The following is a 55,276-nucleotide window of genomic DNA, read 5'->3' as shown; positions in this document are numbered from 1 at the left end:
CACGATCGCAACCGCTTCGAGGTGACGCTGTTCTGCTACACCCCTGAAAGGCTGCTGGAACGGAACACGGCGGACCGCAGCACATGGGGCAACGTCGTCTCCATTCTCGACATGTCTGACGAACAGGCTGCGGCGACCATCCGGGCGCACGGGATCGACATCCTCGTCGAGATGAAGGGTCATACGAAGGATGCGCGGCCCGGCATCCTCAGCTATCCGACAGCGCCGGTTCAGGTCGCCTGGCTCGGCTTCCCCGGCTCGACGCTCAACGTCGATCTCGACTACGTCATCGGCGACCACTACGTGCTGCGGGATACGTCCAAGCCCTACTACCACGAGAAGTTCTGCCGCCTGCCGGACACCTACCAGCCGAACGATCCGGTCAACCGGTCGCCGCTGACGCCGCACAGCCGCGCGGAACTCGGCCTGCCGGAAGATACCTTCCTCTTCGCCTCGTTCAACAACAACCGCAAGATTTCCCTCGAGGTCATCAACCTGTGGGTCAAGATCCTCAAGCGGGCGAAGAACAGCAACCTGCTCCTTTTGACGACCTCCGAACGTTCGCGGATCAACATCGAGAACAAGTTCGAATCCGAGGGCATCTCGCCGAAGAGGATCATCTTCACGCCGAAGGTCAACTACGAGCAGCACCTCAACAGGTTGCAGGCGGCCGACATCGGCCTCGACACCTTCCCCTACAACGGCCACACCACGACGTCTGAGCAGCTTTGGGGCGGACTGCCCGTCATCGCCATGAAGGGCACGAACTTCGCCTCGCGCGTCAGCGAGAGCCTACTGAACGCCATCGGGCTGCCGGAGCTGGTGACGGCGGACCCCTCGGCCTATGTCAAGGAGGCGATCGCCTGCTACGAGAACCCCGACCGGGTTGCCGGCTACAAGTCGAAGCTGGCGGAAAACCGGCTCATCGCGCCGCTCTTCGATTCGGAGCGGTTCTGCCGCCATCTGGAGATGGCCTACGAAACGATGGCCGATCGCGCCCGAAACGGGCTTGAGCCGGATCACTTCGACGTTACCGCGCTGCCGCCCCGGACGACGCCCTTCCAATAGGCAGCACAGCCAACAACCGGAGAGAAGCCCCGTATCGATCGATGCGGGGCTTTTCCTGTGTCGCGTGAGGGTGTGTCGCGTGGAAACGGATGGGAGACTTCAGCGACACCCGAGCGTCGCGACCTTTCAGGTCAGCGCCTGACGCTTTTAACCAGAGGCGTCTGCTGCGGCGTGTCTTGGCGCAACCGCTGCGCCCTTCCTGGGCGGCACGCGTGAGCCATCTCCACAGGCAACGCCGCCGGCTAACTGAACGAACGGACGAGACTGCCGACCAGCAGATTCCAGCCGTCGATGAGGACGAAGAAGAGAATCTTGAAGGGCAGCGAGATCGAGGTCGGCGGCAACATCATCATGCCCATGGCCATGGTGATCGTTGCAACGATCAGGTCGATGACCAGGAACGGCAGAACGACGAGGAAGCCAATTTCGAACCCGCGCCGGATTTCGGATATCATGAAGGCCGGGATGACGGCGCGGAGATCGACCTTGCCGTCGACGACCACGGTCTGGCCCCGCTCTTCGGCAAGCGAGACGAAAAGCTGCAGATCCTTGTCGCGGGTATTCGCCGTCATGAACTCGCGGAACGGTTCCGCCACGCGCTTTGCCGCTTCCGTCTCGTCGATCTGGTTTGCGATCAGCGGTTCAATGCCGCTCTGCCAGGCACGGTCGAAGGTCGGCGCCATGACGTAAAAGGTCATGAACAGTGCGAGGCTGACCAGGATCATGTTCGACGGGGTCGTCGCAAGCCCCATGCCGGAGCGAAGGATCGCAAAGGCGATGACGAAGCGCGGAAAGCTCGTCACCATGATCAGGATGCCGGGCGCTACCGAAAGTACGGTCAACAGACCGAACGTGCGGATGATCCACGACGCCACCGAACCGTCGATGGGCGTATTGAGCAGCTGGGCCGGCGTCTGCTGGGCATACGCAAGGCTGGTCATCGCCACAAGGGCGACGAAGATCGTCGTAAGAAATCGAATCATTCGATCACAAAGGTTCGGAACATGATGTTCGTTACGCGCCCTTCCGATCGAAGGTCAACCCGCTCCTTCAGGTCGTCCCGTAGATATTGAAAGCCGCGCGGCCCCTGGATCTGCTGCAGCGACACGGTGCGCATGTAGGCCAAGATGTCCTGGTGGATCGCTTCGGCCAGGACCGGGTCGGGCTGCCCCTTGAAGGCAAGGGCAACCTCCATGCGAACAAGGTTGTCGGCGGGATAGGCGAGGTTGCTGGTGAAAGGCTCCAGCGCGACTATGCCGTTTGCTTCCGTCGCGAGGCGGGCGATCCCCTCGTCGGTCTTCTTTTCTTCGCCTTCGCCGGCCGCCTTCTCGACCGGCGCCGTCTCGGACAACGGCGGCGCCAGGATGTTGCCGACCAGCCAGCCGCCGCCACCGGCAACGACGCTCAGACCGGCGATGATCGCGATCGTTATGACCAGCGATGGCTTCTTCTTGCTTTCGCCGCCCTGCTCCAGGTCCGCCATATGCGCATTCCGTCTTCGTGTTCGGGGTATGCCGATCAGATCGGCGAGAAGAGATCGACGAGCTGCTGGCCCCACGGCGGCTGCTGGACTTCCGTCAGGCGTCCACGGCCACCGTAGGAGATGCGCGCCTCGGCAATCTTTTCGTAGGAGATGCGGTTGTTGGAATCGACGTCCTGCGGACGCACGATACCGCCGACATTGAGGATACGCAGCTCATGGTTCACGCGGACCTCCTGGGACCCGCTGATCAGCAGATTGCCGTTCTCCAGAACGCCCGTGACGACGGCTGCGACGAGAAGGTTGAGCCGTTCGGAACGCTCGGTCTTGCCGTCGCCCTTGGTGCTCGTCGAAGAGCCATAGGTCAGATCGCCGTCCGTATTGAGGCTGAAATTGTCGCCCTCGCCGGCCACCGAGAAGTTCATGCCGCTCTTGTTCGTGCGGCTGCGGTCGGTCTTGTTGTCGAAGGTCGCCTCGTCGTTGAGGCGGATCGTCACCGTCAGGAGGTCGCCGACGTTGATCGCGCGCGAATCCTTGAACAGGTTCGACTGATTGTCGCTCCAGGTGGAATAGCCGGCCATCCGCGTCTGCGGCTGCTTGGGATAGAGCGCCATCTGCGGCGTCTGGGCATATTGCAGACCGCTGCCGATCGGGCTCATCGACGGAGCGCGGCCGATTTCCTTCAGCGCCTGGTTGGCGCATCCGGACAAGAGCGACGTAGCCAGCATCGCGACAACGAGCTTCTTCATGACGGGTCCTTCGAGGTATTCGGATCAGAGGCGCTGGCGATGATGCTCGCGAGCAATGCGGCCGTCTCCGGTTTCATTTCGCTCAGGATCAGGCTCGACATGCGCGGATTGAGTTTCATCACGATCGCGGAAGCGACTTCGGGCCGGACCTTCTCCAGCTGGACCGCCGCCGCATCCGGCTTCATCTTCTTGTAGATCTCGACCAGACCGGCCTCGGCGGTCTTCAGGAAATCGTTACGCCGCTGCAGCCAATCCTCGTATTCCGCACGGCGCTTCTCCAGCGTCTCGATGCGGCTGTCGACGTCCTGCTGCAGCTTTTCCAGCTCCTGCCGCTGAAGCAGATAGCGCTGGTCGCGCGCCTTGTCGGAGATATTGGTGCAGAATTCGCGGATCTCGTCCCCGCTCGCCTGGCTGGTGACGATGACCGGACGCTCCTCGGCCTGTGCACCCGGCATGGCGAGCATCAGCACGCCGGCTGCGGGAAGGAGAAGAGCCCGCAGATCGCGAATGATCGGAAGCTTGTCGATGGCAATCGTCATTGCAGCACCAGTTCTGCCTGAAGTGCGCCGGCGGACTTGATGCCCTGCAGGATCGAGATGATCCCGTCAGGCTTCACGCCGATGCTGTTGAGCCCGGAAACGAGCGTACGAAGATTGGAGCCGTTGAGAATGGCGACAGTGCCGCCGTCCTGCTGGGCGATGATGTCGGTGTTCGGTTCTACCGCCGTCACGCCGTCAGAGAACGGCAGCGGCTGCACGACCTTCGGCATCTCGGTGACCTGCACGGTGAGCGTGCCGTAGCTGACGGCCACCTCGGAGATGCGAACATCCTGCCCGATCACGATGGTTCCGGTGCGCTCGTTGATGACGACGCGCGCGGGCACGTCGGTCTCGATGACGAGATTTTCCAACTCTGCCATCAGTCGCGCGAGGTCCGCGTTCTTCGGCTTCTGCACGTAGACGGCCTGGGAATCGCGCGCGTCCGCGATCCGGCCACCGAAGCGCTTGGCGGCATAGCGGTTGATGGCGTCGGCCATGCCGACCGCGGTCGAGAAGTCGGGATTGCGCAGCTGCAGCGTGAGGTCCGAGCTGTCCTTGAAGCGGGCCGGAAGCTCGCGTTCGATGATCGCGCCGTTCGGAACGCGACCGGCCGTGGTGACGCCCTGCTGGATCGTCGCCGCCTCACCCTGCGCGTTGAAGCCAGTGACCACGACGGACCCCTGCGCCACGGCATAGATCTGGCCGTCGGCGCCGGTCAGCGACGTCATGACCAGCGAGCCGCCGCGCAGCGACGTGGCATCGCCGAGCGAGCCGACGGTGACGTCGATGCGGCTGCCGGGGCTGGCAAAGGGTGGCAGCGTTGCGGTGACCAGCACTGCTGCGATGTTCTTCGCACGCGAGCGCTCGCCCTGCGTATTGATGCCGAGGTTCTGCAGCATGGACTGCAGCGACTGGTCGGTGAATGGAGAGGAACGCAGGCTGTCACCGGTGCCCTGCAGGCCGACGACGAGGCCGTAGCCGATCAGCTGGTTGTCTCGTCCCGCCTGCAGCGACGCGACATCCTTGATGCGCGCTGCCGAATGCGCCGGTGCCACCGTCAGCGACAGTGCCGCGAAGGCAGCCAGCAATCGGGACAGGAACGGTCTAATCATTTTGCCACCACATGCACTGAATGGTCACCCATCACGGTACCGGATACGATCACGCCGGAATCCATGTTGCGGATCTTGATGAGATCGCCGACCGAGGCGTCCTCGAGCGGCATGCCGGATGCCCGGATCGTCAACGGTCCGCTCTGGAAGACGAGCTGAACGGACTTGCCACGCGACACCGCATAGGGCTCGCGCAGCGCCGAGGCGAGGATGATCCGTCCGACAAGAAGGGTCTTCTTGGTGACCAGGCCGTCCACCGCCGCGATTTCCTCGACATAGCCGGGTGCGATATTCGGATTGGTGACCTCGACCTCTTCGAGCTGGCTCGAATCGATCTGCTCGCCGGGATAGATGGTTCGCTTGGGCACGACCGCGAAGCGCGGCTCTGCCAGAGCCGGCGTCGCTTCCAGGACGGCCGCGCATCCGGCGATCGCAAGGATGACGGCTGCAACCAGGCCTGCCGCGCGACGCGCCGCATTCCTGACTGGACGGAGGTGCTTCAGGCGAAACATCATGTTTCCCTCGCTTGTTTCGATTAACGGAGGTTCTTGCTGACCACGGCCGCCATTTCGTCGGCCGCCTGGATGATCTTGGAGTTCATCTCGTAGGCACGCTGCGCCGAGATCAGGTCGGTGATTTCCTTGACCGGATCGACGTTCGAGGCTTCGAGGTAGTTCTGCTGCAGGTAGGCAAGACCGTTTTCGTCCGGCGTGCCGACCGTGGCCGCGCCCGAGGCTTCGGTCTCGCGGAACAGGTTTTCGCCCATCGGCTCGAGGCCGGCCTCGTTGACGAAATTCGCGAGCGTCAGCTGGCCAAGCTCCTGATCCTCGCCGTTCACGGTGGCGAAGATCTGGCCCGAACGGTTGATGGTGATCTCTGTCGCATCCTGGGGAACGGTGATGCCCGGAGAAACGGTGTAGCCGTCCAGTGTCACGAGCTGGCCGTCGGCGTTGGTGTTGAAGGCGCCGGAACGCGTATAGAGCATCGTGCCGTCGGGCGCTTCGATCTGGAACCAGCCGCGGCCGACGAGGGCGACGTCGAAGGAGTTGCCCGTCTGGGTCAGCGAGCCCTGGATGTGCAGGTTGCGCACCGCCGCCGTCTTGACGCCGAGGCCGATGATCGCGCCTTCGGGAACGATCGCCTGATTGGCGCGGTTGGGAACGCCCTGCGCACGCTCGGTCTGGTAGAGCAGGTCGGAGAATTCCGCCCGGGCGCGCTTGAAGCCGGTGGTGTTGATGTTGGCGATGTTGTTCGCGATGACCTCGAGATTGGTCTGCTGCGCGTTCATGCCGGTTGCGGCGATAGCGAGAGCTTTCATGGCACGTTCCTTCAGATCTGCATGCGTGCGACTTCGAGATAGGCGGTGACGACCTTGTCGCGGATCGCGATAGCCGTCTGGAGCGTCTGCTCCGCCGTCATCACGGCATCGACCACCTCACGGGTGTTCGCCTTGCCCTGGATGCTCTCGAAAGACTTGGTCTCGCCTGCCTTCAGGCTGCCCACCGCGTCGCTCGCCATATCACCGAGGACCTCGGCAAAGCTCATCGGCTGGGGCGCGTTCTGGACGTTCTGCGCGAGCCCCTGAAAGGCGGTGCTGGAAACGGAATTCTCCGTCATCGCGCCGCCCAGCGGCGACGACAGAGTGAGCGAGCTGACGCTCTTCAGCGATTCAATCATTGCGATGCCCTCAGGAGATCGATGGTCGCACTGATCAGGTCGCGCGACTGCTTGATGCTTTGCAGGTTGGCCTCGTAGGAGCGGTTGGCCTCACGCATGTCGGCCATCTCCACCAGCACGTTGACGTTCGGCAGCTTCACCATGCCCTTCTCGTCGGCCGCCGGGTTGCCCGGGTCGAACTCCGTGGAGAAATCGCCCTCGTCTTCGGCGAGGCGATCGACCTCCACCAGCGATGCGCCGACGGCGCGATCGAGCTCCGAGACGAAGGTCACCGTCTTGCGACGGTAGGGGTCGGCTCCGGGCACATCGCCGGTCGAGCGGGCGTTCGCCAGGTTTTCCGAGACGATGCGAATGCGGGTGGATTGTGCCTCGAGACCCGAGGCAGCGACTTTCATTGAGGCAAGTAGGGGATCCATATTACGTCCTGACAGTCATCAGCATCATGCGATGAAACGCCTTCACCAGGCCGGCATTGAGTTCGTACTCGCGCTTGACCTGGCCCTGCTTCATCAGTTCTTCGGCAAGCCCCACGGAGTTGCCCGAGATCTGGACGCCGACGTCTTCGTTGGCGGCGACATCGGTCACCTCGTTGCTGAGCGAACCTTCCGTGAAATGCATCGGATTGGTGGCCGCCATCTGGATGCCGGTCTTCTCAAGGACCGACTGGAAAGGCGTCACGTCCTTCGCGCGGTAGCCGGGGGTATTGGCATTGGCGATATTGCCGGCAACCACGGACTGGCGGACGGCGAGCCAATCGGCCTGCTTGGAAGCCAGCTCGAAGAATTGAATTGGTTGCATGGCGGCAAACTCCATTTTGTTGACCCGAACCTAGGGGGCTAAACTTGCGTGGGACTTGCCGGGGTTTCACCTTTTCGCTGGCCGCCGGATTTCCCGGCATTTCGGGCGCCAAGAACGCAAAAAGCCGCCGGATGGGCGGCGGCTTGCGACGATGGATGGCTGCGCGAATCAGCGACGCTTGTAGACGTCGCCCTTCGACGTGACGATCACCCACTCGCCCTCGCGTTGCTCGAGTGTGGCGAGCTTGCTGTTGTCGGGCAGGATCGACCCCACCCGGACGATGTACATGCCCGAGGCGTCCTCGATCATTGCCCGCCCATTGGCGACGTGCATCAGGCGAAAGCCGGTCGGGGGCGGCAGCGGCTGTTCGATCGGCGCGCTGGGGGCTGCACCGCGCGCGCCTTCCCGGCCGAGATTGGGAACGGTCGCGGTGCGAACGGGGTCGAGTTCGGGCGCAGGGGCGACATCGTCTTTGTCGACCATGGCTGCCGGCGAAACGCTCACCACGACCTTTGCCGGCATGTCCGGCAGATCGCGCCGCGCATCCTGCCAGAGCGGCGGGAGGGAAAATTCCTGCGGATTGAGGAAGACGTACCACGGGAAGAAGGCCGCGAGACCGGCCAGCGTCACCCCTGCCGTGATGAGCAGGCGATCGGCGAAACTTCTGCCGCGGACTTCGCTCCGCCGCAGCGGCGGCACGGCCTTGTCGGCATCAAAATCAGTCATCTCTAACCTCTTGCCCTAGCGTTGCCTGCGCCGTTCGGCTGGTTGGCGGGAGCGTTGCGCAGGGCGATCGCAAGGTCGGCGAACGAATCCGCCGCCGGCTTGTCGTTCGGCGTCTGCCGCAACACGTCGTAGATGATCGGAACCTGCTTGATCGCCATGTCGAGATCGGGATCGCTGCCGGGGCGGTAGCCGCCGATAAGGCGAAGGTCGCGGGTTTCCTCGTAGCGATGGATCAGCGCCTTCAGCCGGGCCACCAGCTTCTCCTGATCGGGCGTCCAGGCCTTGCGGGCCAGACGCGAGATCGACGACAGTGGATTGATCGGCGGGTAGCGCCCCTCGTCGGCAAGGCTGCGTTCGAGCACGATGTGGCCATCGAGGATGCCACGGGTCGAGTCGGCAATCGGATCGTTGTGATTGTCGCCGTCGACGAGGATGGAAATTATCGCGGTGATCGTGCCGGCACCTTCGGCCCCGGGGCCGGCCCGCTCCAAGAGGCGCGGCAACTCGGTGAAGACCGACGCCGGGTAGCCGCGCGCGATCGGCGGCTCGCCGGATGCGGTTGCCACCTCGCGGATCGCATGGGCGAAACGCGTGACGCTGTCGATGATCAGAAGCACATTGTCGCCCTGATCGCGGAAGTGCTCCGCGATCGTCACCGCCGTCAGCGGCGCCATCTTGCGCAGCATCGGGCTTTCGTCGCTCGTGGCGACCACGGCGACGGATTTCGCCAGGTTGTCGCCGAGCGTATCCTCGATGAACTCCCGCACTTCACGGCCGCGCTCGCCGACAAGGGCGATCACTACCTTGTCGAAGGCATCGGCCCGCGCCAGCATCGAAAGCAGGGTTGACTTGCCGACGCCCGAGCCGGCGAAGATGCCGAGGCGCTGGCCGAGGCACAAGGGTGCGAAAAGATCGACCGCGCGAACGCCGGTGGTGAACCCCGTCTCGACGCGCTTTCGGGTCATGGACGGAGGCGCGGTGTTGGAAATCGAACGCCGCACATCGCCTTGCGTCAAGGGTCCGCGGTTGTCGATGGGCTCGCCCAGCGCATTGATGGTTCGGCCGCACCAGGATGCGGCCGGCGCCACGCGGAACGCGCCCTTGCGAATGACGGTGTCGTGGATGCCGATCGGCTCGCCCGGTTCGATGGGGCAGACCACCACCGTCTCCGGCTCCACCCGCACGACTTCGCCGAGATGGATGCCGGTGGGGCTTCGGTGGGCGACGAATTCGCCAAGCCTGACATGCCGCGACAGTCCGCTGACGGTGTAGTTGCCGGCAGCGATCGTCTGGACATGTCCGCCGTGGGCGACCGAACTGTCCGGATGGGAGTATCGTTTCACCAGCCCGGCCAGAGCGTTGAGCTTGCGCGCTCCATCGCCTGCCGCCGGTCGAGACTGTGCCGTGTCCGTCGCCATCGTCATACCGGGTTACTGGCTGCCGCCGAAAGTTCTGATCGCGTTGTCGATCGAGGATTCGCTCTTCTGCAGCAGCGCATTGATGCTCTCGAAGGCGCGGGTGACGGTGATCAGCTGGGTCATCTCGGCGACCGCGTTGACGTTAGATTCCTCGACGTAGCCCTGCGCGACGCCGGCATCGATGCGATCGACCACCGGTTCGGGCGCCGCATTCGGGATGATGCCGCTATTGCCCGCGCGGACGAAGCCGGCCGAGAGATCGGCCTCGAACAGGCCAAGCGCCGCTATGGGCTGTCCGTTCTGGTTCAGCTGACCATCTGCGCTGATTTTGACCGGTCCGGCGTTGCCGTCGATCTGGATCGGAGCGCCGCCGGCGTCCAGCACCGGATAGCCGTTCAGCGTGACGAGATCGCCATTGTCGGTGAGCGTGAAGCGGCCGTCGCGGGTGAGCGTCTGGCCGGAGGGCGTCTCCACGGCGAACCAGGCGTCGCCGCGGATGGCGAAGTCCAGCATGCCGTTGGTCTCGGTCAGGCCGCCGCTCCTGGTCGACAGGAATTCCTCGCCCTGGTCCACGAAGGCGACCTTGGCCTTGCCGTTGTCGGCGACGACATCGTTGAACTTGATCTCCGTTGCACGGAAACCCACCGTATTGGCGTTTGCGACGTTGTCAGCCAGCGTGGTCAGGCGGCGATCGAGAGCGATCTGGGATGACAGCGAGACGTAAAGCCCGGTTTCCATATCAGCGGCCTCCGAGTTTGAGATTGTTGATGGAAAGGAGAAGATCGGTCGAAATGCCCGTCAGGCTCGACGATTGGAAGGCCGTCAGCGGGTCGTAGGATCCGGACGGGTTTTCGAGTTCCCACATGGCGGTGAAACGCTCGAGAAGCTTGCCCACCTTCACCGGATCCTGGAAGTCCTCGATGTTCAACACGTCCTCGTAATAGGCGGCCTGCCGGTCGACGTCGGTCCCCACGAACTCGTCGGGCAGCTGGAGCGCGGTGCGGACCACCTGGGAAATCGCATCGTCGGCGATGATGGAGTAGCCGCTGGTGACGGACGACGCCATGCGCTCGAAATAGAGCGCGAGCCGCACGCCAGTGTTCTCGTTGCCGGCGTTCACTTCGAGCGTCTGCCGCGTGTACTTGTCGACGACACCCTTCTGGGCGCGGTCGAAGCTCGTCGCCGCTTCGCCGTTCCGGGCGAAGTTCAAGGATTCCGCAAGCTCCTTGTAGCGGCTGTCGGAGAGCTTGTTGGCAAAGGCATCGTCACTGTCGACGCCCTCGGTCAGCACCTTGCGCATGAAGGCCTTGGCATAGGCCATGTCTTCCAGGCCGTGTGCCTTCATCACATAGTTGTAGAGACGGCTGTCGGCGAAGAACGCGTCGATGGTTTTGATCGAGCCGATCTTCGACAGGTAATATTCTGTCTCGCGCTTGACGTCGGGCTGCTTGGCAACCCGGTCGAGCGAGGTTGCGAGATCGGCCGTGATTAGTTTGTAGCTGGTGTAGGTCGTCGTCACGATGGATACCGCGCCTTCCGCTTTCGCAAGGGCATAGCGCCCCTCATATTTGGCGCCAAACTGCCTGCGCTGGCTTGCGCGAACCTGTAAGCGGGAACGTTTGCGAAATCGCTGGAGGTACAGCCTCACACAAGGCTCGAACCCTATTCAGGCAGGGTCAGAAATTTGTCGAGGCTTGTGGGCTTACAATGAATATCATCATCGGGTTGATTGTCACCTTCGGCTGCGTGATTGGCGGCTACATGGCCATGGGCGGGCACCTTGAGGTCCTCAACCAGCCATTCGAACTCGTCATCATCGGCGGGGCCGGCATCGGCGGCTTCATCATGGCCAACACGATGAAGGTGATCAAGGAGACCGGCAAGGCGCTCGGCGAGGCCTTCAAGCAAAAGGTGCCGAAGGAACGCCACTATCTCGACACGCTCGGCGTTCTCTACAGCCTGATGCGCGACCTGCGCACCAAGTCGCGCAACGAGATCGAAGCCCATATCGACAACCCCGAAGAATCCTCGATCTTCCAGGCGGCGCCCACGGTCCTGCAGAACAAGGAACTGACGTCCTTCATCTGCGACTATGTCCGGCTCATTATCATCGGCAACGCCCGCTCGCACGAGATCGAGGCGCTGATGGACGAAGAAATCCAGACCATCACCTATGACAAGATGAAGCCCTACAATGCGCTGAACACGATGGGCGACGCCTTCCCGGCGATCGGTATCGTCGCGGCGGTTCTCGGCGTCATCAAGGCCATGGGCGCGATCAACGAATCGCCGGAAATCCTCGGCGGCAAGATCGCAGCCGCACTGGTCGGCACGCTTCTCGGCGTCTTCCTCTCCTACTCCATCGTCGCGCCGATCACCGCCAACATCAAGTCGGTCCGCACCAAGCAGAACCGCCTGTACATCATCGTCAAGCAGACCCTGCTTGCCTACATGAACGGCTCCGTCCCGCAGGTCGCACTCGAATACGGCCGCAAGACGATCTCCTCCTACGAACGTCCATCGATCGACGCGGTAGAGCAGGAAATGATGAACCCTGGCGGCGGCGATGCGAAGGCCGCCTAAAGGAGCAGGAACGACATGACAGCCCCCGCCAAACAGAAGCACGATCCGATCGTCCTCGCCCGCCTGCTCGGACAGCTCGGGGACCGGGAGACCATCTCCAAGCAATGCGCGAGCCTCGGCGAGGTCCTTGCCGAGTTTCTCCCCGACATATTCGCGAGCGAGTTGGGTTTCGACGTCGCCGTCACCTATGCCGGCTATGAGGTCGGCCGCTATGGCCAGCTCATCTCCAGCCTCGGCGGCGCGATGGCCGTTTCCGACTGCGCGCTGCGCAACTGGAGCGATCAGTACGCGGTCGTCTGCGACAGCCCGTTCGTCATCACGCTCGTCGAGAACATGCTGGGCGCTGTCAGCGATTCGATCGAGGAGCCCGAACCGCGTCCGCTGTCGAAGATCGAGCTCGACGTCGCCGCCATGGTCTTCGATCGCGTCTCCGGCGTGCTGGCAACGGCAGTCGGCGACGGCAACGGGTACGAGCCGGTGATCGGGCCTGCCTACAACGTCGAAGGGCGGAAGACTTCCGCCGACGGCACGGAGGATGCTTTCGCCGCCACCGTCAAGATGTCCGTCGGAATCGGCCCCGTCCTTTCCAGCTTCTATCTCGTGGCTCCGCAGCAGGCCCTGCTGAAGGCAAAGATTACACCGCCCCGGCCCGCCAAGATCGCCAAGTCGCGAAAGGAATGGAGCGACCAGCTGAGCGAGCAGGTGCGCCGTTCGAAGGTGACGCTCCAGGCGCGCATCCGGCTGGAAAGCCAGTCGCTCGACACGGTCAGCCGCCTGCAGGCAGGCGACATCATTCCCTTCCATGACGCAAACGACGTGCGCGTCGATGTCAGCGCAAACGGCAGCAAGCTCTACGTCTGCGAGTTCGGCCGCTCCGGCGCACGCTACACCGTCCGGGTGAAGGACACCTACGGCTCGGAGGACGAGCTGCTGCAACACATCATCGGGTAGGACCAGACCGGGCAGAAGGCCTCGGGCAAGTTTCAAATGGAATAGTGATCACATGGCACCGAAAAAAGCTCCCCTCGCGGACGACCTTGCGTCCTCCATCAATGCAAATGACGCCGAACTCGAACAGGCGATTGACGACCTGCGCGGCGTACTCAAGCAAGACGCCACCGGCAGCGCGACGGATTTCGGCATGGACTTCGCCGCGCCGGCCGCCGGCGATGCGGCTTCTGCCTTCGGCAACGACTTCGGCGCGACCGAGGCCGAGACCGGATTTGGCATGGACTTCGGCGCGACCGAGACCAGCGGCTTCGGCGACAGCGACTTTTCTGCCGGCAACGACTTCGGCGGCTCCAGCTTCGAGGAAATCACCCCGCGTCCCGGCAGCGCCCTGGAAGCCAATCTCGGCCTGATCATGGACATTCCGATCGACCTGCAGATCGTGCTCGGTTCCTCGCAGATGCCGGTTTCGGGCCTCATGAACCTCACCGAAGGGGCGACGATCGCGCTCGACCGCCGCATCGGCGAACCGGTTGAGGTGATGGTCAACGGTCGCGTGATCGGCCGGGGCGAGATCACCGTGCTCGAGAATGACGACACGCGCTTCGGCGTCAAGCTTCTCGAGATCAAGAACACAACCAAGAGCTGACAATATCTGAAACCGATGAAAGGTCTCAGGAGGCATCCATGATGGATTTCGAAAACTTCGGCAGCACGGCTGTCGGCGCACCGCTCAACCCGGTCGACAAGGCAGCAGCGGTTCTTCTGGCCATGGGCAAGCCCGTGGCCGGCAAACTCCTGAAATTTTTCACGCAGAGCGAACTGCAGGGCATCATCGCGGCGGCGCAGAACCTGCGCCCGATTCCGCCCCACGAACTGCTCGAACTGGTCAACGAGTTCGAAGACCTCTTCACCGAGGGCGCTGGCCTGATGGACAACGCCAAGATGATGGAGAGCATCCTCGAAGAGGGGCTGACGCCGGACGAGGTCGACGGTCTTCTGGGCCGACGCACCGCCTTCCAGGCCTACGAGACCACGATTTGGGACCGCCTTCAGGATGCCGATGCTGCATTCATCAGCCGCTTCCTGCTGAAGGAACACGCCCAGACGATCGCCTACATCCTGTCGATGATGCCTTCGAGCTTCGGCGCCAAGGTCCTTCTGGAAGTGCCGGAGGAAAACCGCGCGGATATCATCAACCGCACCGTCAACCTGAAGGACGTCAGCCCCAAGGCTGCGGCGATCATCGAAAACCGCGTCATCGAAATGATGAATGCCTTCGAGGCGGAGCGGAACTCGCCCGGCTCGAACAAGGTCGCGGAGATGATGAACGAGATGGAGAAGAACCAGGTGGACGACTTGCTCGCCTCGCTGGAGTCCATCAGCGCGGCCTCGGTCAAGAAGGTCCGTCCGAAGATCTTCCTGTTCGAGGACATCCTGGCCATGCCGCAGAAGAGCCGCGTTGCACTGTTCAACGACGTTGCCGGCGACATCATCACGGCCGCGCTCCGCGGCACCCCTATGGAACTGCGCGAGGCGGTCCTCTCCTCGATCGGCGCGCGCCAGCGCCGCATGATCGAATCGGACCTCTCCGTCGGCGACCAGGGCAATCCGCGCGAAGTAGCCATCGCCCGCCGCTCGATCACGCAGGAGGCAATCCGCCTGGCCGCTGCCGGCCAGATTCAGTTGAAAGAGAAGGACGAAAGGGCCGCCGCCGCCTGATGCGGCTTGACTTGCTGTCCTTCAGCAACAAGCGTCCCAGGGATCCGAATCTGAAAAGATTCGGATCCCTTTTTTGATGGGCGGACGGGTGCGGGAGCGGATGCAAGCAGCTCCCACGACCGGCGTGCGGGTGCATTGCGGGAGTAGGATCCATGTCCGACGAGGACAAGGACAGTAAAACAGAGGCCCCGTCAGAGAAGAAGCTGCGCGATGCGGCTGAAAAGGGCAATACGCCGTTCGCGCGCGAAGTGCCCGTGTTCGCGTCGACCGTCGCAATCTATATCTTCCTGGTCTTTTTCCTGCCCGGCGGCATCATGCGCGTGGCCGAGAGCCTGCGCGATCTCTTCGAACAGCCGGACGCCTGGGACCTTGAAACCAGCACCGACGTCGTCGCGCTCTTCCGCCATCTCGGCTGGGAGGCCGGCGCGATGCTCTTGCCCGTGCTTATCATGATGATGCTGTTCGGTATCGCCGCCTCGGTGTTCCAGAACATGCCGAGCCCGGTGCTGGAGCGTGTGCGGCCGCAGATGTCGCGGCTTTCGCCCATCAGCGGCTTCACCCGAATCTACGGCAAGCAGGGCTTGGTGGAATTCGGCAAGTCGCTGATCAAGGTCGGCGTCGTCTCCGCCGTCGTCGTCGTCGTTCTCTGGGACGACTATTTCGCGACGCTGAACGCGATGTTCACCGATCCGGCGGCGATCTTCACGCTTCTTGCCAAGGAAGCCAACAAGATCCTGGTCATCGTTCTGTTCGCAACCGCGGTCATCGCGGTGATCGATTTCGCCTGGACCCGGCACCACTGGTATTCGGAACTGCGCATGACCAAGCAGGAGGTCAAGGAGGAACACAAGCAGGCGCAGGGCGACCCGATCGTGAAGAGCCGGCTGCGCTCGATCCAGCGCGATCGCGCGCGAAAGCGCATGATCGCCGCCGTCCCGCGCGCGACGCTCGTCATCGCCAACCCGACGCACTTCGCCGTCGCGCTACGCTACGTGCGCGAAGAGCAGGATGCGCCGATCGTCGTTGCCAAGGGCCAGGACCTCGTGGCGCTGAAGATTCGCGAACTTGCAGAGGAAAACGGCATTCCCGTTTTCGAGGATCCGCCCCTTGCACGCTCCATGTTTGCGCAAGTCTCGGTAGATAGTGTCATTCCACCGGTGTTCTACAAGGCAGTGGCGGAACTGATTCACCGGGTCTACGCAGCTTCGCCCCAAACGAGACGGGTAAACGAGATCCGATGAGAAAATGCACCTATTCTGCCCAGCGCGAGAGGATTGTAGCCGAGGCGATCGGCCCCGTTGCATCGGAACTGCGCCTGCTGGATGCGGCCGATCTTGTATCGCTGCTACGGTTCGAGTGCTACGGGAACCTTGCCGACCTGGTCTCTTCGGCCGCTGAACTCTACTTCCTGCCCGGCACCGTCGTGTTCGGCGCCGGCGGCGACTACAAGCTCGACTGGGGCGGCGAGCCCGAAGTGATTCTCGACCTGGAACTGCGCCCGCGCGGATGCACGGTCTATGCGCGCCTACAACTCGGCAGCGAGCAGGCAGGCGTCGAGATCACGCACGTCGCTTTTGAGAATCCGTCCCACGATCCGGAAGACAACACGACCCTTCTGGCCGAGAGCCTCAAGGATGCACAGTTCCGGCGTTCGAGCTCGCCTTCGGCGCTCAGTCACTAAAGAGCAGATCAGCCGGCTCGCGGCACGTCAGCGGATATAGCCCATGCGGATCGCCTTGGCGATCGCCTGGATCCTGTTGACGGCGTCCAGCTTCGTCGTTGCCGTACCGAGATAGGCATTCACGGTGTGAACCGAAAGGCCGAGCTTGTCGGCGATCGCCTCGCTGATGCAGCCGTCGCCGGCCATCTGCAGGCAGGCGATCTCGCGCTCGTTCAGCGCTTCCGCCGGCTGTATCCGCTTCTCGTCCGCCGCCAGCAGATCAAGCATGAGCTGGCCGGCGCGCATATGCATGTCGAGGACCGTGTCGCTCGCGACCTCCAGATGATCGGCCATGAAGACGACGTAGCCGTTGCCGTTCGAACCAAGGCGAACGGGGAAGGCCAGTCCGGAGGTGGCCAGGCATCGATCAGGCAGGCACTTCATGAAGGAGAGCAGGTCGGGCGACTGCACGGCGCAGGTGGCATCTCGCCCCTCCCAGAAGACCGGCAACGTCGAGACATCGAGATGGGCGATCAGGGCCTCGCCATAGGCCTCCACGATCAGCCGCGCTTCCGTGCCGGCATTGGCGGCCCAGCTACTGTAGGTGCAGCTCAGCCGGCGGGCGGAGGGCACCCCCTGCCCGACCAGGCGAAGCACGGCGAAATGCCTGGCCCCGATCACCTTCTGCATATGCTGCAGGGTGCCCACGATATCGGTACAGCGCTTCGTCCGTGAGATCTTCGATAGCCGGATCTCCGGCGACTGCGGCGTTTGCTGGGAGAACTCCAATTCCGTCGCCTCCCCTAGACCAGGTTGTTTCGGACCGCCCAGGCGATGGCTTCGGAACGCGTTTTCGTCGCGGTCTTGCGCATCACGCTGGTGATGTAGTTGTTGATGGTGTTGCGGGAGATGCCGAGAATGACGGCGATCTCGTCGCTGGTCTTCCCCTCGGCGATCCAGTAGAGGCACTCGATCTCCCGATCGGTCAGATCGGAATCGCGATCCTGGCGGGCGACCGGCTTGCAGCACAGGCTCGCCAGATAGCCGGTCAGAAGCCCCACGTCGCGCAGGCTCGTCTGCGAAAGGATGAAGTGTTCGGGAAACAGCAGCAGCAGCGTCATGCGAACGCGGCCCACGTTCACGGTGATCGCGCAATATTCGCGGCTGATGCCGGCGGGGACCGCGATGTCGTCCGCAAGCTGCACGAAGGCAGGCTGCATCAGGCTGCTGCAGCGATCGATCTCGCTCATCCTTGAACTGACCATACCGATCGCCGCCGCCATATTGCGGACCATGTCGAAGGGCCAGTCAGAGGCGACAACGAAATCGATATCGGTATCGAAAGTCCTGTCGTGCCTGACGAGAAGATAGTGGCTGGCACTGACGTATCGGGTCAGTGCCCGCAAGCCCGCCGGGAGGCTCGTTCGGTCCGCGCAGCGGCCGAGCTGCTGAAGCAGCAGGTCGCGCGCACTCTTTCGTTCACCGGCCACCGCAGAGAATCCATAGGATTCCCGGAGCGTAACATCCGCCCTGATCGTTTCCATAATAGCCCCCGTTGCCGAATTCGACTGGCTCCTCCCGCCCCCCCTCGCACCAGGAACCGGATAATCGGTACCGTGTGCGATCAAGCCGCATGGGCGAGATTCACCAAACGAATCAGTCACTAAAGTGTACAGGGCACCGAATCAAAAGCCACAGGCCTCACCTGGGGATTTCCTTCCACTCGATTTCATGAATCGATTCGCGCGACTTGCCGAACAGCAACCTATGCGACTACAGACGTGATGTTAAACTTTTGTTAATAATAACATTTTCAGTGTTCGTCCGCACGCGCGCCAACTTCTTGCAGACACAAGTGTGCACAGAACGGCGAAATTCCATCGATGTCGTGCGGATCACTGGCCATCACATTTTTTTGTCGGTTGCAATTTTAGGGCAAGATTTATGCCTGACGTTACGAGAGCACGACGGGCGATTGAAGAAAAGCGTCGCTTTTGAGTCACACCCATTCTTCAAAACGCGACGCGCTCTTCTACGCCGGGAGCAGCTGACGGCCGTGCGGAGCGAACAACCATCGGTCGGTGAGACTTGGGGCAGCAACCGATATGGGTCATGGACGGATCCTGACAAACAAAAATCCCGCCTCTCGGCGGGATTTCTCTGGTTGAGCAGTGGCGGGGATCAGGCTGCGGCCTGGTTTTCCGCCCATTTGCGCAGGATCTTCGCAGCGCGTTCTTCGCTGATCTCGACCATGCGGGCCAGACGCCGCTCCGGCCCTTCCTTGACACGGCGGTTGAAGACGCTGTCGCTGTCGTCGCCGGCGCTGAGCAGGTCGTCGGTGCTGTCGAAGCCGAAGTCGGAACCAAAGCCGTCCATCAGTGCGCCACCGCCGGCACCAACACCGACCGCAGGCGAGAAGTCCGGCAGTTCGAGACCACCTGCACCAGCTTCCAGCGCATTGTCGTTGGCAGCGCCGGTGACCGAGCGGACGACCGGACGGAAGCCGAACCAGACCACGAGGAAGGCGACGGCGACGAACGCCAGCGCGTTGATGATCGTCGACAGGTTGCGCACCAACGTTTCCATCACGCCCGGACCCGGCACGGCCTCTTCGAGCAGCTGGTTGTCGAGGAAGTTCATGGCCGTCAGCGTGACGACGTCGCCCCGATCGGAATTAAGCCCGGCGGCGGAAGCGACGATCTTCTGCATCTCCGCGAGATAGGCGTCGATCTTGGCCTGATCCGCACCTTCGCCGACGAGCGCCGCAAGGCGGCCCTGGTTGACCACGACGGCCACCGACAGACGTTCGACCTGGTAGCTGTTGCGAACGGTGGCGACCGTCTTGCTGTTGATTTCGTAGTTGGTCTGCTCTTCCTTCTTGTCGGCCTGATCGCTCGACTGCGGGCCGACACCCGGATCAGGACCGCCCTGCGGAATGTTCTGTTCGACCGTGGCGGGACGCTGCAGCTGGCTCTGATTGGACTGCTGCGATTCCCGCGTAACGCGGATGGAGCGTTCTACGCGGGATTCCGGATCGTAGACGGTCTCCTGCGTCTGCTGAGAGTCGGTGTTCAGGGCCGCCATGACGCTGGCGCGGAAGTTTTCCATGCCGAGGAATGGCGCCAGTGCCTTCTCGATGTTGCGCTCCACATCTTCCTGGACCGATTGCACGATGTTCAGCGACCGGTTCAGGGAGTTGTTTTCCGAATCATCGCCGGAAGCCAGCAACTGGCCGGCGGAATCGAGGATCGTCACATGCTCCGCTTCCAGCCCCGGAACCGAGGCGGCGACGAGATGACGAATGGAGGGTGCGGCCTTGCGGCCGGCCGCGCCGCCGGCGCGGATCATGACCGAAGCCGTCGGCGGCTGTTCGGCGCGGCGGAAGTTTCCGCGATCCGGCATGACGATATGGACGCGGGCGGCGGCGATGCCGCTGATCTGCTGGATGGTGCGGGCGATCTCGCCTTCGAGGGCACGTACCCTCGTCACTTCCTGCATGAACGACGTTAGCCCCAGCGAGCCGACGTTATCGAAGAGTTCGTAGCCGGAGTTGGAGCTGCTGGGCAGGCCGCGCTCGGCCAGAAGCAGACGGGCCTTGCCGGTCTGCCCCACGGGCACCTGCAGGCTGGCGCCATCGGTTCCGGTCTGGAAATCGACACTGGCTTCGGCCAATGCGATGCTGATCTGGTGCATATCGGAGCTTTCGAGCCCGACATACAGGGTTTCATAGGCGGGCTTGTTGACAAAAATGGCGGCCGCAAGGACCAGGCCGAGCGTGACAACCCCCGCCCCTGCCATGAGTGCCAGCTTCGCCTGCCCGAGCGAAGCCAGATTCTTGCCTATACTCTTCAGTTGTTCCAACAGATTCATTCTGTTCCCGCACGAACTATCCCGGATCGCCATTCGGCCAAGAAATGGCGGACCCGCTCAGTTTACATTGCCCAACCCTGGTAAGGCGCCGCAGCCAACGGCCCATCAGCCCCAAGAATTACGCAGATCTAGATGATCCGTTCGGGAAACTAGTCGGTGAAACTTGCGCGAGCGTTTCGCGGGAACAAGGGGCGGTGGGACGGCCAGCATCCGGCCTGGACAGGCACAGCACCTTAGATGTCCTCGATAATTCATATGCTTACCGAGAGCTGCCGGTTGCCCGGCAGTGCCGGGCGAAACCCGGCGGCCCTGCCGCAACAGGGCTTGGAGGACAAGCGAAGGCTCGAATCAGAAAGCCTCGAAGTCTCCGGCAGCCTTGTTGATCGGCTGCGAATGCTCTGCCCGCAGGAACGGGCTGGCAAGCGCCTTCTGCATATCGGTGAGCTTGACCAGATTGAGAGCGGTGGTCACGTCGACCGCCCAGCCCTCCGGCATATCCGCCGTGACGTGTCCCAGGAACTCGGCAAGCCCCCTGGCCTTCTGGACCGCCAAATCGATCCCCTGCAGGACCATCATCCGCTCGGCCGTGTTCTGGCCCGCCTCGGGATGCAGGTCGGCGAGCTGCGGTTCGATGCGCTCGATCAGGTAGGCAACGTCGTGCAGTTCGGACACGACGCGCATCAGGACGGCGGGAAGGGCTTCTTCCATGACGGGCGTATTGTAAAGATGTTCGGACTTCATGGCTTCCCCACTTCCACCGCAGCACGGTCCGCCTTCGGCCCCGTGCCTGCGGGCACACCCATTGCCAGTATTCGACGCCGCTTGCGGCATCAAAAGAATTCGATAGAGCTTTCAACCGGCTTCGGAGCGATGACCGGCCTCTGTTCCTGAGCCACGGTACGCTGCGCCTCTGCGCCGGTCAGAGCATGCTGGCGGGCGCGTCCGCTGGAGGGCCAGTACTCGAGCTTGCGTCCATGCTCGCCGCCTGTGCTTTCGCCGACGATCCTGATGCCTTCGTCCATCAGGAACTGGCGCGCAAAGAGCGCGTTCTGTTCCCCGACGTTGGAGAAGCGGGCGATCGTCTTCGCTCCGCCGAAGATCTTCGCCTCGAGCCGGTCGCGCCGTGCGCCCTGCTTCAGCAGGCCGTTGATCAGCAATTCCATCAGATGCACGCCGTAGCGCGTGGCATCCCCGCCCGCGGCCATCGCCTCGGCTGAACCCGGAAGCAGGAAATGGTTCATGCCGCCAACACCCACGACAGGGTCGCGCATGCAGGCTGCCACGCAGGACCCCAGGATCGTCGTCAGCACGACATCGGGATCGGACACCACCTTGTACTCGCCCTGGATCACATGGACCCGGCGGGCAACAACATCTGTTGTCATTTCAGAGACCCGAATACGGCTTCGATCGCAGCCTTCATCTTGTCGATGGTGAACGGCTTGGCGAGCACGTTGTTGGCACCCAGTGCTGCTGCCTTCTGGACCAGCGCGCGGTCACCCTGCGCCGTCAGAATGATGAAGGCCGCCTTCTTGGTCGCCGGATTGGCGCGCACGTGCTGGAGGAACACCAGCCCGTCCATCTTCGGCATGTTGAAGTCCGAGATGACCAGGTGGTGGGGCTGCTGGGTCATGATCTTCATGCCCTGTTCGCCGTCCCCTGCCGCAGTAATCTGCTTGAAGCCGAGCTGTTGCAGCGCGTCCCCAAGCAGCAGACGACTGGTGACCTGGTCGTCGACGATTAGAACCTTAATTTTCTCAGCGATAGACATTATTCGCTCCCTTCTCTACGGGCCGCAGTGAGCTTCAAGATTTCCTCCCCAATGGACGACAGCGGGAGCTGATGCTCCACCGCGCCCAGTTCATGCGCCACCCGCGGCATTCCATAGACCACGCAAGTCTTTTCGTTTTGTCCTATGGTGCGGGCGCCGGCATGGCGCATCTTCAGTAGTCCGGCCGCGCCGTCGCGACCCATCCCCGTGAGGATGACGCCGACCGCATTGCGGCCGGCAAGTTCGGCGACCGAATCAAACAGGACATCGACCGAAGGGCGATGACCGTTGACCGGGTCTCGATCCAGCAGCCGGCAGCAGGGTGCCGCGACGTTGGCGACCTGCAGATGCCGCTCGCCGCCGGGGGCGAGATAGATCTTGCCGATTTCCAGGCGCGCGCCGTCAGTCGCCTCCTCCACCCGTGGCGCGCAGAGCCGGTTCAGGCGCTCGGCGAAGCTCCTGGTGAAGCTGGGCGGCATGTGCTGTGTAATCACGGTCGGCGGGCAATTGACCGGGAATTTCTGCAAGACCGCGATCAAGGCCTCGACACCGCCCGTCGACGCGCCGATCGCCACGATCTTGCGACCGGAACGGTAGGCACTGGCAGCATTGCCATTTGCAGCAGCCTGTGAAGCCGCGGCCGGTTCCGACGGCACCGAGCGCCGCTGGGAACGCGCGGCCGCCTTCACCTTCTCGGCAAGGTCACCAAACGGTCGGGCGTCACCGGGCTGCGGCTTGCCGACGCAATCGAAGGCACCGATTTCGAGCGCTGCCAGCGTCGCATCCGCGCCGCGATGCGTCAGGCTCGAAACCATGATGACGGGCATCGGACGCAGCCGCATGATCTTGTCCAGAAATTCTAGACCGTTCATGTTCGGCATCTCGATGTCGAGCGTGACGACATCGGGGTTCAACTGCTTGATGGCGTTGCGCGCTTCCATCGCGTCGCCCGCCTGGCCGATGACATCCACATCGGGATCGGCATTGAGGACGGCGGTGATCAGGCCGCGCATGGTGGGCGAATCATCGACAACGAGAACGCGTGCGGGAGCGGTCATGCGCGCCTTCCCTTGCCGGTGTAGCGATAGGTGGTGATGCCGATGTTGTCGAACAGCCCCTTGGATTCGCCGGAAACGCGCTCCGAGTGCCCGATGTAGAGATGCCCGCCCTCGGCAAGCATGCCGGCAAAGCGCGTCCAGATCTTCATCTGCGTCGGCTCGTCGAAATAGATCACGACGTTGCGGCAGAAGATGACGTCGAACGGCCCCTTGAACGGCCACTGCGCCATCAGGTTCAGCTCGTTGTAGGTGATCAGCTTCTTGACGCGGTCTTCGACCTGCCACTTCTGCCGACCGTCGACCGTCACTTCGCGGAAATACTGTTTGCGCATCGCCGGATTGACGGTTTCGAGCGCGGCGGCGTCATAGGCGCCCGCCCGGGCCAGCGCCAGTATCTTGGGATCGATATCGGTCGCAAGGATGCGGAAGTCGTAGTCCGCCGCGTTGGGAAACTGGGAGAGCACCGTCAGCGCGATCGAATAGGGCTCCTGGCCATCGGAGCATGCCGCCGACCAGATGCGGACGCGACCGCCGGCCTTGGCCCGCGCGATGAGGTCGGGCAACACCTCGTTCCTCAAATGGTCGAAGTGGTGGTTCTCGCGGAAGAAGCGGGTGAAGTTCGTCGTCAGGTGCGACAGCATTTCCCGACGCGCCGCGGCTCCCGCCGGCGAGGAAACCAGCGAGCAATATTCGCGGAAACCCTTCAGGCCGAGACTGCGGATGTGCTTGGACAGCCGCGAATAGACCAGGGAGGCCTTTGTCTCATTCAAGTGGATACCGGCATCGGCATAGATCATCGTGGCGATCTCGGACAGGTCGCGGCGCGTCAGCGGGTATTCGCCGCTCGCCAGGCATTCGTCCGGGTTCAGCCTGGCCTCGAAGGCGGGCATCGTCTTCATGCGGCTTCACTTTCGATCTGCGGGAACAACGCTTCGAGCTCGATCATGCAGATCATGCGTCCCTCGATGGCCAGGATGCCGCGGGCATAGTTCTTGGCCGCCTCGTTGGCGATGTCGGGCGTCGGCTGAACGTTGTCGTCGGTGACTGTGAGGATATCGGAGACCGCATCGACCAGAAGGCCGACGACCTTCTGGCCGACCTGCGCCACGATGATGACGTGGCGAACGGTGGGCTCTGCCGCCTTCATGCCGAGACGAAGAGAAAGGTCGATGATCGGTAGCACCGCGCCGCGCAGGTTTATCACGCCCAGCACATATGGTGGCGCGTGCGGCATCGGCGTTGCGGGGGCCCATCCACGGATCTCCCGCACCGACATGATGTTCACACAGAACTCCTGGTCGCCGATGCGGAAAGCTATGAGCTCCCGGCCTTCCGACAGTGTCTTGGCTGCGTACGTCATCTGATCAACCGGTCGCTGCAAGGGACATTTCTTGTTTCAGGGGCTGGCCGCGCGAAGCTGCGACGACCGCGTCCACGTCGAGGATGAGCGCAACGCGGCCATCGCCAAGGATGGTGGCGGCGGCAATGCCGGGAACATGGGTATAGTTGGCCTCGAGGCTCTTGATGACGACCTGGCGCTGGCCCTGGATCGCATCGACCATGAGCGCACGCTGCCCGCCGCCTTCCGATTCGACCAGCAGAGCGACACCTTCGACCGGATTTGCCTGCGTGCCACGGAAGTTCAGGATCCGGCCCACGTCCACCAGCGGGCAGAACGAGTTGCGGATGGAAATCAGCCGCTGGCTGGCACCGAAGGAATGGATGGCGGAAGCCTCCGGCTGCAGCGTCTCCACGATCGCCGTCAGCGGCACGACGAGCGTCTGGCCGGCAACGGTGACGACCATGCCGTCGAGGACTGCCAGCGTCAGCGGCAGGCTCATGGTGAAGACGGAGCCCTGGCCCGGCTTCGACGAGATGGTGATGCGGCCGCCGAGCGCCTGGATCGAGCGCTTGACCACGTCCATGCCGACGCCTCGGCCGGAAATGTCGGAGATCTTGTCGGCGGTGGAGAAGCCGGCGTGGAAGATCAGGTTGTCGATTTCCTCGTCGGAGAGATTGGCGTCTGCGGCGATCAGGTCGTTGTCGATCGCTTTCTGGCGCACCTTCTCGCGGTTGATGCCGCCGCCGTCGTCGGCAAGCTCGATCACGATGCGGCCAGAGCGGTGCTTTGCCGTCAGGCGAACCGTACCCTCAGGGTTCTTGCCGGCCGCCTCGCGCTTCTCCGGCGATTCCAGGCCATGGTCAACGGCGTTACGGATCATGTGGGTCAGCGGTTCGGCCAGCTTGTCGATGACCGTCTTGTCGACTTCGGTGTTTTCGCCCTCGGTGATAAGGCGAACCGACTTTCCGGTCGCATCGGCGATTTCGCGCACGATCCGCGACATGCGCTGGAACACCGGTTTAACCGGCTGCGCGCGGATCGCCATGACCGAATCCTGGATCTCGCGGGTCAGCTGCTGCAGCTCCTCCAGCCCCATATTGATGGAGGAGACGCCGTTGTTGTCGTTCTCGATAACGCTCTGGGAGAGCATCGCCTGATTGATGACGAGCTCGCCGACCAGGTTGATCAGGCGGTCGACGCGGTCGAGATCGACGCGGATCGTCGGCGCGGCGGCCGTGGAAGCGGCTGCATTGGCCGCGGCCTGGCTTGCTGCCGGCGAGGCGGCGAGGGCTGCGCGCGCTTCCACCTTCGGCACCTCGGCCAATTTGACGACATTGCTCGCGACCTCGACTGCCGCAGCGGGCGCAACCGGCTGCTCAAACACAGCCGGTTCGTCTTCGGCGGGAACGTCGGAGGCATCGTCGAGGATGGAAAGGTCAAACGGCACCGGCTGCATCGGCTGCTCGTCGTCTCCGGCAACGGCTTCCGGCTCGTCCTCGATCGTGCGCACTTCGAGATCGCAGTCCCACTCGGCAAATTCGAAGACGGTCCGCACGCCGTCCTCGCCCTTGTCGGTGGCGATAGAGATCTTCCAGGAGAAATAGGCCTCTTCCGGGTTCATGTCCTGGAGAAGGGGCAGCTTGTCCATGTCGCAGCGGATGCTCATCTCGCCGAGACGGGAGAGATCACGCAACAGAAGCGTCGCCTCGTTGCCTTTCGCATAGAGGTCGCGCTTGGGCACGAACAGCACTTCGCAGGTCGGGACATAAGGCTCGACAGGCCGTTCCTCGCCGTCGAAATCATCGAACGAGAACGGGATCGGCTGGAAGCCATCCTCGCTCGTGGCGGGAACTGCCGGGGCGGGTGCCGCCGGGGCCGGAGCCGATGCCTTCGGAGCTGGCGCGGCCTTGGCCACGGGCGGCTCGCTGGCCGCCGGCATCTCGCCGTTGGCCAGCGCTTCCAGTTCGCGGATCAATTGCCGGCTGCGCGCCTCGTCAACGCTGCCGCCGTCGCGCGCGGCATTGCTCAAGTCGGCCAGCACGTCGGCCGACTTGAGCATCACCTTCAGCACGTCCTGGTTCGGCTCGAGCTTGTTGGAACGAACGCAATCAAGCGTGGTCTCGAAAACGTGGGCGAAAGATACCAGATCGTCGAGGCCAAAGGCACCGGCCCCGCCCTTGATCGAGTGCACCGCACGGAAGACCGCATTGACGGTTTCCGGGTCGCGATCGCCGTCATTCATCTTCAAGAGACCAGATTCCAGTTCTGCGAGTTGCTCCTCGCATTCCTGGAAGAAAATCTCCTTGATTTCGTTCATGTCCATCGGGAAGAACCTCGATTTAAGCGGTCACGCGCTCGATTGCATCGATGAGTTTGGTAGGGTCGAACGGCTTGACGATCCAGCCGGTGGCGCCGGCCTGGCGCGCGCGGTTCTTCTTCTCCGCATCGCTTTCGGTCGTCAGCACGAGGATCGGGATCGCGCGGTACTTCTCGTTGCGCCGCACGCCTTCGATGAAGCCGAAGCCGTCGAGGCGCGGCATGTTGATATCCGTGACGATGACGTCGGGATTGGAATGCTCCAGGACCTCCAGGCCCTCGATGCCGTCTTCCGCCTGGATCGTCTCGAACCCGGCATTGTTCAACGTCACCAGAAGCATGTTCCGGATCGTCCGTGAATCATCCACGGTAAGCACCTTCTTCTTCATTGCTGAGTCTCCTTGGCCAGCAGGTGTTCAATATCGACGCCGATGAGCTGCATCGTCTTCACAAAAGGCTCGGACGCCTTGGCAAACGTGTAGTTGCGCTTGTCGGCCTCCCAGGTCTTGGCGCCGGCCATCAGAACCTGGGCGCAAAGCGTGCCGACGCGTTCGACCGCCGAGGCGTCGATGGTCAGGTCGCTGCCCTTGAGCGCCATCAGCTTGTCGCGAAGAGCGGTCGCCTCGTTGAGATCCAGCACGGGTGCCAGGCTCATGCTTTTCTGCGCGGCCTTCCTGCTCGCCATCACTGCGCTCCTTGTTTCTTTCTGTCAGCGTTGAGGGAATGGTTTGTCGAAACATGTGCCGACCAGCCGACGATCTCGCGTCTGCTGCGGCGACTGGAAAAATGGTGTCGCGGGCGATCTTGGTGCATGCCTCATGCCCCAAAGCCGATGGCGCGGGCGGGCGCCGAAGCGGCCATCCGCGGAAGATCCTGGACGCCCCGTGCCGGCCGCGGCGAAACCTCTCCTGCCTGAGCCGGCTGTCGGACGTGAAACTTTCGGATCGTCCGGCCAAGTTCGAGGATCACCGTCTGCAGGTCCTCGCCGGAGCGGCCGATGGTGCTCGCAAGCTCGCTGTCGGCGCCGGACTGGGTGCCGAGCCTGCCGAGCTCGCCGGCAACGGCCTCGAGGCCCGCCATTTCCTCTCCGCTGCGCCGCGCGATGCCGGCGATCGCGTCGTTTATTCCGGCGACCTGCTGGACGATGCCGCCGATCGCATCCTGCGTGCGGTTGACGCGGTCCACGCCGGCCTCGACCTGCGCCTTGGTGCCGGAGACGAGCTGCTTGATCTCGCGGGCGGCATCGGCCGATCGCTGCGCCAGCGCACGGACCTCCTGGGCCACGACAGCAAAGCCGCGGCCGCTGTCGCCGGCACGGGCGGCTTCGATGCCCGCGTTCAACGCCAGAAGATTGGTCTGGAAGGCGATCTCGTCGATCACCCCGATGATCTGGCCGATCTTTTCGGCCGAAGCCTCGATATCGGCCATGGCCGACATCGCTTCGCCGACGATGCGGCCGCTCTGCTCGGCCGAGCTGCGGGTCGTCTGCGCTGCGTCCTCCGCCTTGCGCGTCTCGCCCAGATTGGCCTTGAGCCTGACGGTGATGTCGCCAAGCGTCGCGGCCGTGCCTGCCAGGCCTGCAGAGTGCGCGGCTGTCCGCTCGGCGAGCTGGCTTGCCTGCGCGGACAGCGTCTGCGCCATGGCGCCGGATGCCTCTCCGCGTTCGGCGGCGCCGGCGAGGTGGCGTCCGATCTCTTCAAGCGCGCCATCGAGCGAGCCGGCCAGCTCACGCCAGCTTTCGGGCATCTGCTCGCCGGTCTTGTGGGTGAAATCGAGATTGGCCAGGCTGCGGATGACCTCGCCGAATGCGGTATCGAGCGCACCGTGATCGGCCTGGCGCTGCTCGCCCATGGCGCGATGATGGCTGTGGCGCAGTTCGTTGAAGCGCAGCGACACGCCGATCTCGGCATCGACCATGGCCACGCGCACAAAGGCGGTCAGGAGATCCGCAAGCTCCTTGCGCCGCGGATTGCGCGCCCCTGACAGCAGGGACTTCGGCCAGTATTCCTCGATAAGGCCGTCGATCACGTGTTCGAGGACGACGGTCTGGCCGGACAGACGCCAGCGCGGATCGAGACCCATCTGGCTTTCGGCGTCGGCAAGCACCTTGACGCGCTCCGCATAGAGGCCATCGAAGCGGGCATCGGTCAGCACGCTCCAGTGCGAGGCGTGAAGGTCATGCAGACGGTCGATCGCACGCTCGCTCTGGAAGAGGCGGGCGGCGTCCGGATAGGACTGGAAGCGGTGAAAGAGGTCGCGGAGCGCTGCTTCGACGTGCCGCTCCAGTGTCTGGCGGTGATGGCGCAGCACCTCGCCGTGGGATGGCTCGAGGCCAGCGAATCTCAAACGGTCGCGAAGGCTGGTCGCCTGCCCCGTCTGAGTTTGTTCTGCTGGCACTTCCTGCACTTTCCAGTCTCCACGCACGATGCATTTTCCCGGCCAATTTGGCCAAGCCGGTGAACAGCCGATGGGAGGGTTGCGCGCCCGTTACCTGCAGGCAGCAGGCAAAGTCGCGTAGGCCGGCAGCGACAAGGCAGCCAGGCGCCCATCCACGGGCAGATTCGGTGAAGCTTGATACCGGGTCGAAACCGGTACGGGCGGTACGGCATCATGCCTGAGTGGGAAATGGTGCAAGTTCCCATTCCGACGCGTTGATCCATGTTTATGGTTAATTCGTTGCGTGAAAGTTAATGGCGCCTACCGGATCTGTACTTTGATGGGGCGCTCAACACCGGAACCGGAGGCCCCGCGCGGCGATCGGGCCTTGGCACGTTCCCCGCATCCCTAAGATTCGCTAGGCAGAAAATCGGGACGGTCAATATTTCGCAAGGCAAAGGCAAGCTTCTTCTGCTAGAAGTGCTTTGCAGACAATGATGTCCCTGGAATCGAGCAATGATTGTTCTTTGGTTGAGTGCATTGATCTTGACTGTCGCCACGCTTGCAGCCGTCGCGACGCTCATCGGCATAGACGGCCGGCAGGCCGCAAAAGTCCCCGTTATTTTCTGATCCGGGCCTGATCGCAGATCCAGCGACAGGAAGGGCGGCTTTCAGCCGTCGGCGAGGCTGCGCCATCTGTCGGCATAGGCTGCGGCCGTTGCATGAAGTCCAAGCTCCACAGTGCGCAGCCGGGGCTTTGGCACCTCACCTGCAGCGAGGCACGCGGCACCGACGCTGGTCCCGGTCGCACTTTCTCCCACCAGCACATCGCGCCCCGTCGCGACCTTGAGCATGGAAAGATAAGGGTCGTTGCCTGCGAACGGCCCTTCGACGATCGTCGGCCCGTCCGCGCCGATCAACGATAGACAAGTCGCAGTCATCAGCGCCAGATGAAAGGCAATGACCGCCTGTACTTCCTCGGGTCGAAGCACGGCGCGATCCACGGTCCAATGCGCCCGCCTGCCGGGATAGGGGCCGGAATCGGATGGTATCGAGGGCAGAAGCATTGCGTCTTGCGAAAGGACCGCGGCAAGCACCTCTTCGGACACCGGCGCGTTGGTGCCGCCAAGCGAGGAGAAAGCACGTCCGCCCATGAAGCGCGCCGACGGGACTGGATCGCCGAGCGCATTGACGTTGACCAGGGTGTCGCGCCGCTCGTCCAATTCGGCTGCCTTCGCCCCCATCGCCATGCAGACGACCCAGGTGCCGGTCGAGACCACCGCATAGGGCGACGGCGTCGTCAGCACATAGGGCAGAAGCGATGCATTGGAATCGTGGATACCGCAATGGACCGGCGTATCGGGGCCAAGCCCCGTGGCCGACGCCACCTCCGGGCGGATGGGCCCGAGCACGTCGGATGCCTTGCGCAGCGGTGGCATCAGGGAGCTCCAGCCCTGCCCCGCCACCAGCGACGAGTACCGGCGCCTGCGCGGCTCCCACAGATCCGCATGGCAGCCGAGCGAGGTGACTTCACCCGATAGCACGCCCGTAAGCCGGAAGCTCCAGTACTGGGCATACATCAGGATCGCAGCGGTTCGCCCGAAGGCGTCCGGAAACAGACGCGACTGCCAGTAAAGCTGCATGCCGGCGTTCAGGCCCATCGGCAGCTTCGGCGTTCCCGTGTCAGAAAAGCGCGGCCGTAGCGCTTCATACTCGGCCAGCAGTTCCTGCGGACCATCATGCTCATAGTCCAGCACCGGCAGGACGAGGATGCCATCGGCATCCACCAGGGCGGTCGTCGCGCCATGGGTTGTGACCGAGATCCGATCGATCCTCCGCTCCGCATTCAAAGCCTTGAGGCTGTCGAGAATGAAGGCCCACAGCCTATCGGTGTCGAAATGCGGATAGGGGGATACATCGACCACGCCGTTCGGCGTAGTGCGCACCGCGATCTCGCGGAAGTTCGCTCCATCGACAAGCGCGACCTTGGCGTTGGTCTTGCCGATATCGATGACGGCGATGGTTGCTGCAGCCATGGTCGGCACGCTCATTCCATATGGAACACGGTTCGAAGCGGGACGGCGACCGGCTCATTGTCCGGCTTCGTCTCCATGATGTCGGCCATGTGCGCCCACCAGCGCTTCATGACCGGATGCTCCGGCAGCCGCTCCATCGTGTGATCGTCGCGACGCCAGAGGACGCCGAACAAAAGGTTGGTCTCTTCATCGAGATGGATCGAATAGTCCGAGATGCCGGCCTCCCTGAGCAGGGTCTCGAGCTCCGGCCAGATGGCGTTGTGCCGTGCCTCGTATTCCCCGGCCATGCCGGGGTTCAGGCGCATGCGGAAGGCGAATTTTTCCATCGGGACCTCAATGCGCCATACGACGCTTCAGCCGGGCATAGAGGATCGGCAGCGCGATCACGGATATCAGCAGGAAACCGATGAAGATCGACATGACGATGCCCGGCACGTTGAGCAGACCGAAGCCGAAGGTGACCATGCCCATGATCAGGGCCGCCAGCACCACCCCGCCGATCGTGCCGGAGCCGCCAAGGATGCTGACGCCGCCGAGCACCACCATCGTCACGACCTCCAGCTCCCAGCCGAGCGCAATGGAGGGTCGGGTCGAGCCGAGCCGCGAGGTCAGGCAGATCGAGGCGATCGCCGACATCAGGCCGGTCAGCAGGAACAGGGTGAACTTCACCCGGGCCACGCGGACACCGGAGAAGAGTGCCGCCGTCTGGTTGTTGCCGATCGCATAGACGGCGCGCCCGAAATTGGTCAGATGCAACAGCGCCGCGTAGAAGACGGCAAACCCCAAGAACAGGCAGAATTCGAACGAGAACACCCACCAGACATAGCCCTGACCGAAATAGGCGAAACTCTCCGGATAGCTGGTGAAGGCCTGGTCGCCGAGCACGATGAAGGCGATGCCGCGGAACAGGCTCATCGTGCCGATCGTCACCACGATCGAGGGCAGGCCGAGCCGCGTGACGAGAAGGCCGTTGATGGCGCCGCAGGCAAGTCCGGTCATCAGGCCGACGGCGACGAGGGCGGGCGTATCGAAGCCCTGGGCGGCTGCATAGCCCATCGCAGTCGAGGTCAGCGCCACGATCGAGGCGACCGAGAGGTCGATCTCGCCGGAAATCACCACCAGCGCCATGGCAAAGGCGATCAGCGCCTTCTCGGTGAAGTTGAAGGTGGCGTCAGACAGGTTCCATGGATCGAGGAAATAGGGAGAAGCGAAAGAATTGACCGTAAAGATCAGGATCGCCACCACCACCAGCAGACTTTCCCAGCTCTTCAGCAGGCGGGCGCTGCGCCCCTGCAGGCGGTCGGGTATGTGACGCGTCGTCATTGGTTCCTCGGCCATCAGTGCGCCTCCGCCTTCTTGAGGATGACCCTGCCCTTGCGCCGCTCGGCGCGCGCATTGACGGCAACGGCAATGATGATGACCGTGCCGGAGATCGCCATCTGGGCGAAGGGCGAGATGTTGATGACCGGCAGGGCGTTCTTGATGACGCCCAAAAACAGCGCGCCGAGCACCGCGCCCGGCACCGAGCCGATGCCTCCGGCGATCGAAATGCCGCCGATCACGCATGCGGCGATGATGTCGAGCTCGAAGCCGAGCGCGATGTCGACATAGGCCACCGCATAGCGCGAGACCCAGAGATAGCCGGCAAAGCCCGCCAGCGCGCCCGAGAGGCAATAGGCGAGGAAGCGGGTGCGGCCGACATCGATGCCGGTATAGACCGCCGCATGCGGATTGCCGCCGACCGCATAGAAGGCCCGTCCGACCGCGGTACGCGTCATGACGACGAAGACGATCGCGATGATGGCGATCGAGAACCAGGAAAGTGCCGGGATACCGAGGAGATCGGCGCGCGGCAGGGCCTTGAAGGCGTCGCTCATCTGATGGGCGTTGATCCACTGGCCGCCGGTCAAAAGGAAGATCGAGCCGCGGAAGATCGTCAGCGTGCCAAGCGTGACGACGATCGGCGGGATATTCAGCTTCCAGACGAGCAGGCCGTTGATCGCGCCGAGTGCCGCGCCGAGCGCCACCACTGAAGCGATGACGAGAGGGATCGGCAGGCCGGGCAAGGCGACGTTGATCAGGCCGGCGACCATGCCGCAGAGCGCCAGGTTTGCCGCCATGGACAGGTCGATGCAGCGGGTCAGGATCACCGCCATCTGGCCGAGTGCCAGAATGATCAGGATCGAGGTGTCGTTGTAGACCCGGCCGAGATTGGCCGGCTGGATGAAGCCCGGGAAGCGCAGCGTGATCAGCGCGAGAAGCGCCAGGATCGCCACCACCAGCAGGGCCTCGCGGTTCTTCAGAAGCATGTTCATGGCGTGGTCTCCGAAATGCCTGCCGCGGCGCGCACGAGCTTTTCGGCGGTCAGGTCGGCGCGCTCGTACTGGCCGACCATCCGGCCCTCGCGCATGACGATGACGCGGTCCGACATGCCCATGATCTCGGGAATTTCAGAGGAAACCATGATGACGCTGAGCCCTTGCGCGGCAAGCTCGCTCATGAAGGCGTGTACGGCGGCCTTGGAGCCGATGTCGATGCCCTTGGTGGGTTCATCGAGGATGATGACCTTGGGCTTCGTCGCCAGCCACTTGGCGATCACCACCTTTTGCTGGTTGCCCCCCGAAAGCGTGCCGACGTCCTGGTCGAGGGCAGCAGCGCGCAGGTCGAGGCGCGAGGTGTATTCGCGCGCCAGCCGGAACTCTTCCGCCATCCGAAGGAAGCCTGAGCGCGAGGTACGGGTCAGCGAGGGAAGCGTCACGTTCTGGAAGATCGGCATGCCGATGATCGCGCCCTGCCTTCCCCGCTCCTCCGGCACATAGACGATGCCGGCCTCGATCGCCTCGGCCGGCGAGCGGATGACCAGCACCCGGTCGTCCAGACGGACGGCACCGGCGGATGGCCTGGTGATGCCGATCAGCGATTGCATGAATTCTGAGCGCCCGGCGCCGACAAGCCCGTAAAAGCCGAGGATCTCGCCGCGGCGCAGCTCGAAGTTGATGTCCTCGAATTCCGTCGGATGGCGATAGCCGGAGACGGTCAGCACCGGCCCGCCGATCGAAACCTCCTGCTTGGGAAACACCTGGCCGACGTCGCGGCCGACCATCATGCGCACCAGGTCGTCCTGCGTCGTGCCGGCAATCACTCCATCGCCGACCATGCGGCCGTCGCGGAAGACGGTGTAGCGGTCGGCAATCCGAAAGATCTCGTCGAACTTGTGGCTGATGAAAAGGATCGCCTTGCCATCCGCCTTCAGGCGATCGATCAATTCGTAGAGCTCGTGAATCTCTTTGTAAGAAAGCGCCGCTGTCGGCTCGTCCATGATGACGACGCGGGCGTCGATGGAAAGCGCGCGCGCGATTGCGACGAGGTGCTTGCTGGCGATGCCGAGATCGCGCAGGCGGATGGTCGGGTCAATATCGGCGCCGACGCGCGACAGCAACTGGCGGGCATCGGCATTGAGCTTCGTCCAGTCGATCAGGCCAAATCGCGTGCGCGGGGCGTGACCGAGGAAGATGTTCTCGGCGACGGAGAGCTCGTCGAAGAGCACGGTCTCCTGATGGATGGCGGTGACGCCGGCCCTTGCGGCCGCACTTGCGGAGGGGAAATGGACCTCTGCGCCATCGACGCGGATCGCACCGCCATCCGGCTGGTAGATGCCGGTCAGGATCTTCACAAGTGTCGACTTGCCGGCACCGTTTTCGCCGATCAGCGCCGTGACGGAGCCGGGATAGAGCGACAGGGAGACGTCGGAGAGCGCGTGAACGCCGGGAAAGGACTTCGATATCCCCTCCAGCGCGATCGCCGGCTTCATCCGCAATGTGGTGGTGTCCTGCAACAAGGGCTCGTCCGTCGGATTGATGTCTTGTCGATAAAGGTTGTTCGTCGCCGCATGCTAGAGATTGCCCCTCACCCTAGCCCTCTCCCCGCAAGCGGGGAGAGGGAACGAGACCGGGATGCCGGCGTCGGTGTTCGGCGAGAGGCCGCCACACGTCTCCTTCTCCCGGTTTACAGCGAGAAGGTGGCCGGCAGGCCGGATGAGGGGCAATGCGCTTGCTTCAGGCGGCCCGGCATGTCTGCCGCCGAACCGTGCTCCCGAGATCAGAAGATCTTGGCGAATTCCTCGACGTTCGAGGCGTCGTAGACGAAGGGGTCGGCCATCGCGCCCTCATTGTTCTCGCCGAGCTTGAGCTTGCCCATGCGGCCCATGCTCAGTTCCGCACCGGGCTTGGCCTCGGCACCGTCGATCAGGTCGTTGGCGAGCATGGTGGCGGAATAGCCGAGGTCGATCGGGTTCCAGATCGCGAACGACTTCGAAGCGCCTGACTTGACGTGGCCCGCCATCTCGGAGGGAAGGCCGAGGCCGGTGACGTTGATCTGGCCGATCTTGCCGGCGTCGGCAACGGCCTGGGCCGCGGCAACGATGCCGACCGAGGTCGGCGCGATGATCGCCTTCAGGTTCGGATGGGACTGAATGAGACCCTGCGTCTCGCGGTAGGACTTGTCGGCCAGGTCGTCGCCATAGACGGTGGTGACGATGTTGACGCCTGGATAGTTCGGCAGGACCTTCTTCATTTCCTCGATCCAGACGTTCTGGTTGGTCGAGGTCGCCGTCGCCGACAGGATCGCCACGTCACCCTTGCCTTCGGGCAGGTTGTCGGCTGCCATCTTGACGCACATGTTTCCGATCAGCGCGCTCGACGAGGGGTTGAGATGCAACTGGCGGCCTTCGGGCGCCACGCCGGAATCCCACGAGATCACCTTGATGCCGCGGTCCATCGCCTTCTTCAAGGCGGGCACCAGCGCGTCGGTGTCGTTGGCCGAAACCGCGATCGCATCGACCTTCTGGGCGATAAGCGAGTTGATTACTTCGATCTGCCCTTCCGCCGTGGTGGTCGTCGGACCGGTGTAGATCACCTCGACACCGCCGATTTCCTTGGCGGCTTCCTGCGCGCCCTTGTTGGCGGCCTCGAAGAAGCCGATGCCGAGCGCCTTCACCACCAGTGCGATCTTCTTGTCCGCCGCGTTGGCGACGTTTGCAACAAGCGCCGTCGAAACGGCCGCTGCCACGAGCAATGCCTTCCAGATCTTCATGTCCTAGTCCTCCCTGACTGGTTCCTTCCCCTCCCCCGCGTGCATCACGCCTGCGACGGAGCATTCTCCACCGGGGCAGCCGCCTGAACGTCCGCGACGATCAGGCTGACGCCGGCATTCTCCAGCATCGCGGCTTCCCTGTCCTCGATGCCTGAATCCGTAATCACCGTTGCGATGCGCTTCAGGCCGCACAGGATGAGGCTGGAGCGCTTCTTGAATTTCGACGAATCCACCAGAACGACCAGGTCGTCTGCCTGGTCGATCAGCTTCTGCTCGGCCTGGATCAGCAGCGGATCGGCTTCCATCAGCCCGAGCGGTCCGAGCCCTTGCGCGCCCATGAACATGCGGCGCGCATAGAAGTTGCGCGTCACGTCGTTCTCGAACGGGCTCAGGATGATGTTCTGTTCGCGGTAGATCGTGCCGCCGGACAACATCACCGTGTTCTTGGAGTGCTTGAGAAGATGTTCTGCGATCGGAAACGAATTGGTGAACACCTGCATGCGCCGGTTCGCCAGGAAATGGACCATCTGGAACGTCGTCGTGCCACCATTGATGATGATCGGCTCGCCGTCCTGGCAGAGCGCCACCGCCTCCTTGGCGATCGCCTGCTTCTGCCTGGTATTAAGCGTTTCGTTGACGCTGAACGGACGGCCGGCAAGACCGACGAACTGCGGCGGATTGATCGCCTCCGCACCGCCACGCACACGGCGCAGCCGCTTCTGCACGTGCAGGGCCGCTATATCCCGCCTGATCGTCGCCTCGGAGCTGTCCGTCAGGTCCACGAGCTCGGGCACCGTGACGACAGGCTTTTCCTGGACGGCAGAAAGGATGATCCGATGTCTTTCCTTCTCGTGCATGGCCCCTCCCTGGTGACTGTATGCTTCCATCATGACCGCGCATTGTCAATCATGATCGGTCATAATTTTTCATTGTGCAGCGCAGTATGACTGTTTTTGATCGTTTGTGATTGACATCATCGCGGCTTCCATGAGATTTGAAAGGCGACGTGGAGGTGCGGCCGAAGGGTCGCGAGATAGAAGACCGGGAGGAAATACCGATGCTCGACACACAGGCGAACGGGCAGCAAGGGTCGCGCCTTGCCAATCTCTGGGACGAGGCGAAGGCGGCGGGAATGAGCGAATCCGAACGCCTTCTCTATCGCTCCAACCTGCTCGGTTCCGACAAACGCATCACCAACTACGGCGGAGGCAACACGTCGGCCAAGGTCATGGAGAGCGATCCGCTCGGCGGCGGCAACGTCGAGGTGCTCTGGGTCAAGGGCTCCGGCGGCGATGTCGGCACGATCAAGATGGACGGCTTCGCCACGCTCTATATGGACAAGCTGCAGGCGTTGAAGGGACTTTACCGCGGCGTCGAGCATGAGGACGAGATGGTGGGCTACCTCCCCCACTGCACCTTCAACCTCAATCCGCGGGCCGCTTCGATCGATACGCCGCTGCATGCCTATGTGCCGCGTGTCCATGTCGACCACATGCACCCGGACGCGATCATCGCGATCGCCGCCTCGAAGAACAGCCGCGAACTGACGCAGCAGATCTTCGGCGACGACATCGGCTGGCTGCCCTGGAAACGCCCCGGCTACGAGCTGGGCCTGTGGCTGGAAAGGTTCTGCAAGGAAAACCCGGGCGCGCGCGGCGTCGTGCTGGAAAGCCACGGCCTCTTCACCTGGGCCGACACGGCGAAGGAATGCTACGAGACGACGGTAGAGATCATCAACAAGGCGATCGCCTGGTTCGAGGCGAACAACACCGTTCCGGCCTTCGGCGGCGCCGTGAAGCCGGTGCTTGCCGCCGACGAGCGGCGTGCGGTGGCGCAGAAGCTGATGCCCGTCATTCGCGGGCTGATTAGCGCCGACGAAAGCAAGGTCGGCCATTTCGACGACAGCCAGGCCGTTCTCGACTTCGTGACGTCGAAGAACCTCGCTCCGTTGGCGGCCCTGGGCACGAGCTGCCCGGACCATTTCCTGCGCACCAAGATCCGTCCGCTGGTGGTCGATTTCGATCCCAACGCGCCGGATGTTGACAAGACGCTCGCCGGCCTTCCCGATGCGATCGCCGCCTACCGCGCCGACTATGCCGGCTACTACGAGCGCTGCAAGCGGGACAACAGCCCGGCGATGCGCGATCCGAACGCCGTCGTGTACCTCGTCCCCGGCGTCGGCATGATCACCTTTGCCAAGGACAAGGCGACCGCGCGCATCTCGGCCGAATTCTACGTCAACGCCATCAACGTCATGCGCGGTGCGGCGGGTGTATCCACCTATGTCGGCCTGCCGGAACAGGAAGCGTTCGACATCGAATACTGGCTGCTCGAGGAAGCCAAACTGCAGCGCATGCCGAAGCCGAAAAGCCTGGCGGGCCGCATCGCGCTCGTCACCGGCGGTGCCGGCGGCATCGGCAAGGCGACGGCCCACCGGCTGATGGCCGAGGGTGCCTGCGTGGTGCTGGCCGATATCGACGAGGAGGCACTTTCGGCAGCCCAGGCAGAACTTGCGGGGCGCTATGGAAAGGACGTCGTCCGGTCGGTGGCCATGAACGTCACCGACGAGGCGCAGGTGGAAAAGAGCTTCACCGATACGCTGACCGAATTCGGCGGCCTCGACATCCTGGTCTCCAATGCGGGCCTTGCTTCGTCAGCCCCGATCGAGGAGACGACGCTTTCGCTGTGGAACAAGAACATCGACATTCTCGCCACCGGTTATTTCCTCGTCTCGCGCGAGGCCTTCCGGATCTTCCGCCGGCAGAAGGCCGGGGGCAACGTCGTGTTCGTCGCCTCGAAGAACGGGCTCGCCGCCTCACCCGGCGCCTCTGCCTACTGCACCGCTAAGGCGGCCGAGATCCATCTGGCCCGCTGCCTGGCGCTTGAGGGGGCATCCGAGCAGATCCGCGTCAACGTCGTCAATCCGGACGCGGTGCTGCGCGGCTCGAAGATCTGGACAGGCGAATGGAAGGAACAGCGCGCCGCGACCTACAAGACAGACGACCTGGAGGCGCATTATCGCGAACGCTCGATGCTCAAGCGCAGCGTGTTCCCCGAGGACATCGCCGAGGCGATCTACTTCCTCGCCTCCGACATGTCGGCCAAGTCGACCGGCAACATCATCAACGTGGACGCCGGCAACGCGCAGTCGTTTACCCGGTAGGGATCGCGCGGGCGTCTTCTTGCACCTCGTCGAGGAGACGGCCGCGGCACGATTGGGACACTGAAACACAGGTTCTGGGAGGAACCGCGATGAGCATGATTTCAAGGGACGTGATCGCCGCCGAGAACGCAAAGCGTGAAGGCGCGCTGAAAAGTGATTACGCCCATCTCGGCGAGCAACTGGCCCGCCGCGGCATCGATATCGATGCGGTCAAGCGCAAGGTCGCCGCCTACGCCGTCGCCGTGCCCTCCTGGGGCGTCGGCACCGGCGGCACGCGCTTTGCCCGCTTTCCCGGCGCCGGCGAACCACGGAACATCTTCGACAAGCTCGAGGACTGCGCCGTCATCCACGAACTGACGCGGGCGACACCGACCGTGTCGCTGCACATCCCCTGGGACAAGGTCGCCGATCTCGGCGCGCTGAAGGAAATGGGCGCGGGCCTCGGCCTTGGCTTCGACGCGATGAATTCCAACACCTTCTCCGACGCGCCGGGGCAGGAGCATTCCTACAAGTACGGCTCGCTCTCGCATGCCGATGCCGCAACGCGCCAGCAGGCGGTCGAGCACAATATCGAGTGCATCGAGATCGGCCGCAAGCTCGGCTCCAAGGCGCTCACCGTATGGATCGGCGACGGCACCAACTTTCCCGGGCAGGCAGACTTCACGAGGAGCTTCGAGCGCTATCTGGACGCGATGAAGGCGATCTACCAGAACCTGCCCGACGACTGGCGCATCTTTTCCGAGCACAAGATGTACGAGCCGGCCTTTTATTCGACCGTCGTGCAGGACTGGGGCACGAACTACCTGATCGCCAGGGAACTGGGCGACAAGGCCTATTGCCTCGTCGACCTCGGTCACCATGCGCCGAACGTGAACATCGAGATGATCGTTGCCCGGCTGATCCAGTTCGGTAAGCTCGGCGGTTTCCACTTCAACGATTCCAAGTATGGCGACGATGACCTCGACACCGGTTCTATCGACCCGTACCGGCTGTTCCTCGTCTTCAACGAGCTCGTCAACGCCGAGGAGCGCAAGGCGGAAGGCTTTGCGCCGGCGCACATGCTCGACCAGAGCCACAACGTCACCGATCCGATCGAAAGCCTGATCCGCAGCGCCACGGAAGTCTGCCGCGCCTATGCGCAGGGGCTGATCGTCGAGCGGGCGGCGCTTGCCGGCTATCAGGACGACAATGACGCGCTGATGGCGTCGGAGACTTTGAAAACGGCGTTCCGCACCGATGTCGAGCCGATCCTGGCGATGGCCCGCCAGGAAGCTGGTGGCGCGATCGATCCGGTCGCGACCTATCGGGCGGCTGGCTACCGGACGAAAGTAGCTAATGAGCGGCCGGCGATAGCGGGAGGTGGCGGGGGGATCGTGTGAGCTTTTCGGTCAGCCTCCCGTCAGGCGATTGTGCCAGCGCCCATCGACAACCGTACCGTAAAGCGGGTGGCCGTTGTACCCGGTCACCTCGACCTTCCCGCGACCATACTTGACGGCGACCCTGCAATAGGCCGCAAAGGCGATCTGCATTTGCACGTCTGCCCTGGTCTTCAGCCAGTGCCGACTGGAAACGACAATCGTGGCAGTCTCGCCACTGTAGTCCACGCTAGAGAGCATTTTCTGCGCGTGCCAAATGCTCAAAAGAACCTCTTCCTCATGGCATGCGATCGCCGGGTCGGCCGCAGTGACAAATGGCTGTGCATCCCCCGCCTCTGCGGCACAGGCGAACAACAGGAGCGAAAACGTCACTCTCATTGTCCACGATGCGGAGAAATTCGACTTCACACCTTCACCGGCTGCACGACGAAATCCTCCGTGCCGAAGAACTTCAGGTAGCGCTGCACCTCGGCAGGCTCGCCGGTGGCTTTCTGCGGATTGTCCGACAGCTTCACCGCCGGGCGGCCGCCGGCATCGCTGACCTTGCAGACCACCGAGATCGGATCGAGGCCGCGGAAGGGATGCGGGGCGCAGCCGACGAAATCGTTCGTCAGGTTTGTGCCCCAGCCGAAGCTCATGCGCACGCGGCCCTTGAAATGCTCGTAGGTCTCGATGATCGTATCGACGTCGAGGCCATCGGAAAAAATCAGAAGCTTCTCGCGCGGATCCCGGCCCTTTTCCTTCCACCAGGCAATGATCTTCTCGCCACCCTCGATCGGCGGAGCGCTGTCGGGACGGAAGCCGGTCCAGTCGGCCACCCAGTCGGGTGCGTGTTTCAGGAATGCCGCGGTGCCGAATGCGTCGGGCAGCACGATCAGCAGGTTGCCGCCGTAAAGCCGGTTCCAGTCCTGCAACACCTTGTAGGGGGCTTCTGCCAGTTCGGCGTCGTTGCGCGCCAGTGCGGCTGCGACCATCGGCAGTTCGTGGGCGTTGGTACCCAGCGCCTCGAGATCGGTATCCATCGCCAAAAGCACGTTACTGGTGCCCGAGAACGAATGGCCGATACCTTCCTTCAGCGCCTCGACGCACCAGCGCTGCCACAGGAAGGAATGGCGCCGGCGCGTGCCGAAGTCGGAAATGCGAAGCTCCGGATGCTCCCGCAAGAGCTCCACCTTCGACCACATCTTCGCCTTCGCCCGCGCATAGAGGACGTCGAGCGCGAACTGGCCCATGCCGCGCATGGCCGAGCGCGAGCGCAGCTCGTTGATGATCGCAAGTGCGGGTATCTCCCACATCGTCGTGTGCGACCACGGGCCGTCGAAGGTAAGCTCGTACTGACCCTCCTTGCGCGACAGATGATATTCCGGCAGCTGGAACTCGGCGAGCCAGGCAAGAAAATCGGGTGCGAAGATCTGCTTCTTGCCATAGAAGGTGTTGCCGGCGAGCCAGATCATCTCCTTCTTGGTGAAGCGCAGCGTGCGCGCGAAGTCCAACTGGTCGCGCAGTTCCTGCTCGTCAATGTCGTCGGCCAGACGCACGCTTTTCGTGCGGTTGATCAGCGAGAACGTGGCATTGACGTCCGGATAGAGCTTCCAGATCATCTGCAGCATCAGAAGCTTGTAGAAGTCCGTATCCAGCAGGCTGCGTACGATCGGATCGAGCTTCCAGGCGTTGTCGTAAACGCGACGGGCAATATCCGTCTTGGTCATGAAATCGCACCTCGCTGCACTGCTTGCCGCCCGTGCCATCTCCTGCAGCGGAGAGACGAAAGGCGAATGAGGGTTGCGTGCACCATCACCGACGCACTCATTGCATGCCTCCCGCCCGCCTAGCAAGACTTTGCGATGCCGCAGGCTGACGCAGCCCCGGAAAGATAAGCTCTTGTAAACTCATCGCCTTCAATCAATGCTAGCAGATGTTGATCAACCCTCGCTCCGGAGGCGCTTCATGGGTATCGAAAGCATCATCGTCTTTCTCATCGTCGGCGCGATCGCAGGCTGGCTGGCCGGCCTCATCGTATCCGGCTTCGGCTTCGGCCTGATCGGCAATATGGTCGTCGGTATCGTCGGCGCCTTCATCGCTGGATACCTGTTTCCGGCGCTGGGCATCAGCCTGGGCACCGGCGTCATAGCCGCGATCATCCACGCCACGATCGGCGCCGTCATTCTCCTGGTCCTGATCAAGATCGTCAAACGCGCATAAGGGCGGCGCGGCCGCCATCAAAGGGGCGATCCGTCGATGCTGACGGCGCGGGGATCGCCCACATGCGCCAAGCCGCACTCGCTTGAAGGCGACACTGCGGCTGCAGGGGCCGCAACGGACGCCCCGCGGGGCCGTCAGGCATGAGAAATCACAAAGCCCTCAGGAAACGCCACGATGCGTGCTGGCAGCGCTTCAGGGTGAGCACGCCGCCTCAAATTCCGCGATGACATCGGGTTCATTGTCATCACGCAGAACAGCGTCAGCGCCAACCAGTTCAGGGTCGAGTTCAGCGGCCTCTTTCGTGAACGACGAAATGAAAAAGGCCTTCTTGCCTTCCCAAACCTCCCGCCCATCGATCAACGCATAGCACGGACGCGCCGATTCAAAGTCGGCCTGCAGATCATCGATCGTTGGCTGCGTCGTGGCCAATGCGAACGCAGCGGCAATCAAAACCGACGTCATGGATTTCGTCTCCGTTGGCGGAAGGCGATAAAAGCAGATTCAGCGTGCCCGGTCGATATCGCAAGCCGAGTATACACATCCGCTTAAGGATCACCTGCAGGCAGATCCCCCATGATCGGCGAAACCATTGAGGACTTCGAGGCCGAACTGAAAGGACGGAAAACTGAAACCGTCCAGAAAACGCGAGAAAGCGCCTGGAAGGCCGGATACTTCAAAAAAGAGGAGGCAAAACTTCAAGGAGGACCAATCTGTCAGGAATGGTGCCCGGAGGCGGATTTGAACCACCGACACGCGGATTTTCAATCCGCTGCTCTACCAACTGAGCTATCCGGGCATCCTGTGTGGTTTCCTTTGGAGAAACCGCGGGGCGTTTGGTTTCGCCCCGGAAGCGAGCGGGGTTATAGCATCTTGCTCGACGGTGTCCAGCCCCCAAGAGATATTTTCGGAGGAAAAAACGAAGGCGGGCAAACGACTGAAATAGTTGAGGTTTCGGCTGGATTGATCGCGTCGGCGATCAATCGTCGTCGCCGGCCCTGGCCTCGTCGTCGCTGACGGGGATGGCGTAGGAGCCGGAAAGCCAGCGGTTCAGGTCGAGATCGCGGCACCGTTGCGAGCAGAAGGGGTAGTGCTCGCGTGCCGACGGCTTGCCGCATTCGGCACAAGGCCTCGTCTTGCGCAGCGGCTCGACCTTGGCGGCCGGCTTGTTGTCGCCGTCGGACACGGTTCAGACCTCGGCCCAGCGGCGGTGCACGTCGTAGCCTTCGCCGGAAAGGAGAGACAGCGTTTCCTGCAGCGGCAGCCCCACGACATTGGAGTAGGAGCCGACCAGCTTGACCACGAAGCTGCCCGCGATCCCCTGGATGCCGTAGCCGCCCGCCTTGCCGCGCCATTGGCCGGAGGCGAGATAGCTTTCGATATCGAGACCGGAGAGACGCTTGAAGCGGACCTTGGTATCAACGATGCGCTGGCGCACCTTCTTGTCGGGCGTGATCAGGCAGACGCCGGTGAAGACCCGGTGGCTGCGGCCGGACAGCAGGTGCAGCGCGCTCGACGCCTCATCCACCATCTCGCACTTCGGCACGATGCGGCGCCCCACCGCCACCACCGTATCGGCGGCGAGGATGTAGCTGCCTTCGGCCGAGGGGTCCCCCTTGATCGCGGCAAGTGCTGCTTCCGCCTTGCCGGTGCACAGCCGCCGTGCAAGCGAGCGCGGATGCTCGGCCTTCTTCGGGGTCTCGTCGATGTCCATCGGCATCAGCCGGTCCGGCTCGATGCCCATCTGCGCCAGAAGCTCGACACGGCGCGGCGAGCCGGATGCCAGGATGAGCTTGTTTGCGAATGCCATGAGACCTCTAGGGAGCCGGCGCGCGGCGCAAAAAGGAAGAACGCTTACTTGAAGCGGTAGGTGATGCGGCCCTTGGTCAGGTCGTAGGGCGTCATTTCGACGAGGACCTTGTCGCCGGCGAGAACGCGAATACGGTTCTTGCGCATGCGGCCGGCCGTGTGCGCGATAATCTCGTGCTCGTTTTCGAGCTTCACGCGGAAGGTGGCGTTCGGCAGGAGTTCCGTTACGACACCGGGGAATTCAAGGACTTCTTCTTTTGCCATATTGTGGTGATGATCCCAAGTTGAGGGGCTGCAGGATGCCTGCCCCTCGAATTTTCGCGGAAACTACACAATAGAGGGTGTTTTGTGAACACCAATGATCAGGCTTTCTTCATTTGCCGGATTGACGGCCGTATCCGTCTCAGGACGAGACGGCGAGGCCGCGGCCGAAACGGCGCTCTATCAACGTTTCCAGATGGTCTCTGACCTCGCGATAGGCCGAGAGGATCTGTTCGCGCGTCCCTGATGCCACGGTGGGATCGGGGGTGGGCCAGTAGGCGACTTCGACGGCGCTGGAGCGCGTCAATTCCAGTGCGGCGTGGTGGGCTTCCGGCGCCAGCGTGACGATCAGGTCGAAGTAGTCGTCCTCCAGTTCCTCGAGCGTACGCGGAGCATGGTGGGCGACCGACAGCCCCACCTCTTCCAGCACCGCGTCGACGAAGGGATCGCGCTCCCCGGGCCGGATGCCCGCAGAGGCGACATAGATGCCCGTCGGCAGCAGGCTACGGGCGAGCGCTTCGGCCATCGGCGAGCGCACGGCGTTCATCCGGCACATGAAAAGCACCGAGCGGGGGCTGCGCTCCGTGACCTGCCCGTCGCCTGGCGCCCCGGTCACCATCCCCGTTACCCGCGCCAATAGAGCACGCAGACCAGCGTGAAGAGACGGCGCGCGGTGTCGAAATCCAGCCTGATCTTGCCGGACAGCCGATCCATCAGCGTCTGCGAACCGTCATTGTGGATGCCGCGCCGGCCCATGTCGATCGCCTCGATCTGACTTGGGGTGGCAGAGCGGATGGCCTGGTAATAGCTCTCGCAGATCAGAAAGTAGTCCTTCACGATCCGGCGGAACGGGGTCAGCGAGAGGATGTGCGTGGCAACCGGCGCATCGTCCTGGGTGGATATGGCGAAGATCAGCTTCGAATCCAGCAGCGACAGCTTCAGCCGGTAGGGGCCGCCAGAGTGGCCCACCGGCTCGAAGACGTTTTCCTCGATCAGGTCGAAGATGGCCACCGCCCGCTCATGCTCGACGTCCGGGGTGGCTCGGCCGATCGTCTCGTCCAGCACCACGTCGCAGAGGCGAAAGGCGGGCATCCTGGTCATCCCGTCATCATTCTCCGGGGTTGAGGCGAACGGCGACCGAGTGCGCATGCGCGCCCAGCCCCTCGGCCTTGGCGAGGGTGACGGCCGCCGGCCCCAGCTTTCGCAGCTGATCGGGGCCAAGGCGCAGGATCGAGGTGCGCTTCATATAGTCGAGCACGGACAGGCCGGACGAAAAGCGCGCCGAGCGTGCGGTCGGCAGAACGTGGTTGGACCCGCCGACATAATCGCCGATCACTTCCGGCGTGTGCCGGCCGACGAAGATGGCGCCGGCATTGCGGATCTCGGGGACGAAGCTCTCCGCGTCGGCCGTTGCGATCTCCACGTGTTCGGCAGCGATGCGGTTTGCCAGCGGAACCGCATCCGTCAGCCGGGGCACCAGAATGATCGCCCCGAAATCGCGCCAGCTGGCCTCCGCCGTCTCCGCACGCTCGAGCGTCTTCAGCTGCCGCGACACAGCGATCTCGACGGAATCGGCAAGCGCCGGACTGTCGGTGATGAGGATCGACTGCGCGCCGCGGTCGTGCTCGGCCTGCGCCAGCAGATCGGCGGCCAGCCAGTCGGGATCGTTTTCGCCGTCGGCGATCACGAGAACCTCCGAAGGGCCGGCGATCATGTCAATGCCGACCGTCCCGAAGACCTGGCGCTTGGCGGCGGCGACGAAGGCGTTGCCGGGGCCGGTGATCTTCGCCACCGGCGCAATCGACCCGGTGCCGTACGCAAGGGCTGCGACAGCCTGGGCGCCACCGATGCGATAGATCTCGTCGACGCCTGCGATCCGGGCTGCGGCGAGCACTGCCGGGTTGATCGCGCCGTCCTTCGCCGGCACCACCATCACGATGCGCGCAACGCCTGCGACCTTGGCCGGAACGGCGTTCATGAGCACAGAGCTCGGATAGCTGGCCGTGCCGCCGGGCACATACAGGCCAACGGCGTCGATCGCGGTCCAGCGCGAGCCGAGCCCGACGCCGATGTCGTCCTCGTAGAGATCGTCCTTCGGCAACTGGCGGGCATGGTGCTTCTCGATGCGCGCGGCCGCCAGCTCGAGAGCGGCAACAACCTCCCTGGGCGTCTGCCGATAGGCGGCCTCGATCTCGTCGGCACCGACGCGCATCGAAACCTTGTCGAAGTCGAGCCCGTCGAAGCGCCGCGTGTAGGCGGCAAGCGCCCGATCGCCGTTCTCGCGCACGTCGTCGATGATAGCGCGAACGGTCGCGTTCACGTCCTCCGAAACCTCGCGCTTCGTGGTCAGGAAGGCGGCAAACCGCGTTTCGAAGTCGTCGTCGCGAAAATCAAGCCTGATCGCCACTGCTTATATGTCCTGTCGTCTGGCGGGAGATTCCGCCTTGCCATGCCCGAGGGAAAGACCCTCGACGAAATCTTCGGGCCGCATCTGGATGCGGCGATGCCTAGCCTGCCGGATGGCGCGGCTTCAAGCTGGTTTCCCATGCTCCGCCGGTATCTGCAAGCTGGCATTCGATGCATTCGACGTCGAGCGCGAACTGGGCATCGCCGGACATGACGAGCTCGACCGTCCCTTCCGGCCCTTCTCCTTGCGGCGTGAAGCGGATCGCCAGCAGCGACAGCACGGCTTCGCGGTCGCTCCGGTCGATGCCGATCGAACGCGCCGCCTGCGCACGCTTGAAGGCGATCATGGCGCGACGGCGTTCGAAGCCCTTGGCTCCCCTGCCGGCCTTTTCCCAGACGAAACGGTTGAGGGCGAGGGAGAAAACCCCATGCCGGGCGTCCCAGCTGACGTCCTCCGCCTTGAACACCGCATCCTGCAGATGCGCGGAAACGATCGAGAGGTCGTCCGCATCGAGCGCAAGCAGCTTTAGACTGTCCATAATGCTCCTTTTCGGCGACCCGTGCGGCCGCGCCATGTGCACCAAGCCGCCCTCCGCTCAAGCCGCCGTTCCGTCGCCGGGGTGGCGCACGAAGCATGCGGCATGAAGGCTTTGGGCCGACTGTTTTCTCAGGAGATAGGACGGGATGCCGGCAAGCGCAACTGCCGGCCCGCCGGCTTACGGCGCGACGGGCAGCAGCACGCAGTCTCAATCGTCACTCGCTGACCCGCTCGACCAAGGCGCCGCACCGGGTCAGCTTCTCTTCCAGCCGCTCGAAGCCACGGTCGAGATGGTAGACGCGCGAAACCATGGTCTCGCCTTCGGCCGCAAGGCCTGCAATGACGAGCGATACGGAGGCACGCAGGTCCGTCGCCATGACCGGTGCGCCGCGCAGCCGCTCGACGCCCTCGATCTTGGCCGTCTGGCCGGAGAGCGAGATCTTGGCCCCAAGCCGGGCAAGTTCCTGCACGTGCATGAAACGGTTTTCGAAGATCGTCTCGGTGATATGCGAAACGCCGGACGACTTCGTCATCAGCCCCATGAACTGGGCCTGGAGGTCGGTCGGGAAGCCGGGATAGGGATCGGTGACGATGTCGACCGGCTTGATGCCGGCGCCGTTGCGCACGACGCGGATGCCGCTCTCGGTGGCGGTGATTTCGGCGCCGGCACGGCGGATCGCCTCCAAGGCCGTGTCGAGCAGGTGCATATCGGTGCCTTCCAGCACGACGTCGCCGCCGGTCATGGCGACCGCCATGGCATAGGTGCCGGTCTCGATGCGGTCGGGAAGGACCCGATGACGGGCGCCCGAAAGCGAAGAGACGCCTTCAATGGTGATCGTGCTCGTACCGGCACCGGTGATCTTCGCGCCCATGGCGTTCAGGCACTTAGCAAGGTCCTGCACCTCCGGCTCGCGGGCCGCGTTGCCGATGACGGTGGTGCCGCGGGCAAGCGTCGCCGCCATCATCATCACATGCGTCGCACCGACCGAAACCTTGGGGAAGGTGTATCGGGCGCCAATCAGGCCGCCATCTGGCGCGGTCGCCTCGACATAGCCGCCGTCGATCTCGATCTTGGCGCCCAGCGCCGCCAGCCCCTCGATGAAGAGGTCGACGGGACGCGTGCCGATCGCGCATCCGCCGGGCAGCGATACCTTCGCCCTGCCCTCGCGGGCAAGAAGCGGGCCTATGACCCAAAAGCTTGCGCGCATGCGCGAGACCAGCTCGTAGGGAGCGGTGGTGTCGACGATGTTTCGCGAGGTGAAGTGGATGGTGCGCGAATAGCCCTCGCTCTGGCGCTCGCGGCGGCCGTTGACCGAGATGTCGGCGCCGTGGTTGCCGAGGATGCGGATCAGTTGCTCCACGTCGGCCAGATGCGGCACGTTTTCCAGCGTCAGCGTATCGTCCGTCAGGAGCGAGGCGATCATCAGCGGCAGGGCTGCGTTCTTGGCACCGGAAATGGGAATGACGCCCTTGAGCTCGTTTCCGCCTACAATCCTGATACGATCCATGTGTACCTACGGGACTGCGCCCGCCTTTCTCAAACAACCGGCTCTCGGGAGATGGGCCTCCTTAGAGCATTGCAACGCAAAAATGAAGCCTCCCGCGCCGTGTGAGCCTTCCGCCCGCGCGCGGCCATATCGTCGAGGGGACCGGCGCTCGCCGAAACCGCCACGCCAGACCGCTGCCGCAGGTCCGGGAGGCTTGATCGATGTGCACATTTCCCCTCACGCCGGAATCGGCGCCGGAAGCACTCTAGACGTCCGATTCGTCCGATTTTGCGGCAGGCAGGCCATCGGTGTCATCGGCGGCACCCGCACGGCGCGCGCGCGCCTGCTGCTTGCGGCGGGCGAGATTGTCGCGCAGCGTCTTCGAAAGTCGAGCCTTGCGCTCGTCCGCCCGCGCCCGCACAGCCTCGCTTTCCCGCGCCTTCGCGCCGGTCCCATTTGCGGCCGCAGCCGGTTTGCCCACACCTGTCTTCTCGTCGTCTTCCATGCCCCATCGATAGCGCGAAACGACCGCGCGCAAAAGCATGGCGACGTTTTCGGGAATTTGTTGTCCCCATGATGCGTTTGCGGCTTGCATAGGGGGTAAGACTGTGGCAATAGGCGCCTCGCTTGACGCGAATGCAGACAAACTGCTTCGCCAGATGCTGCTATAGCTCAGGGGTAGAGCACTCCCTTGGTAAGGGAGAGGCCGAGAGTTCAAATCTCTCTAGCAGCACCATTTTCCCCTCAAGAAAACAACGCGTTACGCAAGCGCAATCAAATTGCATCGATACGCGAAAGCGCATGAGTGCACGGAACGAAGCGTGAATTGCACGGGTCGGGAGTGCAAAATCCGTGCAGTTGCGTTCCGGTTTGTTCCTAGTCGACCGGAACAAATGGGAGCGGGGCACTTGACGCCATCGAGGGTCGCGAGGAAAGTTTCCTCAACTGTGTGTTGAGGTGACGTATGTCTGAAAGAACAAAGAAATTTGCCGAGGAACTGGACAAACTAATCCATGATGGCGAGATGTTGATGTGGGCGATGGAATACAATTGCAATCCAAGCCATTTTCGTAAAACCTTTTTGCAGGCGTTGGACGGCAATGAAAAAAAATTGGATGAGCTGCTAAAAAGTCTTCCAAACTTTGGAAGCGAATATCAGGGATGGTATTCCAAGGCTCAGGCGCTCATCAAACAGGTCATACCGGATAGATTGGCCGATTTTATCTCATATTTTGAGATACCCAAGGGCCGTAAAAACATAGACTTTCAAAATTACATGATCCGTGACTATTTACAGGGACTTCGGACCACACGGAACGGAGCAGTAATAGCCGACGGCTCTGCCGCATTGCCCGAGTTCCGACAACAAGTAAACATGGTGAAAGCAGCGAGGACGTCTTTGGATTCCACTCTGATGGACCTCAAAGGCGTTTTGCAAGCAGACCTATTCGACTCAGAGGTAGAAACCGCTGACGCCCTAGCGAAGGCGGGTTACTTGCGCGCGGCTGGAGCGATCTGTGGAGTGGTAATCGAAAAGCACCTTCACCACATCTGCGACGTACACAATGTACCGGTTCGCAAAAAGAACCCCGGCATTTCAGACCTAAACCAGCTACTCAGAGATGCCAGCGTTACGACCGTTCCGCAGTGGCGGTATATTCAGCACCTAGCAGATATCCGGAACATCTGCGACCATGCGAAGGGGCGTGAACCAACCAAAGAAGAAATCCAGGATCTAGTCGCAGGTACAGAAAAGATCGTGAAAACCATCTTTTAATCGTAAACTCAAAACTTGAACTCAAGTCTTTGCTGTCCGCTTGGGAAGCTGACAGGCTACCATTACATCATACCCGCGAATGGCCGGTGGGAGTCATCGGCGAGAATGGCGGGCGTGTCAAGGGTGGGTTCGGCGGGTCGTTCACCCGTTCGCCTGTTCGCCTGCTTCGCCTGTTCGCCTGGCTCAATAACTTCGACGCATGGCCACGTTCCTTGTGAACCGCAGCGGGTTTGGCGGAGGCAGTTCTTTTTGATCGTCTCGGCGAGCGCGTTGCCATAGTTGCCGCCGACGCTTCCGACAGATGGCCTGATGCCTCCGCCGCTGTACAAGTGGTGCCCGAGGCCACCGCCATGGACAGACGCCGGTCATGGAGAGCTTGCTCCAGGACCATCACCGACGAACCGGGGCATGTGCCGTCTGGCAGGCTCCGTGTTTACAAAAAGGTCACCTGAAAGCTGGTAGTGGTTGGATCATTTGAGTTTTGAGGCAGGGGCAATGAAAAGCGTTCTCAGAAGATTTGCGGTATCGACCATGGCAGTACTCGGCACGATGGTGTCCGCGGCTCCATTCGCTTTGGCCGACGTTACGACGCGCTATGGCGAATTGCAGGCTGTGCTCGATGCGATCAACGACCCTGACCCGCTGATGCGGCTGGCACAACTCGAGGAAATCCTGAAGAAAGGCGATGCCACCGAGGTCCAGTTGGCGATCAGAACCGCCTTCCAGGTCGATGATCCCAATGTGCGGTCTCTGGCGCTGCGGGCGCATTTTGCAAGCTTCAGGACATTCATCATAAGTGCCGAACTCCCCGAAGAAATTCAGAAAGTGTTTGATGGCAGTGACCAGGAGGCCATACGGGAGTGGTCGAACAACGATCTGGTTGAGATGCTGCGGCAACAAGGATTCCAGTTCAGCATGTTGTCGGAGTATCCAGCAAGCGACGCGCTTGAATTTCAGGTCAAGGCTCGGAACGAGAACCCGAGTGAGAGCAGTCAAAAGAATTTCATTGGAACAGGCAACATTCGCGGGGGACTAATCAACATCGTCACAAGCGTCTCTTTCTCGGGAATTCCTCGCAACTGCAGCTTTGAATTCATTGAGTACGACGCATTAACCTTGGTGGGGATGGGCACCTGCAACATCAATGATGGCTTTCAGTTCCCTGTCCGGCTTCATCTGTTCGACAACGACAAGCCGCCGGTGCAGAACTAGGCACCTCCTTCCACGAGCTCAAGGCTATCAATCGTATAGGTTTCTGTACCGCCCCCGCTTATCGTCACCCGGAGACGCGTGGCACGGCGGGGCGCCATGGTGCATGTGACATCATCCGCCAGAGCGCACCGGCTTCCTGGCGAAAAGCCGCCATGGTCCTTCTCTGTCTCGATAATCAGGTCTCCCTTGTCCGTGAGCCCCTTCCCCCGCAAACGGAGACCTTTGACCACAGTACGGCTTCCAGTATCCATCAGGAGCACAACCCTGTCGGGAGCGAGGTCGATCTTCAAAGGCGACCTTCCGGCAAGAAATCCACTCAGGCCACTGTCCTGTTCCGCAATACGCCCCTTGACCAGAACCAGATCGTTGACCAAGCGAAACTGGCTCGCTGCCTGTTCGCGCGGCGAGATCTCCAGTTTCTGCAGTTCGGCTGCGATGAGGTCATAACGCATGGCAACACCAATGCCTTCGTCGCTGTCGACCTCAAAAAGCATCGCAATCGGTCGACCGTTGTGGGTGATGGTCCCGCCACTCATGCCCTTTTGAAACGTCACGTCGGGATCGACGCTGGAGACGGCGATGATACCGCCGCCACTGTCATCTCTGGAAACGGCACGGATCGCCACCGTGATCGACTGGCGCTCCGTCTGGGTGGAAACATCCAGTTGAGCCTGCTTCAAGTTATCAATAATCGTCTGAAGTGGTGTTGACCGCACGCGATCCCGGCTGCAGCCATTTCGGGCCAACGAGCCGCCGACGCTGACAAAGGCCAAGTCGAGATCCGGACTATTCGCAGCGACGGGGGAGTGCGTCGGATGTATCTGGCCAAAGCTGTCGAGAAGATCGGGCGGAGAGAGTTTGCCGTCGGAGGTCTCCAAGACGTGTCGCGGCGTGACCACCCGGCAATGTCCGGCGGCATCAAGAAACAGCCATCCCTGACCGAAGGTATCGTCGCCGCGTGCCAGTAGAACCGTTTCCGCTTTCGCGACGCCCGCCGTCCCGGCAGTCAAAGCGCCGACCAGGCTTACCAATGATGCGGCGAAAAGCGATTTCATGCAAAATCCTTCAAGGAGGCTGTGTTTTGGGGCGGATCTTGCCGGACGTTCTCAGGCCCCCCTGTTTCAACCGGGGCTTTTTCTTCCGCGCCGGAGACCGCGAGGCCGACGAGGTCGATTGTAATGGGCCAGAGCAGAACCAGAAGCACAAGCGTCAGTTGTGCGGCCAGTATCGTTGGATCGTTCAGGACCTGGGCAAAGAGACCGACCTCAATTCGGCTTGAATTTTCCCGAACGCCTGGAGTGGACACCTGCAATCTCGGTGTTTCCGTCGTGACATGCACACCAAGGCCGGGCTCGTCCGACAGCGTCACATACCCGAACAACGCGGTCTGCTCGACGGGTATCGGGTCGGCATCCTGTGTTTCCAGTCCATGGCTCTCGATGTAGCCGCCCGAGGGGATGGTGATCGGCTCCCCGGCCGAGTACATTGCTCCCCCGCGGCCAAACGGCCACAGATCAACAGTTCGCCCAAATGTGGTCAAACTCCCTTCCAGCAGTATCGGCCCCGGACCGTCACTCCGCATTGACAGCGCGGAGCCGATCTTCCCGGGCCCCCAGATGGGCAGCCTGTTCGTGGTCAATTGCCCGCATTCCGCATCGGTGTAGAGCACCACTTCTCCATCGAAAGGCTCTGCGCCGCCGTGTTCAAGGCGCAACTCGCCGTTTCCGTTGACGAAGATCACCAGTTCTCGCTCCTCGATGCGAAGGTAGCTCACCTGGGACATGACTCCGGGCAGAAGCGTGCCTTGCGCACATTCTCCGTCCTTGCTGCCAGTGGGCCAACTGCTGATACGAAACCCACTCCCGTAGATGATCGAGAGTTCTGGATTAAAAACCTTGAACTCCATGGACTCACTGCGAGCATCGATGACAGCGAACGTCTGCGGCTTTCGCACGAGATTGATCGCACCAACAGCCCCCAAGGACAACGCAATCGCGAGAAACAAGGAAGTCCAAACTCTGCGCCACGAAAGAGCCCTGAGGCGGTCACTCCAGGTGGACAGCATAATCCTGCTCCGTGGTCTGGCCTGTGAGCCCTTTCACCCCAACGATCAGCTTGTAGGTGCCCCGGACCAGCTTGGGAGGAGAGAATCTGCAGAGATGGGAGAAGGTGACCTTGGCGCCATCGTCGGGTTTCCTGCAGCTTACCTTTTCAACTACGGCGCCCGCCTCGTCGACCAAGCTGGCACTAACCTTATGGCCTGCCCCCATGGGGTGATCCGGTTGGAATGTTAGTGCATGCTTGGCCTGCTGGCCACCGCTGGCGTTGATGCCGGTCCGTTTTGGCGAGGCCAAACAGAGGCTTCGGGAGACGGTGGCCTGTAGCCCAGCGATGAGTGCGGCCGCACGGTGTTGTAGTGACGTCGCCAGTTTTCGATGACGATCTTTGCCTCCTTGAGCGTGTAGAAGATTTCACCGTTGAGCAGTTCGTCACGGAGCTTCGAATTGAAGCTCTCGCAATAGCCGTTTTCCCACGGACTGCCCGGCATGATGTAGGCGGTCTTGGCACCCACCGCCGCGATCCATTCCCGCAATGCCTTGGCGATGAACTCCGGCCCGTAGCACATTGGGAAGCGGCCTGTTGAAGGCCGGATTGCCTTGATGGAGGCAAGGGCGCGTAGCGCCCGCAGACTTCATCAAGGCGGCCAT

60 protein-coding genes, 2 tRNA genes and 1 pseudogene (1 of these 63 cut by a window edge) are annotated in these 55,276 nt (G+C 62.6%); 13 read left to right on the top strand and 50 right to left on the bottom strand.

The window, feature by feature from the left end:
- A protein-coding gene (locus tag CRO48_RS21640; protein ID WP_245423619.1) for an O-linked N-acetylglucosamine transferase, SPINDLY family protein crosses the window boundary here: on the top strand, positions 1–1,068 show its 3' portion. It extends 843 nt beyond the left edge of the window; the window shows 1,068 of its 1,911 coding nt (coding positions 844–1,911); the start codon falls outside the window, past its left edge; it ends in the stop codon at positions 1,066–1,068.
- 242 nt (positions 1,069–1,310) lie between these two features.
- On the opposite strand, the gene fliP is transcribed toward CRO48_RS21640, so the two are convergent.
- The 14 genes from fliP to CRO48_RS21570 all read right to left on the bottom strand — a co-directional run bounded on the left by fliP (position 1,311) and on the right by CRO48_RS21570 (position 11,086).
- Positions 1,311–2,051: a flagellar type III secretion system pore protein FliP gene (fliP, locus tag CRO48_RS21635; protein WP_097141943.1), complete on the bottom strand. Its 741-nt coding sequence runs from the start codon at positions 2,049–2,051 to the stop codon at positions 1,311–1,313.
- Positions 2,048–2,551 carry a flagellar basal body-associated FliL family protein gene (locus tag CRO48_RS21630; protein ID WP_097141942.1) on the bottom strand — a complete coding sequence of 168 codons (504 nt, stop codon included), beginning with the start codon at positions 2,549–2,551 and terminating at the stop codon, positions 2,048–2,050. The genes fliP and CRO48_RS21630 overlap by 4 nt, the downstream gene beginning before the upstream one ends.
- Before the next feature lie 35 nt (positions 2,552–2,586).
- Positions 2,587–3,297, bottom strand: a complete 711-nt coding sequence (gene flgH, locus CRO48_RS21625; RefSeq protein WP_097141941.1) for a flagellar basal body L-ring protein FlgH — start codon at positions 3,295–3,297, stop codon at positions 2,587–2,589.
- Complete coding sequence (locus tag CRO48_RS21620) at positions 3,294–3,836, bottom strand: MotE family protein (protein WP_097141940.1); 543 nt, start codon at positions 3,834–3,836, stop codon at positions 3,294–3,296. The genes flgH and CRO48_RS21620 overlap by 4 nt, the downstream gene beginning before the upstream one ends.
- A complete protein-coding gene (locus tag CRO48_RS21615) occupies positions 3,833–4,948 on the bottom strand; it encodes a flagellar basal body P-ring protein FlgI (protein ID WP_097141939.1) in 1,116 nt (371 codons plus the stop codon). The genes CRO48_RS21620 and CRO48_RS21615 overlap by 4 nt, the downstream gene beginning before the upstream one ends.
- On the bottom strand, positions 4,945–5,463 hold the full coding sequence (flgA, locus tag CRO48_RS21610; RefSeq protein ID WP_097141938.1) for a flagellar basal body P-ring formation chaperone FlgA: 519 nt from the start codon (positions 5,461–5,463) through the stop codon (positions 4,945–4,947). Before flgA ends, CRO48_RS21615 begins: the two co-directional genes overlap by 4 nt.
- A gap of 20 nt (positions 5,464–5,483) precedes the next feature.
- Complete coding sequence (flgG, locus tag CRO48_RS21605; protein ID WP_097141937.1) at positions 5,484–6,266, bottom strand: flagellar basal-body rod protein FlgG; 783 nt, start codon at positions 6,264–6,266, stop codon at positions 5,484–5,486.
- Positions 6,267–6,277: 11 nt separating this feature from the next.
- A complete protein-coding gene (locus CRO48_RS21600; RefSeq protein WP_097141936.1) occupies positions 6,278–6,625 on the bottom strand; it encodes a flagellar hook-basal body complex protein FliE in 348 nt (115 codons plus the stop codon).
- The gene (gene flgC, locus CRO48_RS21595; protein WP_097141935.1) at positions 6,622–7,041 is read right to left on the bottom strand and encodes a flagellar basal body rod protein FlgC; all 420 of its coding nucleotides are present in this window, start codon (positions 7,039–7,041) and stop codon (positions 6,622–6,624) included. The genes CRO48_RS21600 and flgC overlap by 4 nt, the downstream gene beginning before the upstream one ends.
- Before the next feature lies 1 nt (position 7,042).
- Complete coding sequence (gene flgB / locus CRO48_RS21590) at positions 7,043–7,423, bottom strand: flagellar basal body rod protein FlgB (protein WP_097142035.1); 381 nt, start codon at positions 7,421–7,423, stop codon at positions 7,043–7,045.
- 168 nt (positions 7,424–7,591) lie between these two features.
- A complete protein-coding gene (locus CRO48_RS21585; protein ID WP_097141934.1) occupies positions 7,592–8,149 on the bottom strand; it encodes a flagellar protein in 558 nt (185 codons plus the stop codon).
- Between the two features lie 2 nt (positions 8,150–8,151).
- Positions 8,152–9,567 (bottom strand): flagellar protein export ATPase FliI, encoded by a 1,416-nt coding sequence (gene fliI / locus CRO48_RS21580; RefSeq protein ID WP_097142034.1) that lies wholly within the window; start codon positions 9,565–9,567, stop codon positions 8,152–8,154.
- Between the two features lie 12 nt (positions 9,568–9,579).
- Positions 9,580–10,305, bottom strand: a complete 726-nt coding sequence (gene flgF / locus CRO48_RS21575; protein WP_097141933.1) for a flagellar basal-body rod protein FlgF — start codon at positions 10,303–10,305, stop codon at positions 9,580–9,582.
- A gap of 1 nt (position 10,306) precedes the next feature.
- Entirely contained in the window at positions 10,307–11,086 is a 780-nt protein-coding gene (locus CRO48_RS21570; protein WP_097141932.1) for a DUF1217 domain-containing protein, read from the bottom strand.
- Positions 11,087–11,274: 188 nt separating this feature from the next.
- Here CRO48_RS21570 and motA point away from each other — a divergent pair, with 188 nt between their 5' ends.
- The 6 genes from motA (at position 11,275) to CRO48_RS21540 (ending at position 16,501) form a co-directional block, all read left to right on the top strand.
- The gene (gene motA, locus CRO48_RS21565) at positions 11,275–12,150 is read left to right on the top strand and encodes a flagellar motor stator protein MotA (RefSeq protein WP_097141931.1); all 876 of its coding nucleotides are present in this window, start codon (positions 11,275–11,277) and stop codon (positions 12,148–12,150) included.
- A gap of 15 nt (positions 12,151–12,165) precedes the next feature.
- Positions 12,166–13,101 carry a FliM/FliN family flagellar motor switch protein gene (locus CRO48_RS21560; protein WP_097141930.1) on the top strand — a complete coding sequence of 312 codons (936 nt, stop codon included), beginning with the start codon at positions 12,166–12,168 and terminating at the stop codon, positions 13,099–13,101.
- Between the two features lie 52 nt (positions 13,102–13,153).
- The gene (gene fliN / locus CRO48_RS21555) at positions 13,154–13,747 is read left to right on the top strand and encodes a flagellar motor switch protein FliN (RefSeq protein ID WP_097141929.1); all 594 of its coding nucleotides are present in this window, start codon (positions 13,154–13,156) and stop codon (positions 13,745–13,747) included.
- A gap of 38 nt (positions 13,748–13,785) precedes the next feature.
- Positions 13,786–14,820 carry a flagellar motor switch protein FliG gene (gene fliG / locus CRO48_RS21550; protein WP_097141928.1) on the top strand — a complete coding sequence of 345 codons (1,035 nt, stop codon included), beginning with the start codon at positions 13,786–13,788 and terminating at the stop codon, positions 14,818–14,820.
- 152 nt (positions 14,821–14,972) lie between these two features.
- A complete protein-coding gene (gene flhB / locus CRO48_RS21545; protein WP_097141927.1) occupies positions 14,973–16,061 on the top strand; it encodes a flagellar biosynthesis protein FlhB in 1,089 nt (362 codons plus the stop codon).
- On the top strand, positions 16,058–16,501 hold the full coding sequence (locus CRO48_RS21540) for a hypothetical protein (protein ID WP_097141926.1): 444 nt from the start codon (positions 16,058–16,060) through the stop codon (positions 16,499–16,501). Before flhB ends, CRO48_RS21540 begins: the two co-directional genes overlap by 4 nt.
- 27 nt (positions 16,502–16,528) lie before the next feature.
- Here CRO48_RS21540 and visR read toward each other — a convergent pair whose 3' ends face one another.
- From visR to CRO48_RS21440, 20 genes are all read right to left on the bottom strand, one after another.
- On the bottom strand, positions 16,529–17,269 hold the full coding sequence (gene visR / locus CRO48_RS21535; RefSeq protein ID WP_245423618.1) for a transcriptional regulator VisR: 741 nt from the start codon (positions 17,267–17,269) through the stop codon (positions 16,529–16,531).
- Between the two features lie 14 nt (positions 17,270–17,283).
- The gene (visN, locus tag CRO48_RS21530) at positions 17,284–18,024 is read right to left on the bottom strand and encodes a transcriptional regulator VisN (RefSeq protein WP_097141925.1); all 741 of its coding nucleotides are present in this window, start codon (positions 18,022–18,024) and stop codon (positions 17,284–17,286) included.
- 637 nt (positions 18,025–18,661) lie between these two features.
- Positions 18,662–20,350, bottom strand: a complete 1,689-nt coding sequence (gene fliF, locus CRO48_RS21525; protein ID WP_097141924.1) for a flagellar basal-body MS-ring/collar protein FliF — start codon at positions 20,348–20,350, stop codon at positions 18,662–18,664.
- 348 nt (positions 20,351–20,698) lie between these two features.
- Positions 20,699–21,091 carry a chemotaxis protein CheT gene (gene cheT, locus CRO48_RS21520; RefSeq protein WP_097141923.1) on the bottom strand — a complete coding sequence of 131 codons (393 nt, stop codon included), beginning with the start codon at positions 21,089–21,091 and terminating at the stop codon, positions 20,699–20,701.
- An 89-nt stretch (positions 21,092–21,180) separates the two neighbouring features.
- Complete coding sequence (cheD, locus tag CRO48_RS21515) at positions 21,181–21,735, bottom strand: chemoreceptor glutamine deamidase CheD (RefSeq protein ID WP_097141922.1); 555 nt, start codon at positions 21,733–21,735, stop codon at positions 21,181–21,183.
- Positions 21,732–22,121 (bottom strand): response regulator, encoded by a 390-nt coding sequence (locus CRO48_RS21510; protein ID WP_097141921.1) that lies wholly within the window; start codon positions 22,119–22,121, stop codon positions 21,732–21,734. Before CRO48_RS21510 ends, cheD begins: the two co-directional genes overlap by 4 nt.
- Positions 22,121–23,179: a protein-glutamate O-methylesterase CheB gene (gene cheB / locus CRO48_RS21505; RefSeq protein WP_097141920.1), complete on the bottom strand. Its 1,059-nt coding sequence runs from the start codon at positions 23,177–23,179 to the stop codon at positions 22,121–22,123. The genes CRO48_RS21510 and cheB overlap by 1 nt, the downstream gene beginning before the upstream one ends.
- Positions 23,176–24,078, bottom strand: a complete 903-nt coding sequence (locus tag CRO48_RS21500; protein WP_097141919.1) for a protein-glutamate O-methyltransferase — start codon at positions 24,076–24,078, stop codon at positions 23,176–23,178. Before CRO48_RS21500 ends, cheB begins: the two co-directional genes overlap by 4 nt.
- Positions 24,075–24,539 (bottom strand): chemotaxis protein CheW, encoded by a 465-nt coding sequence (locus CRO48_RS21495; RefSeq protein ID WP_097141918.1) that lies wholly within the window; start codon positions 24,537–24,539, stop codon positions 24,075–24,077. Before CRO48_RS21495 ends, CRO48_RS21500 begins: the two co-directional genes overlap by 4 nt.
- Positions 24,540–24,543: 4 nt before the next feature.
- Positions 24,544–26,844 carry a chemotaxis protein CheA gene (locus CRO48_RS21490; RefSeq protein WP_097141917.1) on the bottom strand — a complete coding sequence of 767 codons (2,301 nt, stop codon included), beginning with the start codon at positions 26,842–26,844 and terminating at the stop codon, positions 24,544–24,546.
- Positions 26,845–26,860: 16 nt separating this feature from the next.
- Positions 26,861–27,226 (bottom strand): chemotaxis response regulator CheY1, encoded by a 366-nt coding sequence (gene cheY1, locus CRO48_RS21485; protein WP_097141916.1) that lies wholly within the window; start codon positions 27,224–27,226, stop codon positions 26,861–26,863.
- Positions 27,223–27,522 (bottom strand): STAS domain-containing protein, encoded by a 300-nt coding sequence (locus tag CRO48_RS21480; RefSeq protein WP_097141915.1) that lies wholly within the window; start codon positions 27,520–27,522, stop codon positions 27,223–27,225. Before CRO48_RS21480 ends, cheY1 begins: the two co-directional genes overlap by 4 nt.
- A 131-nt stretch (positions 27,523–27,653) precedes the next feature.
- Positions 27,654–29,234 carry a globin-coupled sensor protein gene (locus CRO48_RS21475; protein ID WP_141402090.1) on the bottom strand — a complete coding sequence of 527 codons (1,581 nt, stop codon included), beginning with the start codon at positions 29,232–29,234 and terminating at the stop codon, positions 27,654–27,656.
- A gap of 650 nt (positions 29,235–29,884) precedes the next feature.
- Complete coding sequence (locus CRO48_RS21470; protein WP_097142032.1) at positions 29,885–31,249, bottom strand: FGGY-family carbohydrate kinase; 1,365 nt, start codon at positions 31,247–31,249, stop codon at positions 29,885–29,887.
- Between the two features lie 11 nt (positions 31,250–31,260).
- A complete protein-coding gene (gene rhaM / locus CRO48_RS21465) occupies positions 31,261–31,575 on the bottom strand; it encodes an L-rhamnose mutarotase (RefSeq protein WP_097141913.1) in 315 nt (104 codons plus the stop codon).
- 7 nt (positions 31,576–31,582) lie between these two features.
- Positions 31,583–32,587, bottom strand: a complete 1,005-nt coding sequence (locus CRO48_RS21460; RefSeq protein ID WP_097141912.1) for an ABC transporter permease — start codon at positions 32,585–32,587, stop codon at positions 31,583–31,585.
- On the bottom strand, positions 32,587–33,564 hold the full coding sequence (locus CRO48_RS21455; protein WP_097141911.1) for an ABC transporter permease: 978 nt from the start codon (positions 33,562–33,564) through the stop codon (positions 32,587–32,589). Before CRO48_RS21455 ends, CRO48_RS21460 begins: the two co-directional genes overlap by 1 nt.
- Positions 33,561–35,060 carry a sugar ABC transporter ATP-binding protein gene (locus CRO48_RS21450; RefSeq protein WP_097141910.1) on the bottom strand — a complete coding sequence of 500 codons (1,500 nt, stop codon included), beginning with the start codon at positions 35,058–35,060 and terminating at the stop codon, positions 33,561–33,563. Before CRO48_RS21450 ends, CRO48_RS21455 begins: the two co-directional genes overlap by 4 nt.
- 287 nt (positions 35,061–35,347) lie before the next feature.
- Entirely contained in the window at positions 35,348–36,340 is a 993-nt protein-coding gene (rhaS, locus tag CRO48_RS21445) for a rhamnose ABC transporter substrate-binding protein (RefSeq protein WP_097141909.1), read from the bottom strand.
- A 44-nt stretch (positions 36,341–36,384) separates the two neighbouring features.
- Positions 36,385–37,197: a DeoR/GlpR family DNA-binding transcription regulator gene (locus tag CRO48_RS21440; protein WP_097141908.1), complete on the bottom strand. Its 813-nt coding sequence runs from the start codon at positions 37,195–37,197 to the stop codon at positions 36,385–36,387.
- 200 nt (positions 37,198–37,397) lie between these two features.
- On the opposite strand from CRO48_RS21440, the gene CRO48_RS21435 reads away from it, so the two are divergent.
- Together CRO48_RS21435 and rhaI are read left to right on the top strand one after the other, a co-directional pair.
- On the top strand, positions 37,398–39,503 hold the full coding sequence (locus tag CRO48_RS21435) for a bifunctional rhamnulose-1-phosphate aldolase/short-chain dehydrogenase (protein WP_097141907.1): 2,106 nt from the start codon (positions 37,398–37,400) through the stop codon (positions 39,501–39,503).
- A gap of 89 nt (positions 39,504–39,592) precedes the next feature.
- Complete coding sequence (rhaI, locus tag CRO48_RS21430) at positions 39,593–40,882, top strand: L-rhamnose catabolism isomerase (RefSeq protein WP_097141906.1); 1,290 nt, start codon at positions 39,593–39,595, stop codon at positions 40,880–40,882.
- Between the two features lie 9 nt (positions 40,883–40,891).
- Here rhaI and CRO48_RS21425 read toward each other — a convergent pair whose 3' ends face one another.
- Positions 40,892–41,143 carry a hypothetical protein gene (locus tag CRO48_RS21425; protein ID WP_176526842.1) on the bottom strand — a complete coding sequence of 84 codons (252 nt, stop codon included), beginning with the start codon at positions 41,141–41,143 and terminating at the stop codon, positions 40,892–40,894.
- 140 nt (positions 41,144–41,283) lie between these two features.
- Entirely contained in the window at positions 41,284–42,588 is a 1,305-nt protein-coding gene (gene pncB, locus CRO48_RS21420; RefSeq protein ID WP_097141904.1) for a nicotinate phosphoribosyltransferase, read from the bottom strand.
- A gap of 238 nt (positions 42,589–42,826) precedes the next feature.
- Between pncB and CRO48_RS21415 the strand changes: the two genes are divergently transcribed.
- Positions 42,827–43,081, top strand: coding sequence for a GlsB/YeaQ/YmgE family stress response membrane protein (locus tag CRO48_RS21415; RefSeq protein ID WP_097141903.1), 255 nt, complete (start codon positions 42,827–42,829; stop codon positions 43,079–43,081).
- A gap of 192 nt (positions 43,082–43,273) precedes the next feature.
- On the opposite strand, the gene CRO48_RS21410 is transcribed toward CRO48_RS21415, so the two are convergent.
- The 11 genes from CRO48_RS21410 to CRO48_RS21360 all read right to left on the bottom strand — a co-directional run bounded on the left by CRO48_RS21410 (position 43,274) and on the right by CRO48_RS21360 (position 50,084).
- Positions 43,274–43,543 (bottom strand): hypothetical protein, encoded by a 270-nt coding sequence (locus tag CRO48_RS21410; RefSeq protein ID WP_097141902.1) that lies wholly within the window; start codon positions 43,541–43,543, stop codon positions 43,274–43,276.
- Positions 43,544–43,801: 258 nt separating this feature from the next.
- Positions 43,802–43,877: transfer RNA gene (locus CRO48_RS21405), tRNA-Phe, on the bottom strand.
- A 180-nt stretch (positions 43,878–44,057) separates the two neighbouring features.
- Positions 44,058–44,264, bottom strand: coding sequence for a DNA gyrase inhibitor YacG (gene yacG / locus CRO48_RS21400; protein WP_097141901.1), 207 nt, complete (start codon positions 44,262–44,264; stop codon positions 44,058–44,060).
- 3 nt (positions 44,265–44,267) lie between these two features.
- Entirely contained in the window at positions 44,268–44,888 is a 621-nt protein-coding gene (locus tag CRO48_RS21395) for a Maf-like protein (protein WP_097141900.1), read from the bottom strand.
- A gap of 44 nt (positions 44,889–44,932) precedes the next feature.
- On the bottom strand, positions 44,933–45,151 hold the full coding sequence (infA, locus tag CRO48_RS21390) for a translation initiation factor IF-1 (protein ID WP_004435948.1): 219 nt from the start codon (positions 45,149–45,151) through the stop codon (positions 44,933–44,935).
- A gap of 139 nt (positions 45,152–45,290) precedes the next feature.
- A complete protein-coding gene (locus tag CRO48_RS21385) occupies positions 45,291–45,767 on the bottom strand; it encodes an arsenate-mycothiol transferase ArsC (protein WP_097141899.1) in 477 nt (158 codons plus the stop codon).
- A 5-nt stretch (positions 45,768–45,772) separates the two neighbouring features.
- Positions 45,773–46,240 (bottom strand): UPF0262 family protein, encoded by a 468-nt coding sequence (locus CRO48_RS21380; protein WP_176526847.1) that lies wholly within the window; start codon positions 46,238–46,240, stop codon positions 45,773–45,775.
- A gap of 16 nt (positions 46,241–46,256) precedes the next feature.
- Positions 46,257–47,555: a histidinol dehydrogenase gene (hisD, locus tag CRO48_RS21375; protein ID WP_097141897.1), complete on the bottom strand. Its 1,299-nt coding sequence runs from the start codon at positions 47,553–47,555 to the stop codon at positions 46,257–46,259.
- 100 nt (positions 47,556–47,655) lie between these two features.
- Positions 47,656–48,093 (bottom strand): DUF2948 family protein, encoded by a 438-nt coding sequence (locus CRO48_RS21370; RefSeq protein WP_097141896.1) that lies wholly within the window; start codon positions 48,091–48,093, stop codon positions 47,656–47,658.
- A 214-nt stretch (positions 48,094–48,307) separates the two neighbouring features.
- Positions 48,308–49,600, bottom strand: coding sequence for a UDP-N-acetylglucosamine 1-carboxyvinyltransferase (gene murA, locus CRO48_RS21365; protein WP_097141895.1), 1,293 nt, complete (start codon positions 49,598–49,600; stop codon positions 48,308–48,310).
- 244 nt (positions 49,601–49,844) lie between these two features.
- Entirely contained in the window at positions 49,845–50,084 is a 240-nt protein-coding gene (locus tag CRO48_RS21360; RefSeq protein WP_097142031.1) for a hypothetical protein, read from the bottom strand.
- Positions 50,085–50,240: 156 nt separating this feature from the next.
- Here CRO48_RS21360 and CRO48_RS21355 point away from each other — a divergent pair.
- The 3 genes from CRO48_RS21355 to CRO48_RS21345 all read left to right on the top strand — a co-directional run bounded on the left by CRO48_RS21355 (position 50,241) and on the right by CRO48_RS21345 (position 52,568).
- Positions 50,241–50,315: transfer RNA gene (locus CRO48_RS21355), tRNA-Thr, on the top strand.
- A 228-nt stretch (positions 50,316–50,543) separates the two neighbouring features.
- Positions 50,544–51,356, top strand: coding sequence for a hypothetical protein (locus CRO48_RS21350; protein ID WP_097141894.1), 813 nt, complete (start codon positions 50,544–50,546; stop codon positions 51,354–51,356).
- Positions 51,357–51,851: 495 nt separating this feature from the next.
- Complete coding sequence (locus CRO48_RS21345; protein ID WP_141402088.1) at positions 51,852–52,568, top strand: hypothetical protein; 717 nt, start codon at positions 51,852–51,854, stop codon at positions 52,566–52,568.
- Here the strand turns inward: CRO48_RS21345 and CRO48_RS21340 are convergent.
- From CRO48_RS21340 to CRO48_RS21325, 3 genes and pseudogenes are all read right to left on the bottom strand, one after another.
- Positions 52,565–53,623, bottom strand: a complete 1,059-nt coding sequence (locus CRO48_RS21340; RefSeq protein WP_097141892.1) for a hypothetical protein — start codon at positions 53,621–53,623, stop codon at positions 52,565–52,567. The two genes, CRO48_RS21345 and CRO48_RS21340, sit on opposite strands and share 4 nt — an antisense overlap.
- Positions 53,620–54,633: a hypothetical protein gene (locus CRO48_RS21335; protein WP_097141891.1), complete on the bottom strand. Its 1,014-nt coding sequence runs from the start codon at positions 54,631–54,633 to the stop codon at positions 53,620–53,622. The genes CRO48_RS21340 and CRO48_RS21335 overlap by 4 nt, the downstream gene beginning before the upstream one ends.
- Positions 54,634–54,858: 225 nt before the next feature.
- Positions 54,859–55,185, bottom strand: a pseudogene (locus tag CRO48_RS21325) (integrase core domain-containing protein); the annotation flags it as partial.
- Positions 55,186–55,276: the final 91 nt, after the last annotated feature.

Origin of the sequence: Rhizobium subbaraonis, assembly GCF_900220975.1 — a bacterium.
GTDB classification, from domain to species: Bacteria; Pseudomonadota; Alphaproteobacteria; order Rhizobiales; family Rhizobiaceae; genus Mycoplana; species Mycoplana subbaraonis.
This window is presented reverse-complemented; position numbering and strand designations above follow the sequence as displayed.

Bases quoted from the DNA above. Each gene is read 5' to 3' on its own strand.
- cheY1 (WP_097141916.1), bottom strand. From the start codon at position 27,226: ATGAAGAAGAAGGTGCTTACCGTGGATGATTCACGGACGATCCGGAAC.
- flhB (WP_097141927.1), top strand. From the start codon at position 14,973: ATGTCCGACGAGGACAAGGACAGTAAAACAGAGGCCCCGTCAGAGAAG.
- rhaM (WP_097141913.1), bottom strand. From the start codon at position 31,575: ATGGAAAAATTCGCCTTCCGCATGCGCCTGAACCCCGGCATGGCCGGG.
- CRO48_RS21450 (WP_097141910.1), bottom strand. From the start codon at position 35,060: ATGAAGCCGGCGATCGCGCTGGAGGGGATATCGAAGTCCTTTCCCGGC.
- CRO48_RS21415 (WP_097141903.1), top strand. From the start codon at position 42,827: ATGGGTATCGAAAGCATCATCGTCTTTCTCATCGTCGGCGCGATCGCA.
- CRO48_RS21585 (WP_097141934.1), bottom strand. From the start codon at position 8,149: ATGACTGATTTTGATGCCGACAAGGCCGTGCCGCCGCTGCGGCGGAGC.
- CRO48_RS21350 (WP_097141894.1), top strand. From the start codon at position 50,544: ATGTCTGAAAGAACAAAGAAATTTGCCGAGGAACTGGACAAACTAATC.
- flgH (WP_097141941.1), bottom strand. From the start codon at position 3,297: ATGAAGAAGCTCGTTGTCGCGATGCTGGCTACGTCGCTCTTGTCCGGA.
- flgG (WP_097141937.1), bottom strand. From the start codon at position 6,266: ATGAAAGCTCTCGCTATCGCCGCAACCGGCATGAACGCGCAGCAGACC.
- CRO48_RS21370 (WP_097141896.1), bottom strand. From the start codon at position 48,093: ATGGACAGTCTAAAGCTGCTTGCGCTCGATGCGGACGACCTCTCGATC.
- flgB (WP_097142035.1), bottom strand. From the start codon at position 7,423: ATGCAACCAATTCAATTCTTCGAGCTGGCTTCCAAGCAGGCCGATTGG.
- CRO48_RS21615 (WP_097141939.1), bottom strand. From the start codon at position 4,948: ATGATTAGACCGTTCCTGTCCCGATTGCTGGCTGCCTTCGCGGCACTG.
- fliF (WP_097141924.1), bottom strand. From the start codon at position 20,350: ATGAATCTGTTGGAACAACTGAAGAGTATAGGCAAGAATCTGGCTTCG.
- CRO48_RS21470 (WP_097142032.1), bottom strand. From the start codon at position 31,249: ATGGCTGCAGCAACCATCGCCGTCATCGATATCGGCAAGACCAACGCC.
- CRO48_RS21340 (WP_097141892.1), bottom strand. From the start codon at position 53,623: ATGAAATCGCTTTTCGCCGCATCATTGGTAAGCCTGGTCGGCGCTTTG.
- pncB (WP_097141904.1), bottom strand. From the start codon at position 42,588: ATGACCAAGACGGATATTGCCCGTCGCGTTTACGACAACGCCTGGAAG.
- CRO48_RS21540 (WP_097141926.1), top strand. From the start codon at position 16,058: ATGAGAAAATGCACCTATTCTGCCCAGCGCGAGAGGATTGTAGCCGAG.
- CRO48_RS21335 (WP_097141891.1), bottom strand. From the start codon at position 54,633: ATGCTGTCCACCTGGAGTGACCGCCTCAGGGCTCTTTCGTGGCGCAGA.
- CRO48_RS21380 (WP_176526847.1), bottom strand. From the start codon at position 46,240: ATGCCCGCCTTTCGCCTCTGCGACGTGGTGCTGGACGAGACGATCGGC.
- cheB (WP_097141920.1), bottom strand. From the start codon at position 23,179: ATGACCGCTCCCGCACGCGTTCTCGTTGTCGATGATTCGCCCACCATG.
- CRO48_RS21435 (WP_097141907.1), top strand. From the start codon at position 37,398: ATGCTCGACACACAGGCGAACGGGCAGCAAGGGTCGCGCCTTGCCAAT.
- CRO48_RS21455 (WP_097141911.1), bottom strand. From the start codon at position 33,564: ATGAACATGCTTCTGAAGAACCGCGAGGCCCTGCTGGTGGTGGCGATC.
- CRO48_RS21480 (WP_097141915.1), bottom strand. From the start codon at position 27,522: ATGGCGAGCAGGAAGGCCGCGCAGAAAAGCATGAGCCTGGCACCCGTG.
- visN (WP_097141925.1), bottom strand. From the start codon at position 18,024: ATGGAAACGATCAGGGCGGATGTTACGCTCCGGGAATCCTATGGATTC.
- CRO48_RS21395 (WP_097141900.1), bottom strand. From the start codon at position 44,888: ATGGCATTCGCAAACAAGCTCATCCTGGCATCCGGCTCGCCGCGCCGT.
- CRO48_RS21600 (WP_097141936.1), bottom strand. From the start codon at position 6,625: ATGATTGAATCGCTGAAGAGCGTCAGCTCGCTCACTCTGTCGTCGCCG.
- fliP (WP_097141943.1), bottom strand. From the start codon at position 2,051: ATGATTCGATTTCTTACGACGATCTTCGTCGCCCTTGTGGCGATGACC.
- fliN (WP_097141929.1), top strand. From the start codon at position 13,154: ATGGCACCGAAAAAAGCTCCCCTCGCGGACGACCTTGCGTCCTCCATC.
- cheT (WP_097141923.1), bottom strand. From the start codon at position 21,091: ATGAAGTCCGAACATCTTTACAATACGCCCGTCATGGAAGAAGCCCTT.
- CRO48_RS21345 (WP_141402088.1), top strand. From the start codon at position 51,852: ATGAAAAGCGTTCTCAGAAGATTTGCGGTATCGACCATGGCAGTACTC.
- murA (WP_097141895.1), bottom strand. From the start codon at position 49,600: ATGGATCGTATCAGGATTGTAGGCGGAAACGAGCTCAAGGGCGTCATT.
- CRO48_RS21620 (WP_097141940.1), bottom strand. From the start codon at position 3,836: ATGACGATTGCCATCGACAAGCTTCCGATCATTCGCGATCTGCGGGCT.
- CRO48_RS21630 (WP_097141942.1), bottom strand. From the start codon at position 2,551: ATGGCGGACCTGGAGCAGGGCGGCGAAAGCAAGAAGAAGCCATCGCTG.
- rhaS (WP_097141909.1), bottom strand. From the start codon at position 36,340: ATGAAGATCTGGAAGGCATTGCTCGTGGCAGCGGCCGTTTCGACGGCG.
- fliG (WP_097141928.1), top strand. From the start codon at position 13,786: ATGATGGATTTCGAAAACTTCGGCAGCACGGCTGTCGGCGCACCGCTC.
- cheD (WP_097141922.1), bottom strand. From the start codon at position 21,735: ATGACAACAGATGTTGTTGCCCGCCGGGTCCATGTGATCCAGGGCGAG.
- fliI (WP_097142034.1), bottom strand. From the start codon at position 9,567: ATGGCGACGGACACGGCACAGTCTCGACCGGCGGCAGGCGATGGAGCG.
- flgF (WP_097141933.1), bottom strand. From the start codon at position 10,305: ATGGAAACCGGGCTTTACGTCTCGCTGTCATCCCAGATCGCTCTCGAT.
- CRO48_RS21440 (WP_097141908.1), bottom strand. From the start codon at position 37,197: ATGCACGAGAAGGAAAGACATCGGATCATCCTTTCTGCCGTCCAGGAA.
- CRO48_RS21385 (WP_097141899.1), bottom strand. From the start codon at position 45,767: ATGGTGACCGGGGCGCCAGGCGACGGGCAGGTCACGGAGCGCAGCCCC.
- CRO48_RS21360 (WP_097142031.1), bottom strand. From the start codon at position 50,084: ATGGAAGACGACGAGAAGACAGGTGTGGGCAAACCGGCTGCGGCCGCA.
- motA (WP_097141931.1), top strand. From the start codon at position 11,275: ATGAATATCATCATCGGGTTGATTGTCACCTTCGGCTGCGTGATTGGC.
- CRO48_RS21490 (WP_097141917.1), bottom strand. From the start codon at position 26,844: ATGGACATGAACGAAATCAAGGAGATTTTCTTCCAGGAATGCGAGGAG.
- flgC (WP_097141935.1), bottom strand. From the start codon at position 7,041: ATGGATCCCCTACTTGCCTCAATGAAAGTCGCTGCCTCGGGTCTCGAG.
- CRO48_RS21410 (WP_097141902.1), bottom strand. From the start codon at position 43,543: ATGACGTCGGTTTTGATTGCCGCTGCGTTCGCATTGGCCACGACGCAG.
- CRO48_RS21510 (WP_097141921.1), bottom strand. From the start codon at position 22,121: ATGTCTATCGCTGAGAAAATTAAGGTTCTAATCGTCGACGACCAGGTC.
- CRO48_RS21500 (WP_097141919.1), bottom strand. From the start codon at position 24,078: ATGAAGACGATGCCCGCCTTCGAGGCCAGGCTGAACCCGGACGAATGC.
- CRO48_RS21460 (WP_097141912.1), bottom strand. From the start codon at position 32,587: ATGGCCGAGGAACCAATGACGACGCGTCACATACCCGACCGCCTGCAG.
- CRO48_RS21560 (WP_097141930.1), top strand. From the start codon at position 12,166: ATGACAGCCCCCGCCAAACAGAAGCACGATCCGATCGTCCTCGCCCGC.
- flgA (WP_097141938.1), bottom strand. From the start codon at position 5,463: ATGATGTTTCGCCTGAAGCACCTCCGTCCAGTCAGGAATGCGGCGCGT.
- CRO48_RS21495 (WP_097141918.1), bottom strand. From the start codon at position 24,539: ATGACGTACGCAGCCAAGACACTGTCGGAAGGCCGGGAGCTCATAGCT.
- infA (WP_004435948.1), bottom strand. From the start codon at position 45,151: ATGGCAAAAGAAGAAGTCCTTGAATTCCCCGGTGTCGTAACGGAACTC.
- rhaI (WP_097141906.1), top strand. From the start codon at position 39,593: ATGAGCATGATTTCAAGGGACGTGATCGCCGCCGAGAACGCAAAGCGT.